Below are 56,335 nucleotides of genomic sequence, written 5' to 3' on the forward strand. Positions count from 1 at the left end.
CTCGCCCTGCCGGGAGCTCGCCACCAGGACCGACACCCGCGGCACCGGCAGATGCCGCAGCCGCCACACCAGGTCGTGTCCCCGCTGCCTGCGCGCCGCGGCTGGACCGGTGCCGAAGAGGCTGCCCGTGGTCAGGTCCTCGGTCACCCGGTAGTCGGCGGACAGCGCGGCCGCGGCCGGGTACACCTTCGGGTCGCGCAGGGCGAGTTGGAGTGCGCAGGAGCCGCCGGAGGAGTAGCCGAGGGCGCCCCACGCGCTGGGGTCGTGCCCCACCCGGTAGGCCGACTTGAGCGCCTCCGGCAGGTCCCTGGTGAAGAACGTCTCGGCCTGCGGGCCGCCCGGAACGTCCACGCACTCGGTGTCGCGCGGCGGCGCGATGGTGGGCCGCACCATCACCACCACGGTCGGCTGCATGCGCCCCGACGCCTGTAACCGGGCGGCGGTCTGCGGTACTTGGAGGAACCGTGCGAGGTTCATGATGCCGCCCGGATAGCCGCTGATCGCCACGATCACCGGGAAGCGCTGCCGGTGGAACTGGTGCTGGAAGTACTGCGGCGGCAGATACACGAACGCGGGATCGACGGCATGTGTGCGCCGCCCGACGATGCGCACCGACTCGACCTGTCCCGCCTTCGCGGGAGGCCCCGAGGGCAGCCCCTGTACCTGGTCCAGGCCCTGCGGCCCAGCAGCCTGTACGAGGCCGCCGCGCGACGCGTCCGCACGGAGTCCGCCGCCCGAGTCCTCGACATGCGCGGGCGTGGTGGGCGGGTGGCCGAGCAGCTCGCCCCAGGAGCCGTAGAAGTCGAAGTGCGCGTTCACCGACACCGCACACGCCGTCAGCAGCGCCAGTTGAGTCACCACGAGGGCTCCGAGCCTGCCGAGCACCGCCGCGGGGCCGCGCCGGGCGAGCCGGGGCCAGGCCCACACCGTGAGCCCCACGCCCGCCAGTGCCAGCAGCGCCGTCGTGCACTCCAGCGCACGGCTCGTCGGGCCCATGGTTTCCTCCACCTCTCACAGCGGGCGCGCATGTGCCGCCCCGCGGCAGCCTCCACCGGACAAGAGGCCCGGACGGGGAGCAGGGTTGGCAGCGCCGCGTTTTCTTACCCTTCTCCTCACCTGCCCTTACTCCACTGGTGACCGGCGGGCCTACGCTCAGCGGCCGTGAAGCCACGCCCCGCCGCCATCGCCGGTCACACCTGCCTGCTCATCGGGCTCGTCGACATCGCGACGGCCGTCTCCCCGCACATGCGCGCCAGCCGCATCGAACGCCTCGCGCCCTACGTTCCCGGCCTCACCGAGGACGTGGCACGCGCCGCGGCCCTGGTCTCCGGCGTCCTCCTCGTCCTGCTCGCGCGCGGCCTGCGCCGCGGAAAACGGCGGGCCTGGGAGGCGGCCGTCGCGCTGCTCGCCGTGAGCGCGCTCGTGCAGGGCCTGCGCCACCACGCGTTCGTCGCGGCCACCGTGTCCGCGCTGCTGTGCGCCGGACTCGTCCTGCTGCGGGGCGAGTTCCGGGCCCTGAGCGATCCGCGCGGCAGGGCCCGCGCCCTCGGGAACCTGCTGCTGCTCGGCACCATCAGCGTCGGCCTCGGGCTCCTCATCGTCGGGGTGCGCGCCGACCACGAGGCCGGGCAGGGCATCTCGTTCGTCGACCGGATCAAACAGGTCGCGTACGGACTCGTGGGCATGGCGGGCCCGTTGACGTACGACAGCGACCGGATCGGCGACGCCGTGAACATGTCGCTGCTCGCCCTCGGGCTGCTCACCGCCTCCACCACGGTCTATCTGGCGCTGCGTCCCGTCCGGCTCGCGCCGGGAGACAGCGACGCGCGGGTGCGCGCCCTGCTGGGCCGGGAGGGGCGGCGGGACTCGCTCGGCTACTTCGCGCTGCGCGGCGACAAGGCCGTCCTGTTCTCGGCCACAGGGAAGGCGGCCGTCGCCTACCGCGTGGTCTGTGGTGTCGCGGTCGTCGGCGGCGATCCGCTCGGCGACCCGGAGGCCTGGCCGGGCGCCATCAAGGAGTTCCTCGACCGGTGCGCGCGGCACGCGTGGACGCCCGCCGTGATGGGCTGCAGCGAACTCGGCGCCCAGATCTGGATGCGGGAAGGCGGCCTGAAGGCCCTGGAGCTGGGGGACGAGGCCATCGTCGACTGCGCCGGGTTCAGCCTCGGCGGCCGCGCCATGCGCAATGTGCGCCAGATGGTCAACCGCATTGAGCGCAGCGGCTATTCATGCCGGGTACGCCGCGTGCGCGAACTCGCCGACGAGGAGAAGCAACAGCTGCGGGAGGCCGCGGCGGCCTGGCGGGGGAGCGCCACCGAACGCGGCTTCTCCATGGCCCTTGGCCGGTTCGGCGACCCGGCCGACAGCGACTGCGTCGTCGTCACCGCCCACCAGAAGGACGCCGACGGTCACCAGTATGTCCGCGCGTTGCTGCACTTCGTGCCCTGGGGCGAGGACGGCCTCTCCCTCGACCTGATGCGGCGCGACCGCACCGCCGAACCCGGCCTCAACGAACTCCTCATCGTCGCCGCGCTGCGCGCCGCGCCCGGCCTCGGCATCGCCCGCGTCTCGCTCAACTTCGCGGTGTTCCGGGCGGCGTTGGCGCGCGGCGAGCGCATCGGTGCGGGGCCCGTCCTCAAGGGGTGGCGGCGGCTGCTCGTGTTCCTGTCGCGCTGGTTCCAGATCGAGTCGCTGTACCGCTTCAACGCCAAGTTCCGGCCGCAGTGGCAGCCGCGCTTCGTCGTCTACCCGACCGCCCGCGACCTGCCCCGCATCAGCTGGGCATGCCTCCAGGCCGAGGCGTTCGTGGTGCTGCCGAGGCCGGCGGAGCGACTGCGACAGTGGGCGGCACACCAGCGGGAACACCAAGAGGGGCTCCCCGGCCGCCGACTGCCGGGGAGCCCCTCTTGGTGACAGCGCCGAAAGGCCGATGTGTGTTACACGCACGTCGGGTTCGATCGCGTCGGCCGAAAACCTGCGGACATCGGGGAAACGGGCACGCTAGCGTCGCTGGGCATGGCCCCTTCACTTGAACGCCCACCGTTCCAGGCCGACGAGCGCACGGCACTCATCGGATGGCTGGACCTCCAGCGCCAGATTCTGCGATGGAAGTGCGAAGGACTGAGCGACGAGGACGCGCGCCGCAGCGTCGTCCCGACGTCCCCGGCGATGACGATGGCCGGGCTCATCGGCCATATGCGCTGGGTCGAACACACCTGGCTGGAAGTGCTGTTCCTCGGCGGCGACGAGACGGTGAACCCCTCCTTCGACGAGGGGGACGACGAGGACGCCGACTGGCGCACCGACGGCATCCCCCTCGAACAACTCCTGATCGACTACGAGTCCCAGTGCGCCCGCAGCAACGAGATCGTGGCCGCGGCCTCCCTCGACGACATCGGCCGCCACCCCAAGTACGGCGACGGCAAGATCGACCTGCGCTGGATGCTGATCCACCTCATCGAGGAGACCGGCCGGCACGCCGGGCACGCGGACATCGTGCGGGAGCTGATCGATGGGTCGAAGGGGTACTACTAGGCGAATCGCCAAGGGATGCCACTAAGGCGTACACGTCACGGCGTGCCCAGCCACGTCAGCGCCGCGACCGTGAGTGCCTCCACGCCCGTGCTCAGCGTCGGCTCGATCTCCGGGGCGAAGTGCGGGGAGTGGTTGGCCGGCAGGTCGTCGAGCTTGCCGGCCCCCAGCGCGGCCAGGACGGTGTCGGTGTCGAGGCCGCCCCAGAACCAGAAGACGGTCGGCACCCCGATCGCGTCGCCGAACACGCCCACGTCCTCACTGGCGTTGACCGGTGGCATGGGAATGATGCGCTGCTCGCCGAAGTGTCCGGCGAATGCGGCCAGCGTGGTGGCGGTGGCCTCCGGGTCGCTGACAAGCGCGGGAACGCTTCCGGTCCAGGCGAGTTCGGGATCGCGCGTGGCACCGCCCGCCGCGGCCTCGGCGCGGACGACGCGTTCGGTCGCCGAGCGGATGAGGTCGCGGGTGGCGGCCGTCGTGGAACGGATGTTGATGCCCAGCTCGGCGGTGTCGGGAATGATGTTGTCCTTGGTGCCCGCCTGCATACGGCCCACCGTCACGACCGCCGTCTCCGACGGCGGCACCTCGCGTGCGACGACACCTTGCAGCCGGGTCACCACATGAGCGGCCATCAGTACCGGGTCGATGGCGGCTTCCGGCCGTGAGCCGTGACCGCCCCGACCGTGCAAGGTGACATCAAGGGTGTCCGAGGCGGCCATCACCGGACCGCTGCCGTGGCCGATGAACCCGGCGGGCAGCGGCCCCACATGCTGGCCCAGCACGACCTCCGGGGCGGGGAAACGCTCGAACAGCCCGTCGTCGACCATGCCGCGGGCTCCGCACCCCAGCTCCTCCGCGGGCTGGAACACCAGCAGCAGCGTCCCGCGCCACTGCTCGCGCGCCCCGGTCAGCAGGGTCGCCGCCCCGACCAGACAGGCCGCGTGCATGTCGTGCCCGCACGCGTGCATCACCGGCACGTCCTTGCCCTCGCGGTCCACCGCGCGGGCGACGCTGGCGTAGGGCAGCCCGGTCTTCTCCTCCACCGGCAGGGCGTCGAAGTCGGCGCGGAGCATGACGACGGGCCCCTCGCCGTTGCGCACCACCCCGACCACGCCGGTCGTGCCGACACCTTCGACGACCTCGTCGACACCGGCGGCCCGCAGCCGCCCCGCGAGCACCTCGGCCGACCGCGTCTCCTGCAACGACAGCTCCGGGTGCTCGTGGAGGTCCCGGTAGAGGTCGGCCAGGTCGTCCCGGATTCCGTCAAGACCTGCGACAACCGCGTGCGTCATGATCCAACCTCTCTGCTGCGTGTGGTCGATTCAGTGTCACCCACGGGGGAGTGAGGCGCCGGAACGTTCCCCCGGTCGCCCCAACCCGGAATGCGTGCCGGACGAGATGCGTGGAGCATGAATCGACACGTGCCGGGCCGAGTGGGCCGATTCTGCCGCGGATATGGGGGGCTGTTGATGGAGCGAGTGATCCACGATGCTCGCGACGCGGTCTCCGCAGCGCACGAGACGGCGGCGGTCTCCACGGGCACACCGCCGGCGGCCGAGGACATCGAGGCGGCCCTCACCACGGCGTACGAGAGATTCCACGGCGACGACGCCGGAACGGTCGCCGACTACATCCCCGTGCTCGCGCAGGCGGATCCGGGGCTGTTCGGCCTGGCCGTCGCGGACATCGGTGGCAGCGTGCACAGCGTCGGGGCGGCCGGGCACCGCTTCTCCATCCAGTCGATCTCGAAGGCCTTCGTGTTCGCGCTGGTGGACCAGGCCCTCGGCCACGACACCGTCCGCCGCCGCGTCGGGGTGAACAACACCGGCCTGCCGTTCAACTCGGTCCTCGCCATCGAACTGCACCACGGCAGCCCGATGAACCCCATGGTCAATGCCGGCGCGCTCGCCACCACCAGCCTCGTTCCGGGCAGCGACGCGCAGGAACGATGGGCGTTCATCCAGCACGGGCTGTCCCGGTTCGCGGGCCGGGAGCTCGCGGTGGACGAGCGGGTGTACGCCTCCGAGGCGGCCGCCAACCAGCGCAACGAATCGATCGCCCGGCTGCTCTACAGCTACGACCGGCTCGCCGCCGACCCCGTCGCGACCACCGACCTCTACACCCGGCAGTGCTCGCTCGAGGTCACCACCCGTGACCTGGCCGTCATGGGCGCCACCCTGGCCGACGGCGGCGTCAACCCGCTGACCGGCCACCAGGTCGTCGACGCCGCGGTGTGCCGGGACACCCTCGCCGCCCTCGCCACGGCCGGCCTGTACGAGCGCACCGGCGACTGGCTCTACGAGATCGGCATGCCGGGCAAGAGCGGAGTCTCCGGCGGCATCCTGACCGTCTCCCCGGGGAAGGCCGGGCTCGCGGCCTTCTCGCCACGTCTGGACGTGGCCGGCAACAGCATCCGTGGCCAGCGCGCCACCCACTTCCTGTCCGGTGCCCTCGGCATGAATCTGTTCGCCTCCGCGCCGCGCACAAGAACGGAACCCTGAAACATGGCCTCCTCGACCACGGCCGAGCCTCAGGAGGAGCAACGCGCCTCGTGGGCCCCGATGTTCGCCATCGCCCTCGCCCAGGTGCTCATGTCCTTCAACGTCGCGGCCCTGCCCGTGTCGCTGGGCGGCATGGTCGACTCCTTCGACGCACCCCCGACACGGGTGAGCACGGGCATCGTCATGTACGGGCTGGTCGTCGCGGCCCTGGTGATGACCGGCGCGAAGCTCGGCCAGAAGTTCGGCTGGGTGCTGGTGTTCCGCATCGTCGTACTCGTCTTCGCCGCCGCGATGGTGATGATGTTCCTCGCCCCGAACGTGTGGTTCATGATCGCGGCCCAGGGCCTTGCCGGGGCGTCCGCGGCCATCATCGTCCCGGCCCTGGTCGCCCTGATCGCGGAGAACTACCGCGGTGCCCAGCAGGCCGCGGCCGTGGGCTCGTTGGGGTCGGCGCGTGCCGCGTCCGGCATCACCGCCTTCCTGGTCGGCGGACTGCTGGGCACGTACGTCGGATGGCGCCCGGTGTGGATGATCCTCACCGCGCTGGCCGCGCTCGTCTTCGCGCTGAGCTTCACGCTGCGCTCGGACTCGGCCGACCGCTCGGTCAGGATCGACGCCGTGGGAGCCCTGTTCATCGGCGGCGCGATCGTGTGCCTGACGATGGGCTTCAACAACTTCAACGACTGGGGCGCGCTCGTGGCCGAGCCCGAAGCGCCGTTCTCACTCCTCGGCCTCTCACCGGCCCTGGCGCTGCTCGTCCTCGGGATCATCCTCGGGCAGCTGTTCTTCGTATGGACCCGCAGACAGACGCGCACGGGCGGGACCCCGCTGATCAGCCTCACCGTGATCGGGTCGAGGAGCGAACGCTCCGCCGTCTACGCCCTGTTCATCGTCGTCGCGCTCGAAGCGGCCCTGAACTTCACCGTCCCGCTGTACATCCAGATCGTGCAGGGCCGCAGCCCCTTCACCACTTCCCTGGCGATGATCCCGTTCAACCTCACGGTCTTCGTCTCCGCCCTGCTGGTGGTGCGCTTCTACGACCGCTTCTCCTCGCGCGGCATCGCACGCACCTCGTTCGCGCTGACCACCGTGGCGGCGGTCTGGCTGGCCTTCGTAGTCACCAACAACTGGGAGACAGTGCCGACCGTCGTCGGCCTCATCGTGTTCGGTATCGGCCAGGGCGCCCTGGTGACACTGCTGTTCAACGTCCTGGTCACCAACTCCCCGAAGACACTCGCCGGCGACGTCGGCTCGCTGCGCGGTACGACGCAGAACCTTGCCTCCGCCGTGGGCACGGCCCTGGCCGGCGCGATGCTGGTGGGTGTGCTCGGCATGGTGGTCGGCACCGCTCTGACCGGTTCCTCCCTGCCGGAGCCGCTGCGCGAGGAGGCCGGGCTCAGCGACGTCGGCTTCGTCAGCAACGCCGATCTGCGCGACGAACTCGCCGCCACCAGCGCGACCCCCGCGCAGGTGGACGAGGCGGTGCGGATCACGTCCGATGCCCGGCTGCGGGCCCTGAAGATCGGGCTGCTGGTGTTGGCAGGGGTGAGCGCGCTGGCGATCGTTCCCGTCCGGCATCTACCGAAGTACCGACCCGAGACGATCCCCGACCCGAACCACTGACACCACCGGGCGCGCAGCAAAACTGGGTGGACCGTGCCTGACACCCCGTGCGAGGGTCCTGCCATGCCGAGCGAGTTCGAGTCACCCGAGTCCGTCTTCGGGCCTGTCACATCGGTCGAGTCCGCCGACGGGAGGGCCATCGCCTACCGGAGGGGCGGCTCGGGCCCGCCGGTCGTCATGGTCCACGGCTCCGGCGGCGGGCTGCACTCCTGGCAGCCGGTGGCCGAACTCCTCGCCGATCGCTACGAGGTGTGGACGCCCGCGCGTCGCGGCTACTCCCCGAGCGGGCCGGCCCGCTCGCCCAAGCGCTTCGCCGACGAGGTGGCGGATGTCGCGGCACTCATCGCCACGATCGGCCGCCCCGTGCATCTGGCCGGCATGTCCTACGGTGCGAACGTCGCCCTGCACGCGGCGCTGGCCGGTCTGCCCGTGCGTTCGCTGGTGCTGTGGGAGCCGCCGCTGTACGCGGTGGGCGCCGAACTGGCCCCCGTACTGGCGGAGTTCCGGGAACTGACCGCGAAGGGGGACCAGCGGCGGGCCGACCGGCTGCTGGCGGAGAAGGTGGCCCGTGTCCCGGCGGCGCTCCTGGACCTGATGGAGCCCGCGGAGCCCGCGGAGCCCGGCGAGAGCGATCCCGAGGAAGCGCGGGGCTGGTGCGGCGACCTCGAAGCGCTGATCGCCGACTCGGCGGACATCCAGCGCTGGGCCGATGTCACCGTCCCGACCCTGCTGATGCGGGGCGCCGACACCTGGGACCCGATGCCGACGACCCTCGACCGTCTCGCGGTCGCGCTGCCCAAGGTCACGTACACGACGTTCCCCGGGCAGATGCACTTCGCCCCGTCGCTCGTCCCCGACGCCGTGGCGGCGGAGATCGCGAGCTTCTTGCCGGACGCCTGAGACGAGCCTTCCCGTCACGCCCCGATCTGCGCCGCGAGGTCCGCCAGATCGGCGGCGTGGAAGTCGAACCGGTCGGAGGCGACGGGTGGGTCGCCGACAGGTCGGGCGACGTAGGCGGTACGCAGCCCCAGAGCCTGCGCCGCGCGCAGGTCCCAGGCGTGCGCGGCGACCATCAGCAGCCGCTCCGGCGGCCGACCGGACACGTCGACGGCCAGCCGGTACACCGCCGGATCCGGCTTGTACGTCCGGGCGTCCTCGGCGGACAGAGCCTGGTGCCAGCGGAGTCCGGCGTGGGCGTTGAGGCCGAGGAGCGCCGTACGGCTCGCGTTGGACAGCCCGATCAACGGGTACCGCTCGGAGAGCCGGGCCAGCCCCGCCACCGTGTCCGGCCAGGGCGGAAGCCTGCGCCCCGCCCGGGCCAGCTCCGCCACCGCGGCCGGCTCCCGGACCCCGGCGGCATCGGCGACGAGCCGTGCGGCCTCCAGGTCGATGACATCGCTGGCCGCGGGGGCCCGGCCACCGTCGAGTACGCGCTGCTGCTCGCGCTCGACGTGTTGCTGCCACAGTGCGAGGTGCTTCTCGACGGTGGACTCATCGCTGTCCCGGGCGAGTTGGCGGATCTCGGCCCGGATCCCGGCGGGTTCGTCGACGAGCGTGCCCAGAACGTCGAACACGAGGGCGTCGATCGCTGACTCTGACGTGGGCTCGGACATGAGGTGTCTCCCGGAGGAAGCAGGGGGTGTGCTGCCGGCCATTGATCCAACGCCACCGGCAGCCACCCGGATTCCCGCATCGCACGGGCCGCCCGATCGGAAACCGTCGGAAGCTAGGGGAAGCTCCCCTCCTCCTCCGGCAGATACGTCACCTGCGGTCGCCGCGTGCGCGGGTGGACGGCGACCTCGGCGTGCACCTCGTAGACCTCGGCCAGGAGCCGCGGGGTGAGCACCTCGTGCGGTGGGCCCGATGCGACGACCGAACCTCCCCGCAGGACGTACAGGCGGTCGCAGTAGTGGGCAGCCAGGTTGAGGTCGTGGAGGGCCACCAGGACCGTTGCGGGCAGGCGGCGCAGGGCCGACAGGATCTCCAACTGGTGCCTGATGTCGAGGTGGTTGGTGGGTTCGTCGAGGACGAGGAGGGACGGTTGCTGGGCCAGGGCGCGGGCGATGAGGACGCGTTGGCGTTCGCCGCCGGAGAGGTGGGCGAAGGGCCGGTCGGCGAGGTCGGCGGCATCGACGGAGGTCAGTGACGCCTCGATCAGGGCCGCGTCCTCCGCCGTGTCGCCCGCCAGCAGGCGCTTGTGCGGGGCGCGGCCCATCGCGACGACCTCGGCCACCGTCAGTTCCACATCGGCCCCCGCGTCCTGCACGACGGCGGCCACCGTGCGGGCCAGCCGGCGCACCGGCAGCGACCACGCGTCGGCGCCGTCCACGCGCACCGTCCCCGCGTTCGGGCGCAGCACCCGGTACACGGCGCGCAGCAGCGTGGACTTGCCGCTGCCGTTGGGGCCGACGAGGCCGATGGTCTCGCCCGGTCGGGCGGTCAGCGAGACGTCGTCGACCAGGCGGCGTGCGCCCGCCGTGAGCGTGAGGCTCTCGACCTGGAGGTCCGAGGGCGTCGTCATCCGACACCTCCCGCGTTCCGACGCCGGGCGTCCCGTCGCATCAGCCACAGGAAGAACGGGCCGCCGCACAGCGCCGTGAGCACACCGACCGGGATCTCCATCGGCGCGGCGACCGTCCGTGCCGCGATGTCCGCCCACACGAGGAACACGGCACCGCCCAGGGCGGCCGTCGGCAGCACCCGCCGGTGGTCGCCGCCGACGAGCAGGCGCACGATGTGCGGCAGCATCAGGCCGACGAAGCCGATCGGCCCGGCCGCCGCGACCAGCACACCGGTGACCAGCGAGACCAGCACGAACATCCGGGCGCGGAAGCGGGCCACGTCCAGGCCCATCGTCGTGGCGGCCTCCTCGCCCGCGAGCAGCAGGTTCAGGTTCGGCGCCTGCACCATGAGGACACCGATCCCGATGAGCAGGCCGAGTCCCGGCAGCCACAGCGAGTTCCAGGACACCCCGCCCAGACCGCCCAGCGTCCAGGCGAGGACCGTACGTGCCTCGTTGCCGCGGTCCGTGGTGAGCAGCAGCAGGTTGAGCAGCGCGCTGAGGATCGACGCGACCGCCACACCCGACAGGATCAGGCGGCCGGACGTGATGCGGCCGCCGGTGCGCGCGGTGGCGTAGACGAGGACGAGGGCGCCGAGCGCGCCCGCGAACGCCGCCGCCGACAGTGACATCGCGCCGACCACACCGACCCCGAACACGAGGACCGCGACCGCGCCGAGCGAGGCACCGGACGAGACACCAAGGAGGTACGGCTCGGCGAGCGGATTGCGCACCAGGGCCTGCAGGGCCGTGCCGACGACCGCCAGACCCGCGCCGGTCATGGCCCCGAGCAGCACACGCGGCGCCCGCACGTCGAGCACGATCGTCTCCCGCGCCCGCGACCAGTCCGCTTCGCCCCACCAGTCGGCGCCCAGGGCGTGCGTCACGATGCCCCACACCTGACCGGGCGGCACATGCACCGAGCCGATGGCGAGTCCGGCCGTGAGCGAGACGAGGAGCAGCGCGGCGAGCACGACCAGGGTGGCGGTGAGCCGCGCCCCCTGGCCGATGTGTCGCCCCCGCACGCCGGCCGGTCTCTTGCCGGCCACCGCGGGCGCCGTCACTTGAAGCTCTCCGGGTGCAGCCCGCGCGCAAGACCCTCGACCGCGTACGCCGACCGGACCCCGACCAGCGTCGCGGTCAACGGCAGCACCACGAACCGCTTGTGCTTGATGGCGGGTACGTCGGCGAGCGCGGGCTGCGCGAGCAGGTACCGCTTCTTCTGCTCGACGCTCTTGTCGCCCGCGTAGTCGTAGATCGCGATGACCTCGGGCTTGCGGTCGACGACCTGCTCCCAGGAGACATCACCGAACACGTCGTCCAGATCGGCGAACACATTGCGGCCGCCCGCCTGGTGGATCAACTGCGTGCCGAGGCCCTTGCCGCCCGCGGTGAAGGCCGACTTGTCCCCGCTGTCGTACACGAACACGGGGACGTCCGGCCTGCCCCGGACGGCGGCGCTCGCCTTCGCGACCCGTCCGCGGAGCTCGGAGACGAGGGTGTCGGCGCGGTCGGGGACACCGAAGATCTTGCCGATGGTGCGTATCTCGGCGTAGGTGTCCCGCATGGTCACGTTCTTCTTGCCGCAGTACTCGCGGTTGAGGTACGTGTCGATGCCGGCGTCGGCGAACGCCTTGCGCGAGCGGCCCTCCTTCTCGTCGAACGCGCTGGAGTACCCGCCGTAGACGAAGTCGGGTTCGGTCTCGAGGACCTTCTCGAACGAGGGCGCCTTCGCGGCGAGTTGCGGCACCGACGCGTAGTCCTTGCGCAGGCTCGGCAGGACTGCGGAGTCGGGGAACGCCGTGCCGACCATGCGGTCCTTCAGACCGAGGGAGAGCAGGAGTTCGGCAGGGTGCTGATGGATGGTCACCACGCGCGAGGGCGGCCTGTTGTACGTCGTCTTGACGCCGCAGTTGTCGATGGTGACGGGGAAGCCCTTGGCGGTCGACGCCTTCGGGCGGCTGTCGGCGCCGGCGGCGTCCGGTCCGGACGGGCCGCAGCCGGCGGTGAGCACCGTCGCCGACAGCGCGGCGAGGGCGGCCGTGACACGCACGGCGAAGCGCCGCCGTCGCACACGGGGAAGGGGAAGGTCATGGGGACGGTACGGACCGTCGTACACGTGAAGCCTCCTACGGAGTCCGCGCTCCTCGGAATGAGCCCGCGACGGGCCAGTGACCTGACTCCCGGGCCGCGTCGACACGCGCTGCCCGGTCACAGTGGCGGGACCGTGCCGGATTCGCACCGGCTTCCTGTCACCCGTCGCGGTGATGACCCGGCGATCCTACGTGGCTTCCACGGTGCGCACGCCGGGTTGCGAACCTGCCGGTGATCACAGGGGCGCGGATGCCAAGATGGGTCGGCCATGACCACACGCCGGAACGCTCGCGCTGGACGGGCCGCGATGTTCGCGGCCGTCTGCGTGCTGCTCACGGCGCTCGCGCACACGCTCATGTCCGGTGACACCGTGCCGTGGTGGGCCCTGGCCGCCGGGTTCGCGGCCACTGGGGGAGCGGCGTGTGGGCCCGCAGGGCGCGAGCGGGGAGTCCTGCCGGTCGTGGGCCTGTCGGTGGTCGCGCAGGCCGGGCTGCACCTCTTCTTCTCGTGGGCGCAGGTCGTCGCGCACCCGGCGGCTTCGGGCGGTTCTGTCGCCGGGCAGTGGCTGGATCACGTGTTGTGCCGCACGCCCATGGAATCGATGGGGTCCATGGGCGACATGCCCATGCGCGACATGCCCATGGGTGCGATGCCGCCCGACGCGATGGGCGGCATGCACGAAATGGGCCATGCCGGTCATGACATGGGCGGCATGTCTCCCTCCGGCATGCTCCTGGCCCACCTGCTGGCCGCCGTGCTGAGCGGGCTGTGGCTCGCGTACGGCGAGCAGGCCGCGTTCCGTCTCGCGCGGTGCGTCGCCGACCGGATCGTCGCGCCGCTGACGCTCCCGTTCCGCCTGCCGACTCCGCCGCACCGGCCGCGCATTCACGCCCGCCGCACCCGGCGCGCCCGTACGCCGCGCGAGCTGCTCCTCGCGGACCCCATCACCTCCAGAGGCCCACCCGCAGGGAACGCTGTCGCCTGACGACAGCCGGTTCACCCGAGGCTGCGCCGCACCCTCGGGCGTCGGCCGTGCGCACGCCCGGAGCGGGCCCGCGCGGCCGAGTTCCCTCGCAACGCACCGGATCCGGATGTGTCCAGGGCCGCCGCCGAAAGGCGGGGCCCGCGCCCGGACTCCGTGCTGCCCGAAACTGGAGGACCACGTTGTCCATCACCTCCGAGACGTCAGACACCTCTGACTCCCGCCCCGCAGAAGAGAGTCGGCAGGCGCCGCCCGCCGACCGGTCGGCCTGGGCGTCACTGCGCCCGCTGGTGCTCCGACTGCACTTCTACGCCGGGGTGTTCGTTGCCCCGTTCCTGTTCGTCGCCGCGGTCACGGGCCTGCTCTACGCGGGCTCGTTCCAGGCCGAGAAGATCGTCTACGCCCATGAGCTGAACGTCCCCGTGGGCAAGGCCCAACTGCCCATCGCCGAACAGGTCGCCGCCGCCCGCAAGGCCCATCCGGAAGGAGACGTCAGCGCCGTGCGGCCGTCGCCCGAGGCCGGGGCGACGACGCGCGTCATGCTCTCCGGTGTCGTGGGAGTCGACGCCGACCACACGCTCGCGGTGTTCGTGAACCCGTACAACGGCGAGGTACGCGGCGCCCTCGAACAGTACGGATCGACCGGCGCGCTGCCCCTGCGCACCTGGATCGACGAACTCCACCGCGACCTCCACCTGGGCCAAGTGGGCCGCCTGTACAGCGAGTTCGCCGCGAGTTGGATGTGGGTGATCGCGGGTGGCGGACTCGTCCTCTGGTTCGCCCGCCGCCGCTCGCGTCGCGCGATCCGAGGGACGACCGGCCGCAGGCGCACCCTGTCGCTGCACGGATCGGTGGGAGTCTGGGCGGCGCTCGGACTCTTCTTCCTGTCCGCCACGGGCCTGACCTGGTCGACGTACGCGGGTGCCAGCATCACCGACCTGCGCGAAGCGCTCGGCCAGACCACACCGGCGGTCTCCGCGTCCGCCGCCCCTGCCTCCGGTGGTGAACACGCAGGGCACGACATGGGCGGATCGGGTGCTCCGGCAGGCGACGGCGGCGTCGGTCTGAACGCGGTGCTGGAGGCGGCCCGCGCCGAAGGCCTCTCGAACCCCGTGGAGATCGTCCCGCCCGCCGACCCCTCCTCGGCGTACGTCGTCCAGCAGATCCAGCGGAGTTGGCCGGAGAAGCAGGACGCCGTAGCCGTCGACCCGGCGAGCGGGCAGGTCACGGACGTCGTGCGGTTCGCCGACTACCCGGTGCTCGCCAAGCTGTCCCGCTGGGGCATCGACCTGCACACCGGCAACCTGTTCGGCCTCGTCAACCAGATCGCCCTCGCCGCCCTCGCCCTGGCGGTGGTGCTCCTCATCGTGTGGGGATACCGGATGTGGTGGCAGCGCGGGCGCGGTTCCGCCTTCGGGCGGCCGGTTCCGCGCGGTGCCTGGCAGCAGGTGCCGCCGTACGTCGTGGTGCCGGCGATGGTGGTGATCGCCGTGCTCGGCTACTTCGTGCCGCTGCTCGGCCTGCCGCTCGCGGCGTTCATGCTCTGCGACATCGTGCTCGGCGAGATCGCGTACAGGCGGGGCAAGCGGACGTACGCGCCTGTTGCCTGATGTAGGCCGCTGAACGCCCTCGCCCCTGGTGCCGGAGTGCCGGAGTTGCCGACATCAGGGGCGGGGCCGGATGGCATGATGTCCGGGAACACGGGCGACGGCGGCCCGAGGAAACCGGTGTGAATCCGGTGCGGTACCGCCACTGTGATCGGCGAGCGGATCCCGGAAGACCACTGCCCCGTGAGGGCGGGAAGGCCGGGGCGAGCACGGACCCGAGAGCCAGGAGACTCACGCTGTCGCCCCCTCGAAGCAATCCGGGGCGGAACTCCCCGGCCAGAGGGAGGATGCTCCATGTCCCGACGACGACGCGCCGACGCCCCGGCACCCGCGGCGGGCCGGGCGGTTCCGTGCCGCCTGGTCGTGTGCCGCGACTGCTGCTGCGGCACGGTCAAGGTCAGCGGCGACCACGCGGCGCAGACGGCCCGGTTGCGGGAGATCGCCCCGCTGCGGATCTCCGAGTGCCTCGACGTCTGCGAACAGGCCAACGTCATCGTCGTGCAGCCCTCCGCCGCCGGACGGGCGGCCGGAGCGCGGCCGGTGTGGCTGGGCCTGGTCAACGACCGTGACGCCACCGAGGACATCGCGGACTGGGTGCGGGCGGGCGGACCGGGAGTGGCACCGTGCCCCGAGATCCTGGAGTTCTACGTCATCAAGCCGCCGCGCAGGGCCCCGATCTCATGACCGCGGTGCCGTCGGAACAGGTCACCGAGGCGCTGCGTGACGTGGCGGCACGACTCGGCGGCTTCTTCGCCCTCGACACGACGCCGGCACGGTCGGCGGGCGCGCGGCTCGTCCACGCAGGCCTCGCCGAACGCGCCCGGGCCGTCAACGACCACTACGACACCGCCGCCGAACCCCGCATCGGCGCCTCCATCGCCCACCTCGGCCTCGCGGCACGCCTCTGGTCACCGGTCCTCGCCTGCGCGCTCGTCCACGGGATCGTGCCGAGCGTGAGCGCGGTGGAGTGGTCGGGGGAGGGGCCGGCCCTCCGCCTGCCGGGCCCGGAGGGATGCCGCGCGCCGGAGCTCCCGGCACTGGCCGACGCGGTGTACGAGGAGGTCGACCACGTGCTGGAGCAGGTCGAGAGCGGCCTCGCCATCAAGGTGGCACCGCGCCTGCTGGCCGGCAATTCGGCCTCGGCGCTCGTCGGATCGGCGGCGCAATTGCTGCGGATCCGGCCGGACTTGAAGACAGAAGTCACCTTTCTGGCACGGGAGTTGCTGGAGACGGGCAGGCTGCGGGACACGGGTCGGATCATCGGCCCGGGTCCGACGTTCCGCCGCCGCAGCTGCTGTCTCTTCTACCGGGCCCCGAACGGCGGCAAGTGCGGAGACTGCTGTCTGGTGGGATGACGACGACACGGTGGGAGGGAGTGGGGGCGAGTTGGCGCGTACAGCCAGGAACTCCCCGCTCTTTCTGATGTCCTGCGTTGCGACAGCTGACGTTCTTGACGTTCTTCGCATGCGAGAGAGAGCCGCGATTCATGTTGATCACCGCCGCGCGTGTCCTGACCGGACCTGATCTTCGCGTTGTCGCCGACGGGGCGGTGCTCGTACGCGAGGGCGTCCTCGCCGCCGTCGGTCCGCGCGAGGAGGTCGAGCCCCAGGCACGGCCCGACGAACCTCGGCTCGACTTCCCGGCCGGGACGGTCCTCCCGGGCCTGATCGACGCCCACGTGCACCTCTGCTTCGACGCGGGACCGGACCCCGTATCCACGCTCCAGGAACAGGACGACGAGGCGCTGTTCGCGGCGATGGCGGCGCGGGCGCGGCAACTACTGGCCGTCGGCGTCACGACGGCCCGCGACCTCGGCGACCGCAACGGCCTCGCCGTGCGCCTCGCGCGGGACATCGAGCAGGGTTCGGCCGTCGGGCCGCGGGTCGTCTCCGCGACGACCCCCGTCACTCCGCCCGGTGGCCACTGCTGGTTCCTCGGCGGCGAGGTCTCGGGGCCGGACGAAGTCCGTCGGCTGGTGCGGGGCAATGCCGAGTCCGGTGCCCGAGTCATCAAGGTGATGGCGACCGGCGGCGGACTCACCAAGGGTGGGGCCGCGAGCTGGGAGTCGCAGTTCTCCGGCGAGGAGTTGGCGGCGCTCGTCGACGAGGCGCACCGCGCCGGACTGCCGGTCGCCGCGCACGCACACGGCGCGGACGGCATCACCGCGGCGGTCGCGGCGGGCGTCGACACCATCGAGCACTGCACGTGGATGACGGCCGACGGATTCGAGGTCCGCGAGGACGTGCTCGACCAGATCGTCCAGCAGAACATCTACGTCTGCCCCACGGTCAGCCCGAACTGGCGGATGCTGCCGAAGTTCTTCGGCGCGGATCGCGCCGAGGCCATGTTCGACGTGATCCGTCGGACGGCCGAGGCCGGGGCGCGGCTGATCGCGGGAACCGACGCGGGCGTCCAGCGCGCCGGTTTCGACGGCCTGCCCGCCGCCCTCACGTTCTACGAGCACCTGGGCCTGCCCAACGACCGCGTTCTCGCGATGGCGACGACGGAGGCCGCTCACGCGCTTGGCCTCGACGAGACGACCGGCCAACTCACTCCCGGCTACAGCGCGGACGTCCTGGTGGTGGAGGGTGATCCGCTGACGGATCTGACCGCGTTGCAGGCGGTCGAGACGGCGCTCGCGGCGGGCAGGCGGTAACACGCAGTAAGAGTGGGGGAGTTGCTCAGTTCCCCGCGCACGGGTCTTCGCCCTCGGCCAGTGGCCGGGTGTCGGCCGCCAGGCAGGAGGAGTGCACGCGTCACCGCTCACCGCCGAAGTGGTCGCGGAGCGCGTCGCTGCAATCGTCGTCGTTGGCATTCCGGATGCGCGAGAACGCCACCACTCCATCCTTCTTGCCGTCCCGCTCGTTCTTCGCCAACTGCTTCTCGATGGAGGCGATCAGCTCGGCGCACTGGGCACTGACCGGCTTCTCGGGCCGCGGGTCGGGCTCCGAGGAGGTGTTCAACCCGTACGTGGCGGCGAGCCCGGCGGCGCACAGCACCGCCCACGTGACGATCCACGCGCGACGGCTGGTCGGTATCGGTCTTGGCACCCCGGCATCCTACGAGCCCCGTGCAGTTGCCGTGGGAACGGGAGTTCACCCCGCAGGCGGCGCGAGGTGCCGGTCCGCGGTCCAGAGCCGGTCACCGACGACCGTCGCCAACTGGACCAGATCTCCCGCCACCAAGTCCCAGTCCCCATCGGGCGCCAGGTCCTTCGCCTGCGTGGGCCCGTACTCGGTCGGCCGTGCGATGAACGCGGTCCGGAGGCCCGCGTCCCGGGCGGCCCGCAGGTCCTCGTTGTGTGCCGCGGCGAGCATGACCTGCTCGGGACGCAGCCCCAGGAACGAGGCCGCCCGCTCGTAGGCCTGCCGCTGCGGTTTGTACGCGCGGGTGATGTCAGAGGCGACGATCACGTCCCAGGGGAGGCCCGCGTGCTTGGCCAGGCGGGCGAGGAGCGCGAGATTACCGTTGGACAGCGCTCCGACCGTGACACTGCGGGCGAGTCGTGCCAGGCCGGCCGCCGAATCCGGCCAGGCGGGCAGCCGATGCCACGCCTCGTTGAGCCACGTCAGCTCGATCTCGTCGAAGGCGGCGGGGTCGACTCCGTGCTCGGCGAGCACGATCCGCAGGTTCTCCGCGTGGAGAACGTCGAGCGGCGTGAAGTCCCGCTCGCCGTTGCGTACGGGTTCCATCGCCGGCTGGTACAGCGCCCGCCAGCGCATGGCGAACGCCGTCCCGTCGAGGGTCAGGCGATGACGTGAGGCGAAGTCGTCGACGGCGGACGCGACACCAGTCCGCCAGTCGACGACCGTGCCGAAGGTGTCGAACAGCACGGCCTCGATCTGTGGGGTTCGCCCATCCACTGACATCGACCCTTCGTAGGCGGCGCGGACGGCCACGCGCGGCGGCACGAAAGATCATGATGCGCTCCGGGTGCAGGCGGGGTAAAGGCATCAGGGGGACGGGTCAGGTGCTGAGTGCGTGTCCGGTCGTTGAGTCGACGTGCTCGGGGACCTCGTCATGGCGATCGCCCACGGTCGGTGTCCCGGTGGGCTCAAACATGAGGATCGCGGCGCCGGAGGGGGCGCACGGCTTGTGCTCTGTGCCTCGGGGGACGGTGAAGACCGCCCCCTGTGGGAGCAGGACCGTGCGCTCCCCGTCGGGCTCGCGCAGGGAGATCCGCAGCTCACCGTCGAGCACCAGGAAGAACTCGTCGGTGTCTTCGTGCACGTGCCAGATGTGTTCGCCCTCGACCTTGGCGATGCGGACGTCGTAATCGTTGACGCGCGTGACGATGCGGGGGCTCCACAAGGCATCGAAGGAGTCCAGCGCCTTGCTGAGGGAGATGGGTTCGCTGTTCATGTGCTCATCCTGAGCCGTTTCGCTCGACCACCGCGAGTGCTAGGAATTGCATATGGCGAAAGAATCCTCGCACGCAGCTCACGCGGCGGGCGTACACCGGGTCGTCGTGATCGTGGACGAGAACTCGAACCCCTTCGAGCTCGGCTGCGCGACCGAGGTCTTCGGTCTGCGCAGACCGGAGATCGGCCGTGATCTCTACGACTTCAGGCTCTGCTCTCCCGAGCCCCACACCCTGATGCGAGACGGATTCTTCACGCTCACGGGAGTCGCCGACCTGGAAGCGGCGGACGCGGCGGACACCTTGATCGTCCCCAATCGCCCGGACGTCGAAGTGCCCCGCCGTCCCGCTGTGCTCGATGCCGTCCGCCGGGCACACGCCCGCGGTGCGCGTCTGGTCGGCTTCTGCAGCGGTGCCTTTACGCTGGCCGAGGCCGGAGTCCTCGACGGGCGCCGGGCCACCGCGCACTGGCAATGGTCGGAGTCCTTCCGGACCCGCTTCCCCTCTGTCCAGCTCGAGACAGACGTGCTGTTCGTGGACGACGGTGACATCCTCACCGCAGCAGGCAGTGCAGCTGCGCTCGATCTTGGGCTGCATCTGGTCCGCCGCGACTACGGCGCGGAGGTCGCCAACTCGGTGAGCCGGCGGCTGGTCTTCGCGGCGCATCGGGACGGCGGGCAGCGGCAGTTCGTGGAGCGCCCCGTCCCCGACCTGCCGGACGAGTCCTTGGCACCTGTCCTGGCCTGGGCCCAGGAACGGCTGGACTCACCGCTCACCGTGTCCGGCCTCGCGGCGCGTGCGGCGGTCAGTCCGGCGACGCTGCATCGCCGCTTCCAGGCGCAACTGGGCACGACCCCGCTGGCGTGGCTGACAGGGGAACGGCTGGCTCTGGCATGCCGATTGATCGAGCGAGGCGAGTCCCGTTTCGAGGTGGTCGCGCGACGCAGCGGGCTTGGCACCGCTGCCAATCTGCGCACGCTGATGCGCCGCGCGACCGGCATCACACCGTCTGCGTACAAGCGCCGGTTCGGGCCGGAGGTGGGGGCTTTTCCTGCAGGTGGACCGCGCGCCGGGCGATGAGCCGGTCCATGCCCACTGACCTCGGCGGACGTCCCGGAGGGCCGGTGCGTGGCGTGACGTTAGGATTTCCGGCATGGCGAACCTTCGACAGGCGCAGAAGCAGATGACGCGCCGCCTCCTGCTGGAGTCCGGGCTCGAGCTGTTCACGACGAAGGGCTACGCCGCCACCAAGGTCGACGAGATCGCGACCGCCGCGGGCACCACCCGCGTGACGTTCTACGCGTACTTCCCCTCCCGGACCGACCTGATGAAGGCGCTCATCGACGAGCGGCTCAACGAGGCACTCCAGCGCGTCCGTTCCCCGGAGCACGGCTCCACGGCCCAGGACCTCGTCGCCACCGTGGCCGACGGCACGGCGGAGGGAATCGGCGCGTGGCTGCGGCGCACCGCCGACAGCTGGCCCGAGATCCGGCCGATCATCCGCGTCGGCCGGGACGCCGCCGCGGTCGATCCGGAGCTGCGCGACCTCGTCGACCGGTGGATGGAAGAGGCCATCAGCGACATCGAGGACGGCCTGACGCGGGCCGGCCGCTTCGCCCCCCACCAGCGCCGCTTCAAGGGGGTGCTGGCGATGGCCGAGCTGGACTACGTCGCCCAGCACTGGGGCAGCGCCGACTGGAAGCTCAGTCGAGAGCAACTGCTCGACGAGCTGAGCGCCAGCTGGGTGCGCCTGCTGACCTGACGTACCTGACGCACCCGGCACCACCTTCGTCAAAGGCTCCTCCGAGGCCCTCCACGGCCTCGGAGGAGCCTTTTTTGCTCACATGGCCGGCTGTCGCGCAATGCCATGACCAGTTATTTTTCATCGCGTTTGTTTGCTTGACGCGCTGTAAAGCGAATCGCTAGCGTGACGGCATCCACAGGGGCGCGCCACCGCACCCGCACCGGACACGTGAGGCAGGCATGAGCGTGAACAGCACCACCGTGAACACCGTCCTGGGACCGGTGCCGGCCGACGAACTGGGCGTTGTCTCCGTCCACGAGGCGCTGCTCTCGGTGCTCCCGGGCGCCGAGCACGCCTTCGACGTCACCCTCGACCGCGCCGAGATCTTCGAGACACTCGCCGCCAAGCTGCGCGAGTTCCGCTCCCACGGCGGCGGCACCCTCGTCGACAGCACCGGCATGTTCCACGGCCGCGACCTGCGGCTCTACGAGTCCCTGTCCCGCGCCACCGGCGTCCACATCGTCGCCACGACCGGCCAGGGCCCCGAGGAACTGCTCGGCGGCTACTTCCTCACCCCGCAGACCAACCCGCCGACACCCTGGCCGGCCGACAAGTTCGCCGACCTCTACGCCCGGGAGGTCACCGAGGGCATGGTCGTCCCGCGTGTCGAGCGCCGCGGACCGGCCGGCCTCGTCACCACCGCCGTCACCCGCGCAGGCATGACCGCCACCGACGAGAGCCTGCTGCGCGGCGCCGCCCGCGCCGCCCTCGCCACCGGCACCGCCGTCTCCTTCCGGCACGGCGCCGACGCCGCGGCAGAACTCGACGTCGTCCTGGACGAGCGGCTCCCGGCCGACCGCGTCGCCGTCGGCGGCCTCGACCGCAAGGACGCCGTCGCCGCAGGCGCACCCGAGAAGATCGCCGCCCGCGGCGCCCACGTCCTCCTCGACCACGTCGGCACCGAGGACGACGAGCACGTGACCGACGCCGAGCGCGCCGCCCTGGTCGCCGACCTCGTGCGCGCCGGACACACCGACCGGATCCTGCTCTCCGTCGGCGCGACCGGGGTGGCCAAGGGGCACCCCGCGGGCGACCTGCCGTACAGCCATCTGCTGACCGACTTCGTGCCGCTGCTGCGCGCGCACGGCATCGACGACGGCGACGTACGGCACATCCTCGAGGCCAATCCGCGCGAGCTGCTCGCGGTGCGCTGAACGCCCGACACGCCCCCAACCATCCGTCAAAAGACCTTTCGAAGGTGAGCGTTGTGTCGCGAGTGAACACCGTCCTGGGACCGATCCCCGCCGAGGAGCTGGGCTTCGTGGCCGTCCACGAACACATCGGCTACGGCATGCCCGGCTCCGAACTGGACACGCAGTGGTGGCAGGCCCCCGAGCGGCGCTACGAGGAGACCGTCCCGAAGCTGCGCCGCTTCCACGAACTGGGCGGCGGCACCTTCGTCGACGCCACCGGCATCTGCAACGGCCGCGACGTCGACCACTACAAGTCCCTCTCCGCGAAGACCGGAGTCCACATCGTCGCCTGCACCGGCTTCGTCGGCGGCGACACCGCCCTGCCGCACTTCGCCCGCGCCGAAGTCGACTACCTGGCACACCAGTTCGTGCACGAGATCACCGTCGGCATCGGCGACACCGGCAGCCGCGCCGGTGTCATCAAGGTCGGTGTGAGCCGCGGCGGCCGCATGACCGATCTCGACAAGCGCATCTACCGCGCCGCCGCCCGCGCCGCGCTCGCCACCGGCGCACCGATCCTCACCCACCTCGCCATCGACGCCGAGAACGCCGTAGCGATCTTCAACGAAGAGCAACTCCCGCTGAAGCGCGTCCTGTTCGGGCACGTCGACGACGGCGTGAACGCCGACAAGACCCGCGACACCTGGATCGCCGAGCAGGGCGGCCGCATCGGCTTCGACACCTTCGGCTACGAGACCGAGCTGCCCGACCCGCCGTTCTGGGCCCGCCCCCGCAAGGAACGCCTGGACCACTTCCTGCGGTTCGTCGACGGAGGCCGCCGCATCGGCCAGGTCCTCGCCTCCGCCGACGCCAACTGCTCCCCGCTGGGCTGGCCCGGCGTCAAGGGACACACCGTCAACTACCTGTTCGACGAGCTGATCCCGGACCTGCGCGCCGCCGGACTCGACGAGGTCGCCATCCGGACGATCTTCGTCGACAACCCGGCCGATTTCCTGGCCGTCCAGCCGACGTCCTGACCCTCCAGAAGTAGAAGCAGGAGAGACCCACCCCATGCAGGACCTGAAAGAACTCAAGATCGCCGTCGTCGGGGCGGGCTACGGCGGCGCCGCCGCGGCCAAGGCGCTGAGCCTGCTCGGCGCCGACGTCACCGTGTACGAGCAGGCGAGCCGGACCCGCGAGGTCGGCGCCGGCATCGGTCTGCGCCCCGTCACCGTGAACCGGTTCCGCGAGTGGGGGATCTTCGACGCGATCGACCGCGTCAGCTCGCCCAGCGAGTACTTCGAGATCCTCACGCCCACCGGCGAACCCATCATGAAGGAGACCTGGCCGGCCGACAGCGCGCAGACCCGTACCCACCTCATCCACCGCGGCGACTTCATCGAGGCACTGCTCGACGCGCTGCCCGAGGGCATGGTGCGCCTCGGCCACCGGCTCGAGCGCATCGAGGACAAGGGGCCCCGCTCCGTCCTCACCTTCGCCGACGGCACCACCGCCGAGGCGGACCTCGTCGTCGGCGCCGACGGCATCAAGTCGGTGGTCCGGCAACGGCTGTTCAGCGACAAGGACCCGGTGTTCTCCGGCGAGCACGCCTACCGCGCCGTCATCCCGGTGGCCGACGCCCGCGGCATGGTCACCGACGACAACCTGCGCATGTACATCGGCCGCGGCACGAAGGTCTATCTTCTGCCGCTGCGCCACCGCGACCAGGTGTCCTTCGACATCACCGCCCTGTGCCCGGACGGCACCTGGACGCCGCGGGTCACCAAGGAGGACCTGCTGCGCACGGTCGAGGGCTTCGACGAGCGCCTCGTGGACATCACGCGCGGCCTCGACATGGACACCGTGAACATCCGCGCCGTCTACGACATCGACCCGGTCGACACCTGGCACTCGGACTCCGTCGTCCTCATCGGCGACGCCGCGCACTCGATGCTGCACCACCAGGGACAGGGTGCCAACTCGGCCATCGAGGACGCCGGGGCGCTCGCCGATGCCCTGCGCGGCGCGGACTCCGTGCCGGAGGCCCTGGCCCTGTTCCAGGCCACCCGCAAACCGGTCACCGACAAGCTGCAGGCCATCTCGCGGCAGGGCTGGGCCGAGGACGAGATCGACGAGGTCTTCCCCGGCCAGCAGCCGACGCCCGCCACCACGAAGGAGTGACCACCATGTCGCTGCACCCCGAGATAGCGAAGTTCCTGGCGGCCCTCCCGCCCGCGCCCGAGGGCCCCTTGGACCCGGCGGCCATGCGCGCCGACGAGGAGTCCCACGTGCCACCCGTGGCGGAACGGCTGCCGCTGCACGCGGTGGAGGATGTCACCGCACACACCACGACCGGTGACATCCCGGTACGCGTCTACACACCCACCGACGCCGAACGCCACGGCCTGCTCGTCTACTTCCACGGCGGAGCGTTCTTCCTCGGCAGCCTGGAGACCCACGACCACATCGCACGCTCGCTGGCCAAGGAGACCGGCCTCAAGGTCGTCTCGGTGGGCTTCCGCCGGGCACCGGAGTCCCCCTTCCCGGCGGGCCTCGACGACTGCTGCGCGGTGACCGGTTGGGCCGCCGACGAGGGGGAGTCGCTGGGCTGGGACGGCACGACCCTCGCCGTCGCGGGCGACAGCTCCGGAGGCACCTTCGCCGCAGCCGTCGCGGCCCGCTCGTACGACGAGGGCTTCGACCGGATCACCCACCAGATCCTCTACTACCCCTCCCTCGACCTGGACTTCGACGAGGAGCGCTACGCCTCGCTCCGCGAGAACGCGGTCGGCTACGGCCTGGAGACGGCAGGGCTCAAGCCGTTCAACGCCTTCTACATCGACAGCGGCGCCGACCCGGCCGACCCGCTGGTGTCTCCCATCAAGCGCGAGGACCTGAGCGGACTGCCGCCGGCGCTCGTCGTCACGGCCGAGTTCGACCCCATGCGCGACGAGGGCGAGCTGTACGGCCGCCGTCTGCGCGAGGCCGGAGTGACGGCGACGGTGAGCCGGTACGAGGGTGCTGGCCACGGCTTCGTCCAGCACTTTTCGTGGATCCCCGAGTACCACCGGGTCTTCACCGAGACCCGCGACTTCCTGGCCGGACGCTGAGGGCCGCCATGACCCATGACGTCACCGTCCGCCCCCTGTTCTCGCCGTGGGGCCGCTTCGGCCTCTACAGCTTCTACGTCGACGCACCCGAACCCGCGATCGTCGACACCGGCATCGCCACCTCGCCCGCCGAGGGCATGGCCCCCGCCCTGGAGGCCATCGGGCGCCGTATCGAGGACGTCCGCTGGATCCTGCTGACACACGGTCACATCGACCACGTCGGCGGCGCTCACGCCCTGTGGGAACTGACCGGCCGCCGGGCACAGGTGGTGATCCACGAGGCCGACGCCCCGATGCTCCGCTCCCGGCAGGCGCACGTCGACGAATACCGCGAGGGACGCGGCCGATACCTCCACGACCGCGAGGGCGAGGCCAAGGTGGCGGCGGCCACGAAGGCCGTCATCTCGGGGGAGTTGGAACCCACCGTGCTGGTCAAGGGCGGCGAGACACTCTCCCTCGGCGGCGATGTCACCGTCTCCGTGCACGCCCTCCCGGGCCACACACCGGGTTCGGTTGCCTATGTCATCGACGGGCAGCGCGCGGCGTTCGTCGGCGACGCAGTCCAGGTCCACGGCGCCGCCAACGGCTTCCCCGGCTACACCGACCCGTCCGCGTACCGCGCCGGCCTGAGCCACCTGCGCGACGAGGTCCGCCCGCGCCGCCTCTACCTCGGACACCCCTACCGCCGGGCCGACGGCACCCCGTACGGCGTCGAGCTCGACGAGGCGCAGGCCAGGGAGGCCATCGACGAGAGCCTCGCGGCGGAGTCACGCGTGGCCGAGGCCGCCTGCCGCTGCCTGTCCTCCGGCCTCACGCCCACGGACTCTTCGTACTCCCCGTTCGCCGCGGCCGCCCACGAACTCGGCTACACCGGCGACCCCACGCTCGAACCCTCGCCGTTCTTCACCTCGATGCACGCCTACCGCACGCGCGGCGAGAACGCGTCACACAGGAGCCAGCAGACATGACCGACGACCACGACCACACCATCCGGGCGGGCGAGCACACCATCGCCGTCCGCAAGGACGTCCGGGTGCCGATGCGCGACGGTGTCACGCTGGCGGCGGACACCTACGCCCGCGCCGACGACGACACACCACGCCCCGCCCTCGTCGCCCTGAGCCCCTACGGCAAGGAACTCCAGGCCCTCGCCCTCACCACGCCCCCGCAGCGCCGCCCCAGTCCGATGTGGGACGGCTGTGTCGAGGCGGGTGACATCGCGCGCGTCGTCGATGAGGGGTACGTCCATGTCATCGGAGACCTGCGTGGATCGGGCACCTCCGACGGCACGCACATCGGCAACTACAACGCCGGCGGCGTCCCCCTCGGCCAGGACGCGTACGACTTCATCGAATGGGTGGCGGCGCAGCCGTGGTGCGACGGCAACGTCGGCATGATCGGCATCTCGTACTTCGGTTCCATGCAGGTCCTCGCGGCGGCCGAACGCCCACCGAGCCTCAAGGCGATCTTCGTCAGTGGCGGCCACTACGACTTCTACGAGACGACGTACCACGGCGGCATCATGTGGCTCATGCCGCGCGCCGCCCGCGAGGGCCGGGGCGGCGACTCGGGTTGGGCGTTCACCGACGGCGTCAAGTCGCGGATGCTGGAGACGTATACGCCCGACGAGATCAGGAAGCGGGTGGCGGAGCGCCTGCGGGACCCGGACGTGTCGGCCTGGCCGAACCTCGTCCACGTCCTCAACTACCCCAAGAACCATGAGGCGTGGTTCGACATCGTCATGAACGAGGTCGACGGCGACTGGTACGAGGAACGCAATCCGATCACCCTCGCCCCGACCATCGACATCCCCGTCTGGCTCCAGATCGACCAGGGCCGCGGCTGGACGATGGACGGCACCATCGCGCTCTACGACACACTGCGCGGCCCCAAGAAGCTCGACATCGGCCCCTACCCGCCCATGCAGTCGCGACCGTTCGTCGAGGAACACGACAAGATGTTCCGCTGGTACGAGTACTGGCTCAAGGGCATCGACAACGGGGTCATGGACGAGCCGGCCGTCACTGTCCACGTGGAGGGCTCCCGCGAGACGGTCAGGGCCGCACAGTGGCCCCCGAAGGATGTGTCACACCGCCCGCTGTACTTCCGCCCGCGCCGCCAACTCTCGTACGAGCCCGAGCCGATGGGCGCCGAACACGCCGCCCCCGACGGCTTCTACCAGGCCCCCCTCACCGTGACCGACAAGGTGGAGATCCTCAGCTGGAGCACCGCCCCCTTCACCGAGCCCACCGAGATGATCGGCCAGGGCGCGGCCCACCTCTTCGTCGAGATCGACCAGCCCGACACGAACCTCATCCTGCGCCTGTGGGACGAGGCGCCGACCGGTGGTAAACGGCAACTCATCACCACGGCCTACCTCAAGGCCTCCCACCGCGAACTCGACGCGTCCCGCTCCACCGAGGGGGACCCGCACCACCCCCACACGCGGTCGGTCCCGCTCGAACCCGGCCGCATCGAGGAGTACATCCTGCGCATCTACCCGTTCGCGGCGACCTTCCTGCCGGGACACCGCCTGACCGCGGAACTCTCCAACAATGAACCCCTGGCGGACGAGCACAACGCGCTACTGCCGCCGGACGCGTTCCACCTGCCGGTGGGTCGCCCGGTCACGCACAAGGTGTACCGGGACGCGGGGCATCGGTCGCGGTTGGTGCTGCCGTTCACGACACGGGCCAACCAGTAGGCTGCGTTTGGCAGTTCGAGTGCCCCGCGAGGTCGTAATTGGATAGCGTGACTTTCCAATTAGTGAGAGGCGCGGCACAGCGAGCTCAGGGGGACGGACGTATGGGGGACGAACTCGTCCAGGCGGACGAGGGGGAGGCCGTGAACGAGGTGCCGCAGCAGCGCGGCTCTCAGGCCGCCGTCGCGGACAGCCGCATCAAGCCGCTGAAGGCCGCGGACCCGCCGCGCATCGGACCGTACCGGCTCCTCGGCCGTCTCGGCGCGGGCGGTTTCGGGAGGGTGTACGTCGCCCGGGCCGAGAGCGGACGCACGGTCGCCGTGAAGGTCGTGCACGACGAGTACTCCAGCGACGAGAACTTCCGGGCCCGCTTCCGCCGCGAGATCGAGGCGGCGCGCAGCGTCGGCGACGGTCATACCGCGCCTGTGCTCGAGGCCGACCCCGACGCCGAGCCCCCGTGGGTCGCGACCGGCTACGTCGCCGGGCTCTCTCTGGAACAGGTGGTCCGGTTGTCCGGGCCCCTGCCTGCCGCCTCGGTGTTCGCGCTCGCGGACGGGATGTTACGTGCCCTGAAGGACATCCACGCGGCGCGCATCGTGCACCGCGACCTCAAGCCGTCCAATGTGATGCTCACCGAGGACGGCGTCCGCGTCATCGACTTCGGCATCGCCTGCGCCGCGGACACCCTCGCCGAGACACCATTGACGAGCACCGGACTGGTCGTCGGTTCGCCCGGCTTCATGGCACCGGAACAGATCCTCGACGAAGGCTCCAAGCCGCGCAGCGACGTGTTCGCCCTGGGATGCGTCCTCGCGTACGCGGCGACCGGCCGGCTCCCGTTCGGCCACGGCAAGACGAACGGGCACTCCATCTCGTACAGCGTCGTCCACGACGAACCGGCGCTGGACCGCGTACCCGACGAGACACTGCGCACGCTGATCTCGCGCTGCCTGACCAAGGACATGAACGCCCGCCCGGACGTCTCGACCCTCCTCGCCGACCCGGACCGCCCACGCCCCACGCCCGGGGACCCGTACCTGCCGCACGCGGTGAGCTCCCTCCTCGCCCGCCGGGCGGCCCAACTCCTCGACCTGGAACCGAAATCCGAGGGCCCGGCTCCAGAGGCCGTGGACCGGCCGACCCCGCTTCTACGCCCGGCCGCCGTCCCAGCCACACGCAAACCCGACGCCGAAGACGACCGCCCCCGCAAACGCACCCGCCTCGCGGCCCTCGTCGTGGTGCCGGTGATCGTGGTCGGAGGCGGCACGGCCATGCTCCTGACCCCGTGGGCCCGTGACGACAACCCGGGAGCGGCGGCCCCGGACACGAACCGCGCACGCGCGACACCCCAACACGACACACCCGCCTCCACGCCCAGCCCCTCACCCTCGAAGCGGTCGGACGGCGGCAAGGGCGAGCGGGCCTCGGCCGACAAGAACGGCGACGGCGGCGCCGGGTCGGCGCCGAACACCGCCGACCCGTCCCGCACTGCCGGTCGGGACTCCGGAGAGGCGGCCGGATCCGACAACTCGGGCAGCTCAAGCGGCTCCGACAACACCGGCGAAGGCTCGTCACCCAGCGCCGTCCCCTCCTCCTTCCTCGGCACTTGGGCCGTCAGCGGCTACGGCACGGGCTTCGGAAACGACCCGCAGAAACTCACGGTCTCCCGGGCATCCGTCGGCCAGAACGCCCTGCGCTACCTGTGGGACGTCCCCGGCGCGGGCCACTGCGAGTACACGGCACGGCTCGACTCCGTCGGGGGCAACGGGGCCCGGATCTACGTGACTTCGGGAACGGTGGACCCGGCCCACTCGGGCAGCGCCTGCTACGACGTGAAGGCATCCACGTTCACGGTGAAGGGCTCGACCCTGACGCGGGTGTACGACGCGTCGAACCCGCAAGGGGTTGCCTACCGGCGGAGCTAGACGCTGGGAGCGCAGTAACTGCCCACCGCTCCAACCCCTTGCCCGGCCCACGCCCCGTATGCGATCTTAAAGTCATCCACCCCATGGAAACGTTTCCATGAATCCACGAGTGAAATCCACGAGGAAGTGGAGCCACGGATGGCCACCATCAAGGACGTCGCCGCGCGCGCCGGCGTCGCGCTCGGGACCGCCTCGCGCGTGCTCAGCGGGAGCAGTCAGACCTCGGCGGACTCGCGGCGGCGCGTGTTGGCGGCCGCCGCCGAGTTGGGCTACGTCGCCAACGGGCCCGCCCGTGCGCTGCGGCGCGCCCGCACCGACGTGCTGGGGCTGCTCGTCTCGGACATCCGGAACCCGTTCTTCTCCGAACTGGCGCACGCCGCCGAGCAGGAGGCCCGCCGGCACGGTTACACCGTCCTGCTGGCCAACGCCAACGAGGACGCCGACCAGGCCGACGCCTACCTGCGGACCTTCGCCTCGCAGCGCATCGACGGACTGCTGTTCGCGCCGCAGAGCACCGTCTCGCCGCAGCTCGCCGCCACCGTCGCCTCCGGTCTCCCGCTGGTCTTCCTCAACCGCACCATCGACGGCATCGACGCCCCGATGTACGGGACGGACAACGCCCAGGGCGTCGGCCAGGTGCTCGACTGGCTGCAGCGGCGCGGGCATCGTGACGTCGCCTTCATCGGGGGCCCCGACACCATCTCCACCGGCGCCGAGCGCCGCGCCGCCTACCTCGCCGGACGCGAGCCGCACGGCATCAGTACCGACGACGCACTCCTGGACTCCGGTGACTTCCTCGCCGACGGGGCCGCCAAGGCGATGCACCGGGTCCTCGATCGGGGCGTCCCGTTCACCGCCGTCTTCGGCGCGAACGGTCTCACCACGCTCGGCGCCGTGCGCGCGCTGCGCGAGCGGCTCGGCACCGAACAAGCGACCCGCATCGAGGTGGTGTCCGTCGACGACCTCGACTGGTTCGAGTTCGCCTCGCCACCCATCAGCGCCGTCCGGCAGGACGCCGCCGAGATCGGACGGCTCGGCGTACGCGGGGTCGTGGACCTCATCGCCGGGCGCGAGGCCACCGGCCGGCGCATCCCCACGACCTTCGTCGACCGGGCGCCCAAGACCCAACAGTGACCGCCCGTACGGCAGTTGTGCACCAGAAGATTCGGAAGGCAGGACAACACATGAGGGTCGCCCTCGGCGCGGACCACGCCGGTTTCGCACTCAAGGACACCGTCCGGCAGGCCATCGAGGCGCTCGGCCACGAGGTCGTGGACTGCGGCACGCACACCAGCGAACCCGTCGACTTCCCCGACATCACCCGAGACACCTGCGAGCCCGTACTCGCCGGGACCGCCGAACGCGCCGTGCTCGTGTGCGGCACCGGGCAGGGCGCCGTCATGGCCGCCAACAAGCTCCCCGGCATCCGCTGCGGCCTCGCCCACGAGCCGTACTCCGCCCACCAGTCGGTCGAGCACGACGACGCCAACGCCATCGCCATGGGTGCCTGGCTCGTCCCGCACGCGCTCGTGCCCGACATCGTCCGCGAGTTCCTGGGTGCCACCTTCGACGACGACGCGGACACCCGCCGCCGCGTCGCGAAGCTCAACGCCCTCGACGACTTGACACCCGTCACCGCCTGACACACCCCGCCGCACCACCCCCTTCTCCTCTCGCACCGACGCCCCCTCCCCGCGCCCGCGCGCACATCGCGCCGGGCGTCCCCTCGGCGTACCCGCACGTGCCCCGAACCCGCAGGAGATCCCCATGTCCACCCGCACCCCCGCAGGGCAGCCGAGCGTGCTCGGCTCCAAGGACCGCGTCAAAACCGCGATCGCCGCCGCCTTCGGCACCAGCGTCGAGAACTACGACTTCATCGCCTACGGCACCGCCTCCGCCCTCTACTTCGGCGCCGTCTTCTTCCCCGACAGCGACCGCTTCGTCGGCACCCTGCTCTCCTTCGCCACGCTCGCCGTCGGCTTCGTCATGCGTCCGCTCGGTGGCGCCGTCGGCGGCTACTTCGCCGACAAGTTCGGCCGCAAGCCCGTCCTCGTCGCGGCGATGATCGTCATGGGTGCGGCCACCTTCCTGATCGGCGCTCTCCCCACGTACGGGCAGGTGGGCGTGCTCGCGCCGATCCTGCTCACCCTGATCCGCATGATCCAGGGGCTCGCGTTCGGCGCCGAATGGGGCGGGGCGATCACCATGGCGTACGAGCACGCGCCCTGGCACCGGCGCGGCATGTTCGCCGCGATACCTCAGTCAGGCAATCCGCTCGGCATCGCCCTGGCCAGTGGTGTGTTCGCCCTGAGTGCCACGTTCGAGGGCAGTTGGCAGTGGCGGACACCGTTCCTGGTGAGTGCGGTGCTTGTGGTCGCCGCGCTGATCGTGCGTTCGCGGCTGTCCGAGTCCCCGGAGTTCCAGGAGGCCAAGGCCGGTGGCAGGACGGAGCGGAACCCGTTCCTCGCAACGCTGGCGGGGGACTGGCGCGGCATCCTGCGGGTCATCGCGTTGCGCGTCGTCGAGTCCTTCGCGTACTACTCCACCGCGACGTACCTGCTCAGCTACATCACCGACCACCACCCCGACCTGCGGCCCGTCGCTCTGGCCGCGATCACCGTCGCCAGCGTCCTCGCCATCGGTGTCACCTTCCTGGCCGGCGCGCTCACCGACCGCATCGGACGCCGACCCATCTACATCGCCGGGTGCACGGCGGCCATCCTCTTCGCGTTCCCCATGTACCTGCTCACCAACTCCGCCCAACCCGCCCTGGTCGTCGCGGTGTTCATCATCGGCATCGGCTTCATCCACGCCTCGCTCACCGGCACCCAGGGCTCCCTGCTCACCGAACAGTTCCGCACCGCGACCCGTACGTCGGGTGCCTCGCTCGGGTACCAGATCGCGGCGGCAATCGGTGGCTTCGCGCCCCTGCTCGCCGCGGCTCTGGTGGGTGCCTTCGGCTGGCCGGGGGCCGCGCTGCTCTACCTCGGCGCGGCGGTGATCGGCCTCGTAGGGATCCTGGTCACGAAGGAGACGTGGGGGCGTGCGGAGCGCGAGCGCGTACGCGGCCTCGTCGCCGAGGAACTGCGTGCGGCGCCTGCCGACGGGGTCGCGGCGACGCGGTAAGTGATCAACCCGGCCCCGGCGAGGGTGTCTCCAGCTGGGCGAGCCACGAGGTCAGAAGGTGTTCCAGCGCCGCGGCCTCGGACGGTGGCAGCGCGGCGAGCAGCCGGTGCTCGTTGCGGATGTGGTCGGTGAAGGCCCGGTCGAAGAGGGCGCGGCCCGCGTCGGTGAGCGCGACGACCCGGCCGCGCCCGTCACCCGTGGCACGGCGCCGCGCGACCAGGCCCGCCCGCTCCAGGCGGTCGATGCGCTTCGAGATGGCACCGGTCGTGACCATGGTGTGCGCGGCCAGTTCGCCGGGAGCGCGCTCGAAGGGGGCGCCCGCGCGGCGCAGCGCGGCCAGCACGTCGAACTCGCCCTCGCTGAGGTCATAGCGGCCGTAGACCGTGCACAGCTCCTGCGTGAGCAGCGTCGCGATCCGGTGCAGCCGGCCGATGACACCCTGCGGCGCGACGTCCAGGTCGGGACGCTCCTGGCGCCAGGCGGCCTGGATGCGGGCGACGTGATCCATGCCCGCACCGGAGGGGACGCCTTCACTGCTGGACGAGATAGTTTCCATGGAAGCTATATTACCTTCCATGGAAACTATGTACCGGTGGGGCGCCGTCGCGGCGCTCGCCCCGGTGGCCTGGGGCGCCAACTACTTCGTCACCCATGAGTACCTCCCGGCCGGCAGTCCCTGGTGGGGCGCCGCCCTGCGGGCCCTGCCGGCCGGTCTTCTGCTGCTGGCCCTGTCCCGCAAACTGCCGCGCGGCGTCTGGTGGTGGCGGTCCGCCGTGCTCGGGCTGCTCAACACCAGCGCGTTCTTCCTGCTCGTCTACCTCGCCGCCCACCTGCTGACCACCGCGACCGCCTCGATGCTGATGGCACTGTCGCCGGCCGCCCTGATGCTCAGCGCGTGGGCCCTGCTGTCCGAACGGCCGCGCGTGGTGCCGCTGACCGGGGCCGCGATCGGCTTGGGTGGTGTGGTGCTGATGCTGGCCGGGCAGGCCGGCGCGCCCAGCATGCCCGGCCTGCTCGCGTCGGCGGGAGCCCTCGCCACGTCCTCGGTCGGCTACGCCCTGTCCAAGCGCTGGGGCAACGAGGCCGGGGTCCTGGCCAGTACCGCCTGGCAACTCACCTTCGGGGGAGTGCTGTTGCTCGCCGCCGCCGTGGTCTTCGAGGGCGGACCCCCGTCGTTCACCGCCCCCGGGGCCGCGGCCCTCACCTACACGGCGGTGATCGCCACGGCGCTCGCGTTCGTCGCCTGGTTCACCGGCCTGCGCCACCTGCCCGCCGCCACGGTCGGCCTCATCGGCCTGCTCAACCCGCTCACCGGAGTGGCCCTCGGCGTCGCACTCGGGGGAGAGGCGCTGACCGTGCGGCAGGCGGCGGGCATGGCCCTGGTCCTGCTCGGCATCGCGTTGGGGCGACCGGCCGCGTCGAGGGGTGGAGGGCGCGCGCCCAATGGTGCGGCGACGACGGCCCGACCACCGGAAATCGGCCGTCCCAACTCCTCCGTTACGACTCGGTGATCGCGACCAGAGCCGTCACAAAGGGCGCCGGGTCGACATCGCCCCGCACCGCGAGCTGCTGGCTGTAGCCCTGGCAGACGGCGACGAAGGCCTCGGCGATCCGGTCCGCGTGCGCGGGCTCGCGGTCGGGCAGCAACGCGGCCACCGCCGCGCGCAGTTCCCCGAGCTGGCGGTCGACGAGCGCGGCGAGGCTCGCCGAGACCGCGGCCTCGGCGTAGATCTGGGCGACCAGCCGGGCGTGCCCCTCCTCGCGCGCCAGGGTGCGAATGTGCTCCAGGAAGTCGCGGACGGCCTCGGCGGTCAGCTCCGCGGGAAGCGCCTGGCTCGACTCCTCGCAGATGGCGGCGACGATCTCGTCCTTGCTCTTGAAGTACCGGTAGATCGCCCCGGTGGAGAGCCCGGAGGCGCGGACGATGTCGGGCATGGACGTCCGCGCGAAGCCGACCTCGGCGAAGCGGGAGCGTGCGGCGTCGACGATCTGCTGACGGCGGGCGTCGAGGTGGGCCTGGCTGACCTTCGGCATAAAAGAATGACCATTCGTTTTACGTGTTAGTGTCGTCGACCGTACCGCAGATCCCGTTCCTGAGGAGGCCCCATGCGCTACCAGACCTTCGGACGACACAGCGGCCTTCGGGTGTCGGAGTACGTGCTGGGCACGGCCAATTTCGGCTCGGCCCCGACCGCGGCGGGCCTGGAAGGGGCTCGGGCGATCTTCGACGCGTTCGTGGCGGCCGGCGGGACCACCTTCGACGTCTCGAACATCTACCAGAACGGCGAGGCCGAGACCGTTCTCGGCGAGCTGCTGGGCCGCGAGCGCGACGACTACGTGGTCATCACCAAGTACAGCGGCAGCCGGAGCGCCGAGATCCGCCCCGGCACCACGGGCAACAGCCGCAAGACCATGATCCGGTCCCTCGAGGAGAGCCTTCGGCGCCTGGGGACCGACTACGTCGATGTCTTCATGCCGCACCTGCCCGACGGCGTCACCCCGCTGCCGGAGATCCTGGCCGCCTTCGACGACCTGATCCGGGCGGGCAAGGTCCGCTACGCCGGACTGTCGAACTTCCCGGCCTGGCGGGTGGCCGGCGCCGCCGTCCGATCGGAGCTGGGCGGACGCATGCCGCTGGTCGGCATCCAGACCGAGTACAGCCTCGCCGAACGCTCCGCGGACCGCGAGCTCCTGCCCATGGCCGAGGCGCACGGCCTCGGAGTCGTCCTCTACTCCCCGCTGGCCGGCGGCCTGTTGACCGGAAAGTACCGCCGCGGCGAACAGGGCCGACTCAGCGCACGCGCCGCGGTCGACGGCGAGGGCGGCGAGCAGCGCACCGCCGTGCTCGACGCCGTCCTCGCGGTGGCCGAGGAGCTGGGCACCGGCCCCGTCCAGGTCGCTCTGGCCTGGCTGCGCGAGCGCGCGGCGCGGTCCGGGACCTCGCTGATCCCGATCGTGGGCCCCCGCACCCCGGCACACTTGGCGGGCTACCTCGACGCCCTGAACGTCGAACTCGCCCCGCACCACTACGAGAAGCTGGACAAGGTCAGCGCGATCCGCCTCGGCGCCCCGCACGAGGACGTGGCCGCCGCGCTGGCCCACGGCGTCGACGGGGACCGGAGCCTGCTCGACGCGCCTCTCGTGCCGGTGGCCTGACACGTCGGCCAACGGCCTAACGGGGCAAGGGGCTTCCGGGCCCGAGGGTGGCAACGCCCTACGCCGTCCCGCGCACCACCAGCCGGTGAGGCACCGTCAGGTCCTGTGCGGGCACGGCGTTGTCGGGGCTGTATATGCGGTCGGCCAGGCACTGCAGGGATCGCAGGGCGATCTGGTGCTTGTCGGGTGCGATGGTGGTCAGCGGGGGATGGCTGTAGCGCCCGTCCTCGATGTCGTCGAAGCCGACGATCGCGATGTCCTCCGGTACCCGTAGCCCTCGCTCGTGCGCCATGTGCAGGGCGCCCAGGGCGAGTTCGTCGCTGAAGGCGAACACGGCGTCGGGGATTTCGGGTCCGTCGAGCAGTTCGGTCATGGCGCGGGCGCCGTCCGCCCGGTGGAGCGCGGCGACGGTCCGCTGCAGGGCGTCGGTGGGGCGGGGGAGTCCGGCCCGGTCCAGCGCCTGGTGGTAGCCCTGCGCGCGCTGCTGCGCCGTGCCGTTCTGAAGGTGTGGCTGCAGGCCGATGGCGGCAATACGGCGTCGCCCGATGCGGACGAGGTGGGTGGTGGCCTCGTTCGCGGCGGCGACGTTGTCCACGGCGACCCGGTCCAGGGCGCCGCGCGGGCTGCGCTCGCCCAGGAGGACGAGCGGGACCGCCGGGGCGGCCGTGGCGGCGAGTTCGGTCAGCTCGGCCGGGTCGAGCGCCCAGGGGCTGATGATGAGTCCGTCCACCACGCGCCCGCCGCTGCGCGTGAGCAGCCGGCGCTCGGCCTCGGCGTCGCCGCGGGTCTGGTCGATCACCACGGTCCAGGCGCGGCGCTGGGCCTCCTCCACGAGCAGGCCCGCGAGTTCGCCGAAGTAGGGGGAGTGCAGTTCGGGGATGGCCAGGCCGATGATCCCGGTGCGGCCCGCCCGCAGGCTGCGCGCGGCCAGATTGGGCCGGTAACCCATCTCGTCGATGGCTTCCTGCACGCGCTGCCGGGTCTCCGCGGCCACCGCGCCGGACCCGCTGACGACGTTCGACACCGTGCGCACGGAGACCCCGGCCCGTGCGGCCACATCCTTCAGACGGCTGCTCACCGGCTCATCCTTTCACGCGGTCCGTGCGCTCCCGGAGGCGCGTGGCCCGCGTCGTACGGGCGTGCGCACCTGGGCGGACCGCCGCCTCGAAACTCCTCACCAGAAGGGTATTGCAACGTTGCATGCATCGATGCAAACCTGTCGCCGGAAGTTCTGCTTGCAAGGAGGCAAGGATGGCTGTGCACGCTTCTGCCGGTGTGGCATCCGCTGGTGGCGCATTTCCCGGTGTCGTTCCCGCGGAGCTCGACGTGGACGTGTCGGGGGATGTCGAGAACCTGTACACCGACGGCATCACGGCGCGGAAGGGCGCCTTCACCGTCGAGTGGGCGGACCGGCTGCGCGAGGACATCGAGACGGCCTACGAAGAGGCGCGCGCCCGGCCCGGCGGCGCCGTGGGTCGCGGACCGAACCGTTACTACGTCGAGATCCACCCCGAGCAGCTGCGCGGCTTCGTCGATCTGGTCGACCACCCCTGGGTGCGCTCGGTGGCCACCGCCGTTCTCGGCCCCGACTACCGCATCGTCGAACTCGGCTTCGACGTACCGCTGGAGGGAGCCGTCAACCAGCCCTGGCACCGCGACTTCCCCATTCCGGACGAGACCCGCACCGAACGCCGTCTGACCTCCCTCGCGTTCAACGTCACCGGCGTCGACACCAAGGAGGACATGGGCCCCTTCGAGATCGCCCCCGGCACGCAGTGGGACGACGAACCCGACTTCGAGCACGGCATGTTCCCGCCCCGCGAGCACTACGCCCGCTACGAGGAGCGCGCCGTGCGCAAGTACCCGCAGCGCGGCGACATCTCGGCCCGCACCGCGCTCACCATCCATCGCGGCACCAAGAACGAATCGGCCGTCTCCCGGCCGGTGCTCATCCTCGGCATCGACGGCCCCGAGGCCACCAATGGCGACCGTCACGACACCGCCGTCACCCGCGCCTACTGGGAGGCGTTGCCCGAGCGCGTGCGCCGCCACCTCGACTGCCCGGTCGTCGACGCACTGACGCCGGTCACGCAGAAGCACACCATCGAGGGTCTGGTCATGGGCGATGCCTGAGCCGACCGCGGTGGCCGCCCGGCGACCCGACCAGGACACCGGAAAGGGACTGGGGCGCACCCCCGGCCTCGTCTACGCCGTCGCCGCCGTCTCGGCGCTGGGCGGCCTGCTCTTCGGCTACGACACCGGCATCATCTCCGGCGCCCTGCTCCACCTGCGCGACGACCTCGACCTGACCTCGCGCGAACAGGAGATCGTGGTCAGTGTCATCCTCCTCGGCGCGATGGTCGGCGCCGTCGTCTCAGGCCGCGCCGCCGTCCGGCACGGGCGCCGCAGGGTGGTCGCAGCCGTCGCGGTGATCTTCGCCCTGGGTGCGGTCGCGGCCGCGCTGGCGCCCGGCGTGACGACACTGATCGCCGCCCGCTTCGTGCTGGGCCTCGCGGTGGGCGGCGCGTCCAACATGGTGCCGGTCTACATCGCCGAGCTGTCCCCGCCCGCGATCCGCGGCCGCCTGATGGTCGTCTTCCAGCTCATGGTCGCCATCGGCCAGCTCATCGCCTACGTATGCGGCTGGGCACTGAACGACAGCGGAGGCTGGCGGGTGATGTTCGGTCTGGCCGTCGTCCCGGCCGCGGCCCTCGCGATCGGCATGGCCTTCCTGCCCGAGAGCCCGCGCTGGCTGATCGAGAACGGCCGGACGGACGCCGCGCTGCGCACGCTCGGGCGGCTGCGGCCCGCGGGCACGGATGTCGCGGCAGAGGCTGCGGAGATCACGGCCGTCACGGCCGCCGCCCCCGCGGGCGGCGGCAGTTGGCGGAGTCTGGGGCAGCGCTGGCTGCGCCCGGCCCTGCTGATCGCCGTGGGCATCGCGGCCTTCTCGCAGCTGACCGGGATCAACGCCATCGTCTACTACGCGCCCACGATCCTGGCCGACGCCGGCTTCGGGGACTCGGTGGCGCTCCTGACAGGCATCGGCATCGGCACGATGCTCGTCGTGGCCGGTGTGGTGGGCGCCATCGCCGTCGACAAGACCGGCCGGCGCCGCACGATCCTGTGGTTCCTGCCCGGTTCCGCCCTGGCGATGACCGTCCTCGCAGTCGCCTTCGGCGTCCTCGGAGACTCCTCGGTCGAGCGGTGGACCGTGATCATCGCGCTGTTCGCGTACATCCTGTTCAACGGTGTCGGCATGCAGGCCGTCGTCTGGCTCATCGGCCCCGAGATCCTGCCGCTGAGCGTCCGCGGCCAGGCCACCAGCCTGGCAACGGTCTGCCTGTGGGGCTTCGACCTGCTCATCGCCATGACCGCCCTGACCGCGATCAACACCATCGGCCGCTCCGGCACGTTCCTCTTCTACGCGCTGATGAACGTGGCCTGCATCGCGTTCGTCGCCCTGAAGGTGCCGGAGACCAAGGGCCGTTCACTGGAGCGGATCGAACAGGCACTGCACAGCCCGCTGCCGTTCCGGAAGGCGCTGGAGGAAGGGTGAGACGTCCGGGGCGGCGGAGCACACCGGCGCCGGCCTGCGTGGGCGCCGCCGCCCGGTGCCTCAGCCGACCGACACCTCCGCCACGGTGTACGGCACGATCGACACCTCCCCGGTCAACCCGTAGTCCTGCACCCCGCCCTGCGTCTCGTAGCCGCGCTGGAGCAGACGGTTGGTGAGGGTCGTTGCGACGATCACCTTCAACGTGTTCTCGGCGTCCGCGAGCAGCAGGTCCGAGATGTCGACCTGAAGGGTGCGCAGGTCGAGGCCGGGGGCCTGGTGGCCGTTGACGAGGATGCGGGCCTGGTCGCCATTGGTGGAACCGATGCGGAGGTAGGCGCCGTTGGACCTGGTCCAGCCGCGTGGCAGTCGGAACGTCGTCTCGTACGTGCCGATGCCGGAGACGTGTGACATCGACGGGTTGTCGCCCGCGAGACGTGACAGCTGCGCCTCCGTCGCCGGGAGGTCCTTCCACGGGACGAGGTGGCTGTCGGGGAAGGACAGGTCCGTCTTCTTCGTCGTGTAGTACACCTCCTTCGTCTCGTGGCCGAACTTGGTCTCGGTGTTGACCTTGCGGTCGCCCTCGTTCCAGTCCTGGACGGTGAGGTCCCAGCGTTCGAGCGGAATCGGGTCCGGGACCCGGACCCGGGTGCTCGCCCTGCGGCCGTTGCTGAGCGTGGTGGTGTACGTGCCGCTGCGGGTGGCCAGGACCGAAAGGCGTGACCCGTCCTCGATCACCCGGTCCGCGGTGGTGGCGACCGCGTGGGTGTGCGGCGTGCGGTCCTTGAGGTCGAGGGCGAGGACGGCGGCCTCGCCGGGCTTCAATGACAGCTCGACCTTGGTGTGCCCGCCGTCGGTGGCGTAGGTGCCCACCGGGTCGAGGGCCCCGGTCCAGGCGTCGATGGTGTGCGGCTTGCCGCGGCCGGCCATGGAGAGGGTGAAGGTGGTGGCGTCCTTGCCCTTGTTCTTCTCGAACTTGAAGTTGTAGGCGAAGGTGTAGAGGACGTTCGCCTTCGCGTCGAGCCGGGAGATCGTCATGATGGTGTCGTTCGGGGCGGCGTAGGCGACGCGCGGCTCGACGCCCAGGCGCTTCAGCGCGGCGAGGGCGTCCTCGGCCCGGTCGACCTCGGCGACATTGCGCAGCTTCTTGATGCGGGCGACGACCCGGCCCAGCTCCTCCTCGCCGTCCCGCGTGAACCGCGTGGTCGAGGCGGCCTTCCCGTACGCGATCTCGGGCCCCTCGTGGGACCGGATCTCGGAGGTGTTGTTGACGAACAGGACCGGCAGGCCGCCCTTGGCGATCGTCAACAGGCGTTTGGCGGCGGAGAGTTCGAGCGAGTCCTGGTAGAGGATGACGGCATGGTAGCCCGGCCCGTCGGGCTGCAGCTCGTCCCGCGTCCACCGGACGTTGGCCTCGTCCTCCAGGAGCTGCGGCGAGAAGTAGTCGTAGGTGTAACCGGCGTGCTGGAGCGCGAGATCGCGCCAGAAGTACGGCTTGTCGTTCATGAAGTAGCTGTTCTCGGCCGGGGTGTTGGCGCGCGGCTGACCGTAGGAGATGAAGGCGTTGTCCGTTCTGAGGATCGCGAGGTCCCGGCGCGGCTTGCCCTGCCGCAGCACCTTCTGGATCCGGCCGAGCATCTCCGTCCACTCCGGGTACATCATCGACGCCGGCTGACGGCCGCCGAACCGCTCGGAGAAGAACGAGTACATGCCCTCGTGCCCGGGCCAGTGGGTGTCGGCCTCGGAGCCCTCGATCGCCGAATAGCCGTGGAACACCGTGCGGTTGACGCCCCCGGCGAACTGCAGGTAGGCGATCCGCGTCCAGTAGTCCATGTCGTAGTAGTAGTTGCGGCCGCCGACGGCGCCGGTCTCGCTGGAGAACGGGCGGCCGTACATGTGCGCGGAGCCGAGCATGCCGCGGTAGACGTCGAGGTCACCGTTCTGCGCGAACGTCTCCGTCTCGACGCCGTCGAGGTACTTCGCGGGCGTCGAGATCTCGTACACCATCCCGTACGACGGCTCGGCGCGCAGCTTCATGCCCAGCCCGTGGAGCCACGCCTGCAGCGGCTTCAGGACGTTCTCCTCGTAGAGCTCGGAGAAGGTCTGGTTGACGTCGTTGCGGATCTTCTGGACGCGGCCGGTGTCCGTGTCGCTCGCGACGGCGTAGTCGAACTCCGGTGGCTTGTTGGAGTCGTGACGTGTCTTGTCCCAGGACACGACCGGGAGGTACGGCGTCACGTCGTAGCCGCGCCGGGCGCGGAACTCGTCCTTGAAGTGGTGGCCCCACAGCACACCGGCCGCGCCGTAACTGGCGAGTTCGAGGGAGTCCATGTAGATCTCCCCGCGGCCGTTGCGCCGCATCGTCTCCTTCAGCTCGGGCGTGAGGACGTTCGCTTCCCAGTAGTCCTTGAGCGCGTCGATGCCGTAGCGGTCGACGTAGTTGATCGTGTAGTTCTTGCTGGTCGACGGCTCGAAGATCTCGCCGGTGCCATGCATCCAGTAGACGAAGAGGGCGTACTGTCCTTCGCCGTCCGGGGCGTCGTCGGGGGCCGTCCACTTCAGCGAGTACGTGTCGCCGTCCCGTACGACCTGGGCGGAGAGGTCGGTGAGCGAGTCGAGGTCGAGTTCGCCGGTGCCGGTCCCTTGGCCGTACCCGGGCGCCTGTCCGCTGCCGGGGCGCGGCTTGGTGATCCTGGCGGCGACGACTCCCTCGAAAACGTTCTCCTTCGAGTCCGCCGACTCCTTCGGCTTCACGGTGCGCGGCAGCGCACCGTCGAAGGCCTCGCCCGCGTCCAACAGGACGGTGGCGTAGTCGAGTTCCTTCGACGCCGCCTTGTTGTCGTAGTCGAACGCCGCGCCGTCCCACGTGAACGTGTCGGGGAGGTTGGCCGTCGCCCAGTGCGTGCCACTGGTCAGGCTGAACCCGAGGCCCCGCGCGGTGGCCTCCTCGATCACGAGCCGCGAGTCGTGCGTCCACTCGTCCGAGCCCCAGCCGTACGTCTTGTCGTCCGCGCCCTCCTCCGGCATGGCGAGGAACTCGGCGGCGCCGAAGCCGAGATCGGCGATCTGCTTGACGTTCGCCCGCAGCGTGGCATCCGTGTTCAGCCCCTCGGCGAGCCACCACCGCACCTCGGGCCGGAACTCGATCCCGACACCGCCGTACGCCTGCCGCATCCGGTCGGCGAAGGCGTACGCGGAGGCGGCCCGAGCGACGGGCAGCCCTCCTGCCGCCACGGCTCCCAGTACGGCGGCGGTCCCCGTCAGGACGCTCCTTCTACTGATCACGATGACCTCGCAGCGTAGGTGAATCGATTTAGGCGGACGGTATGGGTGGGGCTGCGGAGCGTCAATGAGGTGGACAGGATTCGCGTAGAAGGATGCGGCTGTAGTCGCCACTTGAGAGTGAGGAGGGCCTGGCCGAATGGAGCGTTGAACGCTTTCAATCCATCCCAGTCGACGGAACGGATGACGCGGGTGTCCGCGCCGCGACTGTGACCATTCCGTGAGGGCGCAATAACGGTTCGGCCAGGCGCGCGCCCTCATGCGGCGCAGTGTCGTTTCCCCGGTATGAGCGACACCGTGCGCGCCGAGGAACAGGCCGAGCTGACCGATCCGTACTGGCTCGATTCACCCGTGCTCTGGCACGGGGCGGCGGGCTGCGAGTGCGACGACACCAGGCCCCCGCAGGACCGGTTGGCGGCGCTGCGCCTCGTGCTCGTCGGGCTGGCCAGCGGCCTGATCGTCGTGGCGCTCGCGGTGGCCCTGATGGAGTAGGTGGCGCGCCGTCACTCGTGTCGCGGCAGTCGGCGGCGGCCCGGAGGCGGTCCTTGGCGCGCGGGGAGAGACTGCCTGGAAGCCGTCCGTACCGACCGCACAGGGAGTGATGGCGTTTTGACGGTACCCGAGACCGCGGACAGTGCCCTCGGGGAGTTCCTGGCCGACCCGGGCAATGCGGCGGTGGACCTGACCACGGCGGTGGCGCGCTGCGCCAAGGCGCTCGGGCTGCAGAGCGCCGTGGTCTACCAGGCCGATCTGCAGCAGCGCCGGCTCGCCCCCTTGAACGATGTGGTCCCGACGCTCCCCATCGACGACTCGCTCGCCGGCTGGGCGTATCGCACGCAGTCCTTGCGGGTCGAGGAGTCCGAGCTCGGCGGGATGACCGCCTGGCTGCCGATGGTGGACGGGGTCGAGCGGCTGGGGGTGCTCGCCGTGCACGCGCCCGCGCTCGATCCGCTCTCCCTGCGACGCGGCAGAACGCTGGCCCACCTGTGCGCCATGATGGTCACCTCGAAGCGGGCCTTCAAGGACACCTACGTCCGCCGTGCCCGCACCGAACCGATGCAGCTGCCCGCCGAGATGCTGCGCGCCTACCTGCCGCCCCGCACGATCGGCACCACCCACGCGGTCTCGACGGCGGTCATGGAGCCGGCCTACGAGATCGGCGGGGACGCCTTCGATCACGCCCTGACCGATACGACGCTCCACGCGGAGATCCTGGACTCGATGGGGCACAACCTGGCCTCGGGGCTGACCACCGTGGTCTCGCTCGCCGCCTGCCGGAACGCCCGCCGCACCGGGGCCGACCTCTCCGAACTGGTGGACGCCGTCGACGAGGCACTGGCCGAATGGCTGCCCGACCAGTTCTGCACCGCGATCCTGTGCCAGCTGAACCTTGCCACCGGCGGACTGCGCTGGATCAATTGCGGGCACCCGCCGCCGTTGCTGATCCGGGACCAGCGCCTGCTGGCCGGGGCGATGGAGCGGGACGCCGACCCGCCCCTGGGGCTGCCGGCGACCTTCTCCTCGGCCCCTCGGCGGGTGCACGAAATGAAGCTCGAACCGGGGGACCGGGTCCTGATGTACACCGACGGTGTCACCGAGGCCCGCACCCAGCACGGCGACGAACTGGGGCTCGACCGGTTCGTCGACTACATCGTCCGTGCCACCGCCACCGGTGAACTGCCACCGGAGACACTGCGCCGGCTCATCCACTCCATCGTCGACGCCCAGGACAACCGGCTGCGCGACGACGCGACGATCGTGATGTTCGAGTGGCGTCCGGCGGGCCGTTGAGGCGAGAGGGCTCGGGTCAGCCCAGCCCGGTGAAGCGGTGGCCAGATTCCTGCGGCCCATGGCCATCTGGCCACTGACGCCGTGCGAAGGTGAGGGCGCACGCTCAAGGTATGAACATTCTCTGGGTCTTCGCCCACCCCGAACAGCGTTCCCTCAACGGTTCCCTGATGGCCGACGCACTCGGTGACCTCGACGGGCTCGGGCACGCGTACCAGGTGTCCGATCTGTACGCGATGAAGTGGAAGGCGGTCCTGGACGCCGACGACTTCGGCTGCGGGGCGCCCGGCCGTGAGCGGCTGTTCGTTGGCGCCGAGCAGGAACGGGCCTATGCGGCGGGGGAGTTGAGCGCCGACATTCGGGGCGAGATCGAGAAGCTGGTCTGGGCCGATGTGGTCGTCCTGCACTTCCCGCTGTGGTGGTTCGGGCCCCCGGCGATCCTCAAGGGCTGGTTCGACCGGGTGCTGGTGCAGGGGCTCGGGTTCGGGGTGAAGGCGCCGGACGGGCACACCCGGCGGTACGGCGACGGCGGTCTGGCGGACAAGCGGGCCCTGGTCGTGACGTCGGTGGGGGCCCGGCCGTCCGGGTTCGGGCCGCGCGGGATCCACGGGCAGGTGGACCAGGTGCTGTTCCCGCTGCTGCACGGCACGTTCTGGTACACGGGGATGGCGCCGCTCGCGCCGTTCGTGACATACGGCGCGGACCGGCACGACGCGGCGGACTACGCCCGTACCTCCGCCGCGCTGCGGGAGCGGCTGCGTACGCTTCCCGACGAGGAACCGTTGGCGTACCGGCCCGAGGTGGGCGGTGAGTACGACGAGGAACTCGTCCTGCGTCCCGATCTCGCGGCGGGCGGCGAAGGGCTGGGGGTTCACCGGCGGTGAGGGGCCTCGTGAATGCCGGGGGTGTCAGGCCTGTTTGCCGCCGAAGCTGATCTCGTTGCCGTCCGCGTCCCGGTAGATCACCTTCGTCACGCCGCCGTCGAACGTCTCGCGCTTCGTGGGCTCGAGGCCGCGTTCCGCGATCGCGGCGATGCGGGTGTCGAGGTCGTCGACGAAGGACAGGGTCAGCGCGTTCCCGGCGCGTTCCGGGTCTTCGATGATGTAGACGTAGCGGTGCTCGGCCACCTCCCACACCGCCTCGATCTCGTTCGGCAGGAACGACGGCTTCGCGCCGAAGAACCGCTCGTACCAGGGGAGCGCCGCGGCGTAGTCGGTGACGGGGATGCCGGCGAAGAGGTCCAGGGGCATGACGTTCTCCGTGGGGAGTCGAGGTGCTGGCAGTGGTTGTCCGCTGTCTGTACTGACCGCTGCCGTGTCGGAAAGTCATCGGGACGGGGGCGTGCGCTCCGCCCTACGCCGACGGCGCCCGCGTCGCCCCGCCCACCCGCCGCGTCAGCTCCCGCGCCGTCTGCGCCACATGGCCCGCTATCCGCCGCTGCTCCGCCTCGTCCACGGTCTCGTCGGGGAACGTCACCGCGATCCCGGCGATCGGGTGGGCGTGGTGGTCGAGGACCGGTGCGGCCACCGAGGACAGGCCCGGGGTGACCTCGCCCTCCTCCGTCGCGTAACCGCGGCGGCGGGCCTGGGTGAGCAGCGTGCGCAGCGCGGTCAGCGTCGCCGGGCCCGCCCCGTGCCGCTGCACGAACGCCGAGCGGTCGGGGAAGAGCGCCCGCACCTGGGCCGGCGGCAGGAGGGCCAGGATCGCGCGTCCGCTCGCCGTCAGATGGGCCGGCAGGCGCACGCCCACCTCACTGACCAGCGGCGGACGGCCCGGTGCCCGCTCCTCGATGACGTAGATGACCTCGCGGCCGTGCAGCACGGCGAGGTTGGCGTTGTGGCCCGTGCGGTCGACGAGCGCGGCGAGCGGCGCCCGGGCCAGGCGCTGGAACGGGGCCTGGCGCTCGTAGCCCGAGGCGAGTTCGAAGGCGCTGACCCCGAGCCCGTAGCGCCGCTCCTCCGGCAGATGGACCACGAAGCCGTCCGCCGCCAGGGTGTCGAGCAGGTGGTACGTCGTCGAGCGCGGCAGCCCCACGTCACGGCTGATGGCGGCCGCGGGCACGGGCGCGGCCTGGCGGGCGAGATAGCGCAGGACGGCCAGGACCTGGGCGGCGGCCGGGACGATGCTCATGGGGCGAGCGTAGACCAGAGACGTCGCAAACCATCTGTCTGGGAACCCAGACTCAGCGTCTTGGATCCCAGACACAAGACGTGTCGCACGACTCGCGAACCCCACTCCGTCTGCGGCTTCATAGGGGCATGAACGTTGTTGTTGGTGTCGGTGCCCTCGCAGCCGACGAAGTTGTTTCCGTTGCCCGTCACGGCGCCCGGGTGACCCTCGCCCCCGAGGCCCTCCAGGAGATCGCCCGCAGTCGCGAGGTCATCAAGGCCCTCGCCGACGACGTCAAGCCCCACTACGGCGTCTCCACGGGCTTCGGCGCCCTGGCCACCCGTCACATCCCCACCGAGCTGCGCGCCCAGCTCCAGCGCAGCCTCGTGCGCTCCCACGCGGCGGGTTCGGGCCCCGAGGTCGAGCGCGAGGTCGTGCGCGCCCTCATGCTGCTGCGTCTGTCCACCCTCGCCACCGGCCGCACCGGCGTGCGCACCGAGACCGCCGAGGCGTACGCCGCGCTCCTGAACGCCGACATCACCCCGGTCGTCCACGAGTACGGCTCGCTCGGCTGCTCCGGCGACCTGGCCCCCCTCGCGCACTGCGCGCTCGCCGTCATGGGCGAGGGCGTCGTGCGCACCGCCGACGGTGAGAAGAAGCCCGCCGGTGAGGCCCTCGCCGCCGCCGGCATCACCCCGGTCGTCCTGGAGGAGAAGGAGGGCCTCGCCCTCATCAACGGCACCGACGGCATGCTCGGCATGCTCGTCCTCGCCGCCCACGACCTGCGCCGCCTGCTCAGCACCGCCGACATCGCCGCCGCCATGAGCGTCGAGGGCCAGCTCGGCACCGACGCCGTGTTCGCCGCCGACCTGCAGGCCATGCGCCCGCACCCCGGGCAGGGCGACTCCGCCGGCAACCTGCGCTCCCTGCTCGCCGACTCGGCGATCATCGCCAGCCACGCGGGCCCGGACTGCACCTACGTGCAGGACGCCTACTCGCTGCGCTGCACCCCGCAGGTCCACGGCACCGCCCGCGACACCCTCGGCCACGCCGAACTCGTCGCCTCCCGCGAGCTGGCCAGCGCCGTCGACAACCCGGTCGTCACCCTCGACGGCCGCGTCGAGTCCAACGGCAACTTCCACGGCGCCCCCGTCGCCGCCGTGCTGGACTTCCTCGCGATCACCGTCGCGGACGTCGCCTCGATCTCCGAGCGCCGCACCGACCGCTTCCTCGACCCGGCCCGCAACCGCGGTCTGAACGCCTTCCTGGCCGACGACCCGGGCGTCGACTCCGGCCACATGATCGCCCAGTACACGCAGGCCGCGATCGTCTCCGAGCTCAAGCGGCTCGCCACCCCGGCCTCCGTGGACTCGATCCCCTCCAGCGCCATGCAGGAGGACCACGTCTCCATGGGCTGGTCGGCCGCCCGCAAGCTGCGCCGCGCCATCGACGGCCTGAACCGCGTCCTCGCCGTCGAGCTCTACACCGCGGCCCGCGCCCTGGACCTGCGCGCCCCGCTGACCCCCGCCCCGGCCACCGCGGCCGTGCGCGAGGGCCTGCGCAAGACCGTCGAGGGCCCCGGCACCGACCGCTGGCTCGCCCCCGAGATCGAGGAGGCCGTCCAGTACGTCGCCTCCGGCCGTGCCCTGGCCGCCGCCGAGTCGGTCACCGGCGACCTGGTCTGACCCGGACGCACCCCGTCCCTCACACCTCCCGGCTCCGGCGTGACCCGGGAGGTGTGCCGGGCCCCGGCCGGCTCTTCCCCTCGCACGTCCCTCAACGTGCCGAAGGGAAGGGCCGGTCAGGACCCGGCGCAACGGGCGAGGCCCCGGCCCGCTGCCACCCACGCCACGCCCCACCCTCTTCGTGCCCTCCCCGTCCGCGGCGCGGCCGGGCAGCCCTCAGAAGGAGCTCTTTCCCGGTGAATGACCTGCCGACGGCCACGGTGCACAACAGCGTCGGGCAACTGCGCGCCGACGCCTGGAGCTCCCTGACGGACCTCACCCACCGCCTGGCCACGCAGGGCGCGGACGACCACTCGCACACCGTCGCGGGCATCGAGGAACTCATCGACCTCCTGACGCCCATCGAGCACTGCTGGGCCTTCCCGGGGACCCCCGCCCTCACGGAACTGGCGGCCCTGCTCGCCGAGGGCGACCACCGTCATCTCGCCCAGCGCGCCGACGAGTTGAACCGCGCCCTCGCGGGCCACCCGCACCGCGGCACCGCCCCGCACACCGCCGCCACCCCCAGCGGCGCACCCGAGGACCCGGCGGACGCCGCGCACACCCTGCCCGCGCCCACCACCCCGTACTTCGAAGTCCTCGTCGTCGGCGACCTCGACGCCGCCGAGGAGCACGCGCTCCGCGCCGAACTGCGCCGACTGCGCCGCCCCGACGACGAGTTCGCCTACGAGATCGTCGTCGCGCCCAGCTTCGAGGACGCGGTCATCACCTCGCTGGTCAACTCCAGCCTCCAGGCCGTCGTCATCCGCGACCGCTTCACCGACCGCTCCCGGCACGACCTCAGCGTCGTGCGCCGCTTCTTCGACGAGTCCGGCGACGCGGCCTCCGCGAGCCCCGGCGACAGCGAGGAACAGGTCAGCACGCTCGGCGACCGGCTCCTCGCCCTGCGCCCCGAACTCGACCTCTACCTCGTCTCGGAACGGGCCGTCGAGTCCACCGCGGGCCGCCTGAGCCGCCGCTTCCGGCGCGTCTTCCACGCCCGCGACGGCCTCCTCGAACTCCACCTGTCGATCCTGCACGGCATCACCGAACGCCACCGCGCCCCGTTCTTCACCGCGCTGCGCGCCCACAGCCGCAAGCCCACCGGCGTCTTCCACGCGCTGCCCGTCTCCCGCGGCGCCTCGGTGCTCAACTCGCCCTGGATACCGGAGATCGCCGACTTCTACGGCCTGAACATCTTCCTCGCCGAGACCTCCGCCACCTCCGGCGGCCTCGATTCGCTGCTCGCCCCCACGGGGCCGCTGCGCGAGGCCCAGGACCTGGCCGCCGAGGCCTTCGGCGCCCGCCAGACCTACTTCGTCACCAACGGCACCTCGACCGCCAACAAGATCGTCGTGCAGGCGATGGTGCGGCCCGGCGACATCGTGCTCGTCGACCGCAACTGCCACAAGTCCCACCACTACGGGCTCGTCCTGGCCGGCGCGCACGTCGTGTACCTCGACGCGTATCCGCTCGACGAGTACGGCATGTACGGCGCCGTCCCCGTCGAGGAGATCAAGCGCAAGCTGCTGATGCTCAAGCGCGAGGGCGTCCTGCACCGCGTCAAGCTGCTGATGCTCACCAACTGCACCTTCGACGGCATCGTCTACAACCCGTCGCGCGTGATGGAGGAGTGCCTGGCGCTCAAGCCGGACCTGGCGTTCCTGTGGGACGAAGCCTGGTTCGCCTTCGCCCGCTTCCACCCGGTGTACCGGCGGCGCACCGCGATGGCCTCCGCCCGTACGCTGACCGACCGCTACCGCGACCCCGCGTACGCGGACACGTACGCCGCCCACCGCGCGAGCCTCGGCGAGTTCCCGGACGACGAGACCCTCGCCACCACCCGGCTGATGCCCGACCCCGAGCAGGTCCGCGTCCGCGTCTACGCCACCCAGTCCACGCACAAGACGCTCACCTCGATGCGCCAGGGCTCCATGGTCCACGTCTTCGACCAGGACTTCCGGCACAAGGTCGCCGAGGTGTTCCACGAGGCGTACATGACGCACACCTCGACCTCGCCCAACTACCAGATCCTCGCCTCCATGGACCTGGGCCGGCGCCAGGCCGTCCTGGAGGGGTACGCCCTCGTCCAGAAGCAGCTCGAACAGGCCGGTGTGCTCCGCGACGCCGTCGACCAGCACCCGCTGCTCAGCCGCTACCTGCACATCCTCACCACCCCCGAACTCGTCCCGCCCCGCTTCCGCTCCTCCGGGATCGACCAGCCGCTGCCCGCCGGGCTCGCCCGGATGGAACGGGCCTGGGAGGAGGACGAGTTCGTGCTCGACCCCACCCGGGCCACCATGCACATCGGCCGCACCGGGATCGACGGGGACACCTTCAAGCACGACCTCCTCATGGACCGGCACGGCGTCCAGGTCAACAAGACGACCCGCAACACGCTCCTGTTCATGACGAACATCGGCACCACCCGCAGCTCCGTCGCCTACCTCATCGAGGTGCTCGTGCGGATCGCCGAGGACCTGGAGGAGAGCGTCGGCGAGATGGGTCCGCACGACCGCTCCGCGCACCGCGACGCCGTCAGCGCCCTCGACGCCGGTTCCGCCGCGCTGCCCGACTTCAGCGAGTTCCACCCGGTGTTCCGGCCGAGCCCGCACACCCCCGAGGGAGACATGCGCGCCGCGTTCTTCCTCGCCTACGACGACACCGAGTGCGAGCACCTCACGGTGGACGCCATCACCGACGCGATGGCACAGGGACGTACGGTCGTCTCCGCCACGTTCGTCACGCCGTACCCGCCGGGCTTCCCGGTCCTCGTCCCCGGACAGGTCGTCAGCAAGGACGTCCTGACGTACATGGCGGCCCTCGACACCCGCGAGATCCACGGCTACGACCCGGAGGCCGGCTACCGCGTCTTCACTGAAGCCGCCCTCGCATCACGGCACACGACCGAGCGTTAGTCTCGGCCCGGCCGTCCGTACGAAGACAAGGACAACTGACCGTCATGGCACCCCAGATCCTGCGCGCCGACGCACGCACCCCCGCCCCCTGGAAGAACGGCGGAGGCATCACGACGGAGGTGCTCGCGCACCCCGAGGGTTCCACCACCGAGGACTTCGCGTGGCGGATCAGCCTCGCCGACGTGGCGACCGCGGGCCCGTTCTCCGCGTTCGAGGGCGTCGACCGGATCATCACGGTCGTCGAGGGGCCAGGCATGGCCCTCACCGTCGACGGCACGGAACACACCATCGACACCCGCTACGCCCCCTTCCCCTTCTCCGGCGACGCCACGACCGACTGCCGTCTCCTCGGCGGCCCCCTGGTCGACTTCAACGTCATGACCCGCCGCACCGAGGCGAAGGCCGACGTCCGCATCGAGCGCGGCCCGACCGTGCTCGAACCGGCCCCGGGCACCCGCGTCCTGGCCCTCGTCCTGGACGGCACGGCGACGCTGGACACCGTCCGCCTGAACCGCCTGGACGCGGTGCTGCTCCAGGACGACGAGACCCCCGTCGACGTGGCTGTCGACGGGGTCCTGGCGGTCGTGACCCTGACCGAGGTCCGCTGAGGTCTTCTCGACCTTTGGCGGCGGGTCGGCGCGGTCGGTAGGTTCTCCGCGGTGACCTTGATGACGACGCGGGGCCTCGCAACGACGACCGACGGGGCCCGGTTGAGCTGGACCCTGCTGGGGGACGGGACCCGGCAGCCGCCCGTGGTGATGCTCCACGGCGGCCCGGGTCTTCCGGACTACCTCGGCGAGGTAGCCGCCATGGTCGGGGACATCACGCCCGTGTACCGCTACGACCAGCGGGGCACGGGCCGTTCGCCGTGGCAGGGGAGCCACTCGCTCGCCCGGCATGTCGACGATCTCGCCGAACTGCTCGACGTATGGGACGCGCCCCGGGCCGTGCTGATCGGGCACTCCTACGGCACTGACCTGGCGAGCCGGTTCTGCCTGGCGCACCGCGACCGCGTGGCCGCGATGCTGCTCATGTGCGGCCCCTTCGTGGGGGATTGGCGCACCGGATACCGGGCGGAACGAGGGCGCCGGATGTCCGCGGCACAGCTGGAGCGGCGCCACGCGCTGCAAGAGATACCGGACCGGACCGAGAAGCAGGAAGTCGAACTGCTCACGTTGTCCTGGTTCACCGACCACGCGGACCCCGAATGCGGGTGGCACCGGGCCGCGCAGGAAGCCTGTCGGCGCCGCCCCGTGAACTGGGCCATGAACGCCGAACTCGGCGAGGACGGGCGCGCGGACCCGCTCGACGCGCGCCTGGCCGAACTGCGCGCGTGTCTGCCGGCGCGGGCCGAACTCCTCGGCGGCGTCCGGGATCCGCGTCCCGTCGAGGCCCTCGAATCCCTCGCGCGGCTCGGTCTGCCGCTGACGCGGATCGAGGACGCCGGGCACGAACCCTGGCTGGAACAGCCCGACGCCGTGCGGACGCACCTGCGCCGGTTCGTGCGCGACGCGGTGGGCGGATAGCGCGGGAACCGCGCGGCCGCCAGGCCGCGGCCTTCGTGTGCCGGGCGGCCTGGCGGCCTGTTCGTGGGGGAGTGGTGGTGTCAGGACCAGCCGGTTGCGATGCGGTGCACCAGGCGGGCGGCCGTGCGGGCCGTACGTGCGTCCACGTCGAACTCCGGGTTCAGCTCCGCGACATCGCACACCACGAGCTTGCCGCTGGCCGCGACCCGCGCGCAGACCCGCTCGACGACCTCAAGTGGCACCCCGTACGCGGCCGGGGCGCTGACGCCCGGGGCGACCGCCGCCGGCAGCACGTCGAGGTCGATCGTCAGGTGGACGAGGTCGCAGCTGTCGAGGAAGGCGTCGGTGAACGCCTCCACCCGCGCGAGGTCGAGGACACCGCACTCGGTGTCCGGCAGGTACCGCACCGCGAGCGACTCCGCGGTGCGGAACAGAGCCTCCGTGTTCGCGGCCTGACTGATGCCGAGCACCCAGTAGTTGAGGTCTCGGCCGTGCCGGGCCTCGTTCCGCGCCATTTGAAGGAACGGCGTGCCCGAGCTGGGCCGCGCGTCGTCGCGCAGGTCGAAGTGTGCGTCGAGGTTGAGCACCCCGAGCCGGCCACCGGCGCGTACCGCCCGCGTCCGCTCCAGGCCGCTGTACGTGCCGTACGCGACCTCGTGGCCGCCGCCGAGGACCACCACCGGGTGCCCCGCGTCGACGAGGTGGGCGACCGTGGCGCCGAGCCGCTCCTGCCCCGCCTCCAGCGCGTGCTCGTCGACCACGACGTCACCCGCGTCGAGCGCCCGCAGCGGCTTCGGCAGCGCCATCGGGGCGAGGGCCCGCCGCAGGGCGTCCGGGCCCTGGGAGGCGCCCGGGCGCCCCTTGTTGCGGCGTACACCCTCGTCGCTGGCGAAGCCGACGAACGCCACGTCACCCGGCTCCGCCGCACCGGCATCGAGCCCGACCGCGTGATGCCAGCGCAGGTGTTCCGCGCCAGGACCGTCGTCCCGGCCCGACCAAGGCCGGGCCGGAACGTCGGCGACCGGGAGAGCGCCCTCCCGGAACTTGTGGGACGTACTCACGCGGAGTCGCCCTCGCCCTCCGTCATCGGAACGCGCACACCGCGCTCCTTGGCCACCGAGGCGGCGTGCTCGTACCCGGCGTCGACGTGCCGGATGACACCCATGCCGGGGTCGTTCGTGAGCACGCGCTCCAGCTTGCGGGCGGCGAGCTCGGTGCCGTCGGCGATGCACACCTGACCGGCGTGGATGGAGCGACCCATGCCGACACCGCCGCCGTGGTGGAGGGAGACCCAGGAGGCACCGGACGAGGTGTTCACCAGGGCGTTGAGCAGCGGCCAGTCGGCGATGGCGTCCGAGCCGTCGAGCATCGACTCGGTCTCGCGGTAAGGAGAGGCGACCGAACCGGAGTCGAGGTGGTCGCGGCCGATGGCGACGGGAGCGGACAGCTCGCCGCTGGCGACCATCTCGTTGAACTTGAGGCCCGCCAGGTGGCGTTCGCCGTAGCCGAGCCAGCAGATGCGCGCCGGAAGCCCCTCGAACGCGACGCGCTCACCGGCCATGTCCAGCCAGCGGTGGAGGTGCTTGTTCTCCGGGAACAGCTCCTTGATCGCCTTGTCGGTGGCGGCGATGTCCTTCGGGTCGCCGGACAGGGCGGCCCAACGGAACGGGCCGAGGCCCTCCTCGAACAGCGGCCGGATGTGCGCCGGGACGAAGCCGGGGAACGCGAACGCCCGGTCGTAGCCGGCCTTGCGGGCCTCGTCGCGGATCGAGTTGCCGTAGTCGAAGACCTCGGCGCCCTTGTCGAGGAAGCCGACCATGGCCTCGACGTGCAGCCGCATGGCCTGACGGGCCTTCTCGGTGAAGCCGGCCGGGTCCGCCTCGCGCTCCTTGTGCCAGTCGGCGACGGAGATGCCGACCGGGAGGTACGCGAGCGGGTCGTGCGCGGAGGTCTGGTCGGTGACGATGTCGATCGGCGCGTCCCGCTCGAGCAGCTCGGGGAAGATCTCGGCCGCGTTGCCGACGACGCCGATGGACAGGCCGCGGCGCTCGTCGCGGGCCTGCACGGCCAGTTCGAGCGCGTGGTCGAGGTTGTCGGCCTTCACGTCGAGGTAGCGGGTGCCGATGCGGCGGTCGATGCGGGTCTCGTCGACGTCGACACAGATCGCGACACCGTCGTTCATCGTGACGGCCAGGGGCTGGGCGCCGCCCATGCCGCCCATGCCGGCGGTGAGCGTGATGGTCCCGGCGAGCGTGCCGTCGAACTTCTTGCGGGCGACCGCGCCGAACGTCTCGTACGTGCCCTGGAGGATGCCCTGCGAGCCGATGTAGATCCAGGAGCCGGCCGTCATCTGGCCGTACATCATGAGGCCTTCGGCCTCCAGCTTGCGGAAGTCCTCCCAATTCGCCCAGTCGCCCACGAGGTTGGAGTTGGCGAGCAGTACGCGCGGCGCCCACTCGTTCGTCCGCATCACACCGACCGGCTTGCCGGACTGCACGAGGAGCGTCTCGTCGGCCTCAAGAGTCTTGAGCGTGCGCACGATCGCGTCGTACGCGGCGTGGTTGCGGGCGGCCTTCCCGGTGCCGCCGTAGACGACGAGGTCCTCGGGGTGCTCGGCGACCTCGGGGTCGAGGTTGTTCATGAGCATCCGCAGGGCGCCCTCCTGCTGCCACCCCAGGGTGTTGAGCTCGGTGCCGCGCGGGGCCCGGACGACGCCCGGCGTTTCGGGGGAAGGGCTGGTCATGTGTGCTCCTCAGGGGGATCGAGCCGTTGTGCACCGTCATGACACGCGAGTGCGGGGGCCGGGACCAGCGGGGCCGCCGGTATTTCTCGGATCCGAGACGCTTCCCCGCGGGCGGGACCATCGGCCCGTCCGCCGCGGCAGCCGTCCCCATAGGATTCGAGGTACGCAGCAGTAGCCGGTAGCGGGGGAGCGGATGGCGAGGACAGTGGGCGACGTGACGGTGGAGCCGGCCGAGCTGGCCCGGTGGTACGCGGAGGGCGCGAGCAGCGCCGTGCCCGCGTACCAGCGCGTCAAGGAGCTCGTCGAGCGGCAGATCAGGGACGGCCACTGGCGGGAGGACGACGCCCTGCCCTCCGAGAGCCAGTTCGTCGACGCGCTCGGCCTGTCCCGGATGACGGTCAACCGCGCGCTGCGCGAACTCGCCTCCGACGGGGTCATCCGGCGCGTCATGGGCGTCGGCAGCTTCGTCGCCGAGC

At 71.2% G+C, this 56,335-nt stretch carries 51 protein-coding genes and 2 riboswitches (2 of these 53 running past the window's edge); of the genes, 34 read left to right on the top strand and 17 right to left on the bottom strand.

Annotated features, from left to right (window positions below; genetic code table 11):
- Nucleotides 1–996, bottom strand: the 5' portion of a protein-coding gene (locus ACZ7L4_RS03145) for an alpha/beta hydrolase (protein ID WP_472099217.1). Its footprint begins 219 nt before the window's first position; 996 of the gene's 1,215 nt are visible here — the first part of the coding sequence; its start codon is at nt 994–996; its stop codon lies off the left edge, out of view.
- A 165-nt stretch (nt 997–1,161) separates the two neighbouring features.
- Here ACZ7L4_RS03145 and ACZ7L4_RS03150 point away from each other — a divergent pair, with 165 nt between their 5' ends.
- Together ACZ7L4_RS03150 and ACZ7L4_RS03155 are read left to right on the top strand one after the other, a co-directional pair.
- A complete protein-coding gene (locus ACZ7L4_RS03150) occupies nt 1,162–2,913 on the top strand; it encodes a phosphatidylglycerol lysyltransferase domain-containing protein (protein WP_472099218.1) in 1,752 nt (583 codons plus the stop codon).
- A gap of 102 nt (nt 2,914–3,015) precedes the next feature.
- Nucleotides 3,016–3,534: a DinB family protein gene (locus ACZ7L4_RS03155; RefSeq protein ID WP_472099220.1), complete on the top strand. Its 519-nt coding sequence runs from the start codon at nt 3,016–3,018 to the stop codon at nt 3,532–3,534.
- Nucleotides 3,535–3,569: 35 nt separating this feature from the next.
- Here ACZ7L4_RS03155 and ACZ7L4_RS03160 read toward each other — a convergent pair whose 3' ends face one another.
- A complete protein-coding gene (locus ACZ7L4_RS03160) occupies nt 3,570–4,823 on the bottom strand; it encodes an amidohydrolase (protein WP_472099221.1) in 1,254 nt (417 codons plus the stop codon).
- A 177-nt stretch (nt 4,824–5,000) separates the two neighbouring features.
- Between ACZ7L4_RS03160 and glsA the strand changes: the two genes are divergently transcribed.
- The 3 genes from glsA (at nt 5,001) to ACZ7L4_RS03175 (ending at nt 8,555) form a co-directional block, all read left to right on the top strand.
- Nucleotides 5,001–6,032, top strand: a complete 1,032-nt coding sequence (gene glsA, locus ACZ7L4_RS03165; RefSeq protein WP_472099222.1) for a glutaminase A — start codon at nt 5,001–5,003, stop codon at nt 6,030–6,032.
- A 3-nt stretch (nt 6,033–6,035) separates the two neighbouring features.
- A complete protein-coding gene (locus ACZ7L4_RS03170; protein WP_472099224.1) occupies nt 6,036–7,655 on the top strand; it encodes an MFS transporter in 1,620 nt (539 codons plus the stop codon).
- Between the two features lie 63 nt (nt 7,656–7,718).
- Nucleotides 7,719–8,555, top strand: coding sequence for an alpha/beta fold hydrolase (locus ACZ7L4_RS03175; RefSeq protein WP_472099226.1), 837 nt, complete (start codon nt 7,719–7,721; stop codon nt 8,553–8,555).
- Nucleotides 8,556–8,569: 14 nt separating this feature from the next.
- Here the strand turns inward: ACZ7L4_RS03175 and ACZ7L4_RS03180 are convergent, their stop codons facing one another.
- From ACZ7L4_RS03180 to ACZ7L4_RS03195, 4 genes are all read right to left on the bottom strand, one after another.
- Nucleotides 8,570–9,268: a haloacid dehalogenase type II gene (locus ACZ7L4_RS03180; RefSeq protein WP_472099228.1), complete on the bottom strand. Its 699-nt coding sequence runs from the start codon at nt 9,266–9,268 to the stop codon at nt 8,570–8,572.
- A gap of 113 nt (nt 9,269–9,381) precedes the next feature.
- A complete protein-coding gene (locus ACZ7L4_RS03185) occupies nt 9,382–10,176 on the bottom strand; it encodes an ABC transporter ATP-binding protein (protein WP_472099229.1) in 795 nt (264 codons plus the stop codon).
- Nucleotides 10,173–11,240, bottom strand: coding sequence for a FecCD family ABC transporter permease (locus ACZ7L4_RS03190; protein ID WP_472100374.1), 1,068 nt, complete (start codon nt 11,238–11,240; stop codon nt 10,173–10,175). Before ACZ7L4_RS03190 ends, ACZ7L4_RS03185 begins: the two co-directional genes overlap by 4 nt.
- Before the next feature lie 35 nt (nt 11,241–11,275).
- The gene (locus ACZ7L4_RS03195; protein ID WP_472099230.1) at nt 11,276–12,334 is read right to left on the bottom strand and encodes an ABC transporter substrate-binding protein; all 1,059 of its coding nucleotides are present in this window, start codon (nt 12,332–12,334) and stop codon (nt 11,276–11,278) included.
- Nucleotides 12,335–12,364: 30 nt separating this feature from the next.
- Nucleotides 12,365–12,490: riboswitch (cobalamin riboswitch) on the bottom strand.
- 87 nt (nt 12,491–12,577) lie between these two features.
- Between ACZ7L4_RS03195 and ACZ7L4_RS03200 the strand changes: the two genes are divergently transcribed.
- From ACZ7L4_RS03200 to ACZ7L4_RS03220, 5 genes are all read left to right on the top strand, one after another.
- Complete coding sequence (locus ACZ7L4_RS03200; protein WP_472099232.1) at nt 12,578–13,294, top strand: hypothetical protein; 717 nt, start codon at nt 12,578–12,580, stop codon at nt 13,292–13,294.
- 179 nt (nt 13,295–13,473) lie between these two features.
- A complete protein-coding gene (locus tag ACZ7L4_RS03205) occupies nt 13,474–14,901 on the top strand; it encodes a PepSY-associated TM helix domain-containing protein (RefSeq protein ID WP_472099234.1) in 1,428 nt (475 codons plus the stop codon).
- A 107-nt stretch (nt 14,902–15,008) separates the two neighbouring features.
- A riboswitch (cobalamin riboswitch) is annotated at nt 15,009–15,131 on the top strand.
- 61 nt (nt 15,132–15,192) lie between these two features.
- Nucleotides 15,193–15,582 carry a (2Fe-2S) ferredoxin domain-containing protein gene (locus ACZ7L4_RS03210; protein WP_472099236.1) on the top strand — a complete coding sequence of 130 codons (390 nt, stop codon included), beginning with the start codon at nt 15,193–15,195 and terminating at the stop codon, nt 15,580–15,582.
- A complete protein-coding gene (locus tag ACZ7L4_RS03215; RefSeq protein WP_472099238.1) occupies nt 15,579–16,253 on the top strand; it encodes a (2Fe-2S)-binding protein in 675 nt (224 codons plus the stop codon). Before ACZ7L4_RS03210 ends, ACZ7L4_RS03215 begins: the two co-directional genes overlap by 4 nt.
- 131 nt (nt 16,254–16,384) lie before the next feature.
- Nucleotides 16,385–17,554, top strand: coding sequence for an amidohydrolase family protein (locus ACZ7L4_RS03220; RefSeq protein WP_472099240.1), 1,170 nt, complete (start codon nt 16,385–16,387; stop codon nt 17,552–17,554).
- A 100-nt stretch (nt 17,555–17,654) separates the two neighbouring features.
- Here ACZ7L4_RS03220 and ACZ7L4_RS03225 read toward each other — a convergent pair whose 3' ends face one another.
- The 3 genes from ACZ7L4_RS03225 to ACZ7L4_RS03235 all read right to left on the bottom strand — a co-directional run bounded on the left by ACZ7L4_RS03225 (nt 17,655) and on the right by ACZ7L4_RS03235 (nt 19,260).
- Complete coding sequence (locus ACZ7L4_RS03225) at nt 17,655–17,948, bottom strand: hypothetical protein (RefSeq protein WP_472099241.1); 294 nt, start codon at nt 17,946–17,948, stop codon at nt 17,655–17,657.
- Between the two features lie 45 nt (nt 17,949–17,993).
- Nucleotides 17,994–18,767, bottom strand: coding sequence for a haloacid dehalogenase type II (locus ACZ7L4_RS03230; RefSeq protein WP_472099243.1), 774 nt, complete (start codon nt 18,765–18,767; stop codon nt 17,994–17,996).
- Between the two features lie 97 nt (nt 18,768–18,864).
- The gene (locus ACZ7L4_RS03235; protein WP_472099245.1) at nt 18,865–19,260 is read right to left on the bottom strand and encodes a cupin domain-containing protein; all 396 of its coding nucleotides are present in this window, start codon (nt 19,258–19,260) and stop codon (nt 18,865–18,867) included.
- 52 nt (nt 19,261–19,312) lie between these two features.
- On the opposite strand from ACZ7L4_RS03235, the gene ACZ7L4_RS03240 reads away from it, so the two are divergent.
- The 12 genes from ACZ7L4_RS03240 (at nt 19,313) to ACZ7L4_RS03295 (ending at nt 33,057) form a co-directional block, all read left to right on the top strand.
- Complete coding sequence (locus ACZ7L4_RS03240) at nt 19,313–20,338, top strand: GlxA family transcriptional regulator (protein WP_472099246.1); 1,026 nt, start codon at nt 19,313–19,315, stop codon at nt 20,336–20,338.
- A 73-nt stretch (nt 20,339–20,411) separates the two neighbouring features.
- Nucleotides 20,412–21,020, top strand: coding sequence for a TetR/AcrR family transcriptional regulator (locus ACZ7L4_RS03245; protein WP_472099247.1), 609 nt, complete (start codon nt 20,412–20,414; stop codon nt 21,018–21,020).
- A gap of 221 nt (nt 21,021–21,241) precedes the next feature.
- The gene (locus ACZ7L4_RS03250) at nt 21,242–22,216 is read left to right on the top strand and encodes a phosphotriesterase family protein (protein ID WP_472099249.1); all 975 of its coding nucleotides are present in this window, start codon (nt 21,242–21,244) and stop codon (nt 22,214–22,216) included.
- Between the two features lie 53 nt (nt 22,217–22,269).
- Nucleotides 22,270–23,232, top strand: coding sequence for a phosphotriesterase family protein (locus ACZ7L4_RS03255; RefSeq protein WP_472099251.1), 963 nt, complete (start codon nt 22,270–22,272; stop codon nt 23,230–23,232).
- Between the two features lie 34 nt (nt 23,233–23,266).
- Entirely contained in the window at nt 23,267–24,376 is a 1,110-nt protein-coding gene (locus ACZ7L4_RS03260) for an FAD-dependent oxidoreductase (protein WP_472099252.1), read from the top strand.
- Between the two features lie 5 nt (nt 24,377–24,381).
- A complete protein-coding gene (locus ACZ7L4_RS03265) occupies nt 24,382–25,305 on the top strand; it encodes an alpha/beta hydrolase (protein WP_472099253.1) in 924 nt (307 codons plus the stop codon).
- Nucleotides 25,306–25,313: 8 nt separating this feature from the next.
- Nucleotides 25,314–26,273: an MBL fold metallo-hydrolase gene (locus ACZ7L4_RS03270; RefSeq protein ID WP_472099255.1), complete on the top strand. Its 960-nt coding sequence runs from the start codon at nt 25,314–25,316 to the stop codon at nt 26,271–26,273.
- Entirely contained in the window at nt 26,270–28,009 is a 1,740-nt protein-coding gene (locus tag ACZ7L4_RS03275; protein WP_472099257.1) for a CocE/NonD family hydrolase, read from the top strand. The genes ACZ7L4_RS03270 and ACZ7L4_RS03275 overlap by 4 nt, the downstream gene beginning before the upstream one ends.
- Before the next feature lie 101 nt (nt 28,010–28,110).
- Entirely contained in the window at nt 28,111–29,931 is a 1,821-nt protein-coding gene (locus ACZ7L4_RS03280) for a serine/threonine-protein kinase (RefSeq protein ID WP_472099259.1), read from the top strand.
- Nucleotides 29,932–30,069: 138 nt separating this feature from the next.
- Nucleotides 30,070–31,065 (top strand): LacI family DNA-binding transcriptional regulator, encoded by a 996-nt coding sequence (locus tag ACZ7L4_RS03285; RefSeq protein ID WP_472099260.1) that lies wholly within the window; start codon nt 30,070–30,072, stop codon nt 31,063–31,065.
- A 50-nt stretch (nt 31,066–31,115) separates the two neighbouring features.
- Nucleotides 31,116–31,574, top strand: a complete 459-nt coding sequence (locus ACZ7L4_RS03290; protein WP_472099261.1) for an RpiB/LacA/LacB family sugar-phosphate isomerase — start codon at nt 31,116–31,118, stop codon at nt 31,572–31,574.
- A 124-nt stretch (nt 31,575–31,698) separates the two neighbouring features.
- Nucleotides 31,699–33,057, top strand: a complete 1,359-nt coding sequence (locus tag ACZ7L4_RS03295) for an MFS transporter (protein ID WP_472099262.1) — start codon at nt 31,699–31,701, stop codon at nt 33,055–33,057.
- Nucleotides 33,058–33,061: 4 nt separating this feature from the next.
- On the opposite strand, the gene ACZ7L4_RS03300 is transcribed toward ACZ7L4_RS03295, so the two are convergent.
- Entirely contained in the window at nt 33,062–33,613 is a 552-nt protein-coding gene (locus ACZ7L4_RS03300) for a MarR family winged helix-turn-helix transcriptional regulator (RefSeq protein WP_472099264.1), read from the bottom strand.
- Nucleotides 33,614–33,632: 19 nt separating this feature from the next.
- On the opposite strand from ACZ7L4_RS03300, the gene ACZ7L4_RS03305 reads away from it, so the two are divergent.
- Complete coding sequence (locus ACZ7L4_RS03305) at nt 33,633–34,568, top strand: DMT family transporter (protein WP_472099265.1); 936 nt, start codon at nt 33,633–33,635, stop codon at nt 34,566–34,568.
- Here ACZ7L4_RS03305 and ACZ7L4_RS03310 read toward each other — a convergent pair.
- Nucleotides 34,555–35,091 (bottom strand): TetR/AcrR family transcriptional regulator, encoded by a 537-nt coding sequence (locus tag ACZ7L4_RS03310; protein WP_472099266.1) that lies wholly within the window; start codon nt 35,089–35,091, stop codon nt 34,555–34,557. The genes ACZ7L4_RS03305 and ACZ7L4_RS03310 overlap by 14 nt on opposite strands.
- A 72-nt stretch (nt 35,092–35,163) precedes the next feature.
- Here ACZ7L4_RS03310 and ACZ7L4_RS03315 point away from each other — a divergent pair, with 72 nt between their 5' ends.
- Nucleotides 35,164–36,213, top strand: coding sequence for an aldo/keto reductase (locus ACZ7L4_RS03315; RefSeq protein ID WP_472099267.1), 1,050 nt, complete (start codon nt 35,164–35,166; stop codon nt 36,211–36,213).
- 58 nt (nt 36,214–36,271) lie between these two features.
- On the opposite strand, the gene ACZ7L4_RS03320 is transcribed toward ACZ7L4_RS03315, so the two are convergent.
- On the bottom strand, nt 36,272–37,291 hold the full coding sequence (locus ACZ7L4_RS03320; RefSeq protein WP_472099269.1) for a LacI family DNA-binding transcriptional regulator: 1,020 nt from the start codon (nt 37,289–37,291) through the stop codon (nt 36,272–36,274).
- Nucleotides 37,292–37,464: 173 nt separating this feature from the next.
- Here ACZ7L4_RS03320 and ACZ7L4_RS03325 point away from each other — a divergent pair, with 173 nt between their 5' ends.
- Nucleotides 37,465–38,346, top strand: a complete 882-nt coding sequence (locus ACZ7L4_RS03325) for a phytanoyl-CoA dioxygenase family protein (RefSeq protein ID WP_472099271.1) — start codon at nt 37,465–37,467, stop codon at nt 38,344–38,346.
- Nucleotides 38,339–39,772 carry a sugar porter family MFS transporter gene (locus ACZ7L4_RS03330; protein ID WP_472099272.1) on the top strand — a complete coding sequence of 478 codons (1,434 nt, stop codon included), beginning with the start codon at nt 38,339–38,341 and terminating at the stop codon, nt 39,770–39,772. The genes ACZ7L4_RS03325 and ACZ7L4_RS03330 overlap by 8 nt, the downstream gene beginning before the upstream one ends.
- A gap of 60 nt (nt 39,773–39,832) precedes the next feature.
- On the opposite strand, the gene ACZ7L4_RS03335 is transcribed toward ACZ7L4_RS03330, so the two are convergent.
- On the bottom strand, nt 39,833–43,054 hold the full coding sequence (locus ACZ7L4_RS03335) for a glycosyl hydrolase (protein ID WP_472099274.1): 3,222 nt from the start codon (nt 43,052–43,054) through the stop codon (nt 39,833–39,835).
- A gap of 282 nt (nt 43,055–43,336) precedes the next feature.
- On the opposite strand from ACZ7L4_RS03335, the gene ACZ7L4_RS03340 reads away from it, so the two are divergent.
- The 3 genes from ACZ7L4_RS03340 to ACZ7L4_RS03350 all read left to right on the top strand — a co-directional run bounded on the left by ACZ7L4_RS03340 (nt 43,337) and on the right by ACZ7L4_RS03350 (nt 45,723).
- Nucleotides 43,337–43,543 carry a hypothetical protein gene (locus ACZ7L4_RS03340; protein WP_472099275.1) on the top strand — a complete coding sequence of 69 codons (207 nt, stop codon included), beginning with the start codon at nt 43,337–43,339 and terminating at the stop codon, nt 43,541–43,543.
- A 117-nt stretch (nt 43,544–43,660) separates the two neighbouring features.
- Complete coding sequence (locus ACZ7L4_RS03345; RefSeq protein ID WP_472099276.1) at nt 43,661–44,842, top strand: PP2C family protein-serine/threonine phosphatase; 1,182 nt, start codon at nt 43,661–43,663, stop codon at nt 44,840–44,842.
- Between the two features lie 110 nt (nt 44,843–44,952).
- Nucleotides 44,953–45,723, top strand: coding sequence for an NAD(P)H-dependent oxidoreductase (locus ACZ7L4_RS03350; protein WP_472099278.1), 771 nt, complete (start codon nt 44,953–44,955; stop codon nt 45,721–45,723).
- 24 nt (nt 45,724–45,747) lie between these two features.
- Here the strand turns inward: ACZ7L4_RS03350 and ACZ7L4_RS03355 are convergent, their stop codons facing one another.
- Together ACZ7L4_RS03355 and ACZ7L4_RS03360 are read right to left on the bottom strand one after the other, a co-directional pair.
- Nucleotides 45,748–46,089 carry a VOC family protein gene (locus ACZ7L4_RS03355; RefSeq protein WP_472099279.1) on the bottom strand — a complete coding sequence of 114 codons (342 nt, stop codon included), beginning with the start codon at nt 46,087–46,089 and terminating at the stop codon, nt 45,748–45,750.
- 103 nt (nt 46,090–46,192) lie between these two features.
- On the bottom strand, nt 46,193–46,969 hold the full coding sequence (locus tag ACZ7L4_RS03360; RefSeq protein ID WP_472099280.1) for an IclR family transcriptional regulator: 777 nt from the start codon (nt 46,967–46,969) through the stop codon (nt 46,193–46,195).
- Nucleotides 46,970–47,097: 128 nt separating this feature from the next.
- Here ACZ7L4_RS03360 and hutH point away from each other — a divergent pair, with 128 nt between their 5' ends.
- The 4 genes from hutH to ACZ7L4_RS03380 all read left to right on the top strand — a co-directional run bounded on the left by hutH (nt 47,098) and on the right by ACZ7L4_RS03380 (nt 53,116).
- Nucleotides 47,098–48,633 carry a histidine ammonia-lyase gene (gene hutH, locus ACZ7L4_RS03365; RefSeq protein WP_472099282.1) on the top strand — a complete coding sequence of 512 codons (1,536 nt, stop codon included), beginning with the start codon at nt 47,098–47,100 and terminating at the stop codon, nt 48,631–48,633.
- Nucleotides 48,634–48,869: 236 nt separating this feature from the next.
- Nucleotides 48,870–51,590 (top strand): aminotransferase class I/II-fold pyridoxal phosphate-dependent enzyme, encoded by a 2,721-nt coding sequence (locus tag ACZ7L4_RS03370; RefSeq protein ID WP_472099284.1) that lies wholly within the window; start codon nt 48,870–48,872, stop codon nt 51,588–51,590.
- A 44-nt stretch (nt 51,591–51,634) separates the two neighbouring features.
- A complete protein-coding gene (locus ACZ7L4_RS03375) occupies nt 51,635–52,198 on the top strand; it encodes a HutD/Ves family protein (protein WP_472099286.1) in 564 nt (187 codons plus the stop codon).
- Nucleotides 52,199–52,258: 60 nt separating this feature from the next.
- A complete protein-coding gene (locus ACZ7L4_RS03380; RefSeq protein WP_472100375.1) occupies nt 52,259–53,116 on the top strand; it encodes an alpha/beta fold hydrolase in 858 nt (285 codons plus the stop codon).
- 80 nt (nt 53,117–53,196) lie between these two features.
- Here ACZ7L4_RS03380 and hutG read toward each other — a convergent pair whose 3' ends face one another.
- Complete coding sequence (gene hutG / locus ACZ7L4_RS03385) at nt 53,197–54,177, bottom strand: formimidoylglutamase (RefSeq protein WP_472099287.1); 981 nt, start codon at nt 54,175–54,177, stop codon at nt 53,197–53,199.
- Nucleotides 54,174–55,859 (bottom strand): urocanate hydratase, encoded by a 1,686-nt coding sequence (hutU, locus tag ACZ7L4_RS03390; protein ID WP_472099288.1) that lies wholly within the window; start codon nt 55,857–55,859, stop codon nt 54,174–54,176. The genes hutG and hutU overlap by 4 nt, the downstream gene beginning before the upstream one ends.
- Nucleotides 55,860–56,073: 214 nt before the next feature.
- Here hutU and hutC point away from each other — a divergent pair, with 214 nt between their 5' ends.
- Nucleotides 56,074–56,335, top strand: the start of a protein-coding gene (gene hutC / locus ACZ7L4_RS03395; protein ID WP_472099290.1) for a histidine utilization repressor. The gene runs 494 nt beyond the window's last position; the window shows 262 of its 756 coding nt (coding positions 1–262); its start codon is at nt 56,074–56,076; the stop codon falls past the right edge of the window.

The organism is Streptomyces sp. NPDC107575, from assembly GCF_055657265.1.

What these genes read in the sequence shown, in the direction of transcription:
- ACZ7L4_RS03155 (WP_472099220.1), top strand. Translation starts at nt 3,016, where the DNA reads ATGGCCCCTTCACTTGAACGCCCACCGTTCCAGGCCGACGAGCGCACG.
- ACZ7L4_RS03160 (WP_472099221.1), bottom strand. Translation starts at nt 4,823, where the DNA reads ATGACGCACGCGGTTGTCGCAGGTCTTGACGGAATCCGGGACGACCTG.
- glsA (WP_472099222.1), top strand. Translation starts at nt 5,001, where the DNA reads ATGGAGCGAGTGATCCACGATGCTCGCGACGCGGTCTCCGCAGCGCAC.
- ACZ7L4_RS03170 (WP_472099224.1), top strand. Translation starts at nt 6,036, where the DNA reads ATGGCCTCCTCGACCACGGCCGAGCCTCAGGAGGAGCAACGCGCCTCG.
- ACZ7L4_RS03175 (WP_472099226.1), top strand. Translation starts at nt 7,719, where the DNA reads ATGCCGAGCGAGTTCGAGTCACCCGAGTCCGTCTTCGGGCCTGTCACA.
- ACZ7L4_RS03180 (WP_472099228.1), bottom strand. Translation starts at nt 9,268, where the DNA reads ATGTCCGAGCCCACGTCAGAGTCAGCGATCGACGCCCTCGTGTTCGAC.
- ACZ7L4_RS03185 (WP_472099229.1), bottom strand. Translation starts at nt 10,176, where the DNA reads ATGACGACGCCCTCGGACCTCCAGGTCGAGAGCCTCACGCTCACGGCG.
- ACZ7L4_RS03200 (WP_472099232.1), top strand. Translation starts at nt 12,578, where the DNA reads ATGACCACACGCCGGAACGCTCGCGCTGGACGGGCCGCGATGTTCGCG.
- ACZ7L4_RS03210 (WP_472099236.1), top strand. Translation starts at nt 15,193, where the DNA reads ATGTCCCGACGACGACGCGCCGACGCCCCGGCACCCGCGGCGGGCCGG.
- ACZ7L4_RS03215 (WP_472099238.1), top strand. Translation starts at nt 15,579, where the DNA reads ATGACCGCGGTGCCGTCGGAACAGGTCACCGAGGCGCTGCGTGACGTG.
- ACZ7L4_RS03220 (WP_472099240.1), top strand. Translation starts at nt 16,385, where the DNA reads ATGTTGATCACCGCCGCGCGTGTCCTGACCGGACCTGATCTTCGCGTT.
- ACZ7L4_RS03230 (WP_472099243.1), bottom strand. Translation starts at nt 18,767, where the DNA reads ATGTCAGTGGATGGGCGAACCCCACAGATCGAGGCCGTGCTGTTCGAC.
- ACZ7L4_RS03235 (WP_472099245.1), bottom strand. Translation starts at nt 19,260, where the DNA reads ATGAACAGCGAACCCATCTCCCTCAGCAAGGCGCTGGACTCCTTCGAT.
- ACZ7L4_RS03240 (WP_472099246.1), top strand. Translation starts at nt 19,313, where the DNA reads ATGGCGAAAGAATCCTCGCACGCAGCTCACGCGGCGGGCGTACACCGG.
- ACZ7L4_RS03245 (WP_472099247.1), top strand. Translation starts at nt 20,412, where the DNA reads ATGGCGAACCTTCGACAGGCGCAGAAGCAGATGACGCGCCGCCTCCTG.
- ACZ7L4_RS03250 (WP_472099249.1), top strand. Translation starts at nt 21,242, where the DNA reads ATGAGCGTGAACAGCACCACCGTGAACACCGTCCTGGGACCGGTGCCG.
- ACZ7L4_RS03260 (WP_472099252.1), top strand. Translation starts at nt 23,267, where the DNA reads ATGCAGGACCTGAAAGAACTCAAGATCGCCGTCGTCGGGGCGGGCTAC.
- ACZ7L4_RS03265 (WP_472099253.1), top strand. Translation starts at nt 24,382, where the DNA reads ATGTCGCTGCACCCCGAGATAGCGAAGTTCCTGGCGGCCCTCCCGCCC.
- ACZ7L4_RS03270 (WP_472099255.1), top strand. Translation starts at nt 25,314, where the DNA reads ATGACCCATGACGTCACCGTCCGCCCCCTGTTCTCGCCGTGGGGCCGC.
- ACZ7L4_RS03275 (WP_472099257.1), top strand. Translation starts at nt 26,270, where the DNA reads ATGACCGACGACCACGACCACACCATCCGGGCGGGCGAGCACACCATC.
- ACZ7L4_RS03280 (WP_472099259.1), top strand. Translation starts at nt 28,111, where the DNA reads ATGGGGGACGAACTCGTCCAGGCGGACGAGGGGGAGGCCGTGAACGAG.
- ACZ7L4_RS03285 (WP_472099260.1), top strand. Translation starts at nt 30,070, where the DNA reads ATGGCCACCATCAAGGACGTCGCCGCGCGCGCCGGCGTCGCGCTCGGG.
- ACZ7L4_RS03290 (WP_472099261.1), top strand. Translation starts at nt 31,116, where the DNA reads ATGAGGGTCGCCCTCGGCGCGGACCACGCCGGTTTCGCACTCAAGGAC.
- ACZ7L4_RS03295 (WP_472099262.1), top strand. Translation starts at nt 31,699, where the DNA reads ATGTCCACCCGCACCCCCGCAGGGCAGCCGAGCGTGCTCGGCTCCAAG.
- ACZ7L4_RS03300 (WP_472099264.1), bottom strand. Translation starts at nt 33,613, where the DNA reads ATGGAAACTATCTCGTCCAGCAGTGAAGGCGTCCCCTCCGGTGCGGGC.
- ACZ7L4_RS03305 (WP_472099265.1), top strand. Translation starts at nt 33,633, where the DNA reads ATGGAAACTATGTACCGGTGGGGCGCCGTCGCGGCGCTCGCCCCGGTG.
- ACZ7L4_RS03310 (WP_472099266.1), bottom strand. Translation starts at nt 35,091, where the DNA reads ATGCCGAAGGTCAGCCAGGCCCACCTCGACGCCCGCCGTCAGCAGATC.
- ACZ7L4_RS03315 (WP_472099267.1), top strand. Translation starts at nt 35,164, where the DNA reads ATGCGCTACCAGACCTTCGGACGACACAGCGGCCTTCGGGTGTCGGAG.
- ACZ7L4_RS03325 (WP_472099271.1), top strand. Translation starts at nt 37,465, where the DNA reads ATGGCTGTGCACGCTTCTGCCGGTGTGGCATCCGCTGGTGGCGCATTT.
- ACZ7L4_RS03330 (WP_472099272.1), top strand. Translation starts at nt 38,339, where the DNA reads ATGCCTGAGCCGACCGCGGTGGCCGCCCGGCGACCCGACCAGGACACC.
- ACZ7L4_RS03340 (WP_472099275.1), top strand. Translation starts at nt 43,337, where the DNA reads ATGAGCGACACCGTGCGCGCCGAGGAACAGGCCGAGCTGACCGATCCG.
- ACZ7L4_RS03350 (WP_472099278.1), top strand. Translation starts at nt 44,953, where the DNA reads ATGAACATTCTCTGGGTCTTCGCCCACCCCGAACAGCGTTCCCTCAAC.
- ACZ7L4_RS03355 (WP_472099279.1), bottom strand. Translation starts at nt 46,089, where the DNA reads ATGCCCCTGGACCTCTTCGCCGGCATCCCCGTCACCGACTACGCCGCG.
- ACZ7L4_RS03360 (WP_472099280.1), bottom strand. Translation starts at nt 46,969, where the DNA reads ATGAGCATCGTCCCGGCCGCCGCCCAGGTCCTGGCCGTCCTGCGCTAT.
- hutH (WP_472099282.1), top strand. Translation starts at nt 47,098, where the DNA reads ATGAACGTTGTTGTTGGTGTCGGTGCCCTCGCAGCCGACGAAGTTGTT.
- ACZ7L4_RS03375 (WP_472099286.1), top strand. Translation starts at nt 51,635, where the DNA reads ATGGCACCCCAGATCCTGCGCGCCGACGCACGCACCCCCGCCCCCTGG.
- ACZ7L4_RS03380 (WP_472100375.1), top strand. Translation starts at nt 52,259, where the DNA reads ATGACGACGCGGGGCCTCGCAACGACGACCGACGGGGCCCGGTTGAGC.
- hutU (WP_472099288.1), bottom strand. Translation starts at nt 55,859, where the DNA reads ATGACCAGCCCTTCCCCCGAAACGCCGGGCGTCGTCCGGGCCCCGCGC.